The 57,671-nt window shown below is 69.3% G+C and carries 40 protein-coding genes and 1 pseudogene (2 of these 41 running past the window's edge); 27 read left to right on the top strand and 14 right to left on the bottom strand.

Going from position 1 to position 57,671, the window contains the following annotated elements; translation table 11 throughout:
* On the bottom strand, window positions 1-1,661 hold the 5' portion of the coding sequence (gene lysX / locus ACIUM1_RS03110; RefSeq protein ID WP_406815833.1) for a bifunctional lysylphosphatidylglycerol synthetase/lysine--tRNA ligase LysX. It extends 1,600 nt beyond the left edge of the window; the window shows 1,661 of its 3,261 coding nt (coding positions 1-1,661); the start codon lies at window positions 1,659-1,661; the stop codon falls past the left edge of the window.
* Between the two features lie 530 nt (window positions 1,662-2,191).
* On the opposite strand from lysX, the gene infC reads away from it, so the two are divergent.
* The 4 genes from infC (at window position 2,192) to ACIUM1_RS03090 (ending at window position 4,361) form a co-directional block, all read left to right on the top strand.
* The gene (infC, locus tag ACIUM1_RS03105; protein ID WP_406817507.1) at window positions 2,192-2,800 is read left to right on the top strand and encodes a translation initiation factor IF-3; all 609 of its coding nucleotides are present in this window, start codon (window positions 2,192-2,194) and stop codon (window positions 2,798-2,800) included.
* Between the two features lie 65 nt (window positions 2,801-2,865).
* Window positions 2,866-3,060, top strand: coding sequence for a 50S ribosomal protein L35 (rpmI, locus tag ACIUM1_RS03100; RefSeq protein WP_406815832.1), 195 nt, complete (start codon window positions 2,866-2,868; stop codon window positions 3,058-3,060).
* Between the two features lie 80 nt (window positions 3,061-3,140).
* Entirely contained in the window at window positions 3,141-3,536 is a 396-nt protein-coding gene (gene rplT, locus ACIUM1_RS03095; RefSeq protein ID WP_406815831.1) for a 50S ribosomal protein L20, read from the top strand.
* A 24-nt stretch (window positions 3,537-3,560) separates the two neighbouring features.
* A complete protein-coding gene (locus ACIUM1_RS03090; protein WP_406817506.1) occupies window positions 3,561-4,361 on the top strand; it encodes a TrmH family RNA methyltransferase in 801 nt (266 codons plus the stop codon).
* Here the strand turns inward: ACIUM1_RS03090 and ACIUM1_RS03085 are convergent.
* Window positions 4,348-5,427, bottom strand: a complete 1,080-nt coding sequence (locus ACIUM1_RS03085) for an oxygenase MpaB family protein (RefSeq protein WP_406815830.1) — start codon at window positions 5,425-5,427, stop codon at window positions 4,348-4,350. The two genes, ACIUM1_RS03090 and ACIUM1_RS03085, sit on opposite strands and share 14 nt — an antisense overlap.
* A 209-nt stretch (window positions 5,428-5,636) precedes the next feature.
* Between ACIUM1_RS03085 and ACIUM1_RS03080 the strand changes: the two genes are divergently transcribed.
* The 17 genes and pseudogenes from ACIUM1_RS03080 (at window position 5,637) to ACIUM1_RS03000 (ending at window position 38,039) form a co-directional block, all read left to right on the top strand.
* A complete protein-coding gene (locus ACIUM1_RS03080; RefSeq protein WP_406815829.1) occupies window positions 5,637-6,554 on the top strand; it encodes an adenylate/guanylate cyclase domain-containing protein in 918 nt (305 codons plus the stop codon).
* Window positions 6,555-6,563: 9 nt separating this feature from the next.
* On the top strand, window positions 6,564-7,382 hold the full coding sequence (locus tag ACIUM1_RS03075) for a rhomboid-like protein (RefSeq protein ID WP_406817505.1): 819 nt from the start codon (window positions 6,564-6,566) through the stop codon (window positions 7,380-7,382).
* Window positions 7,383-7,544: 162 nt separating this feature from the next.
* The gene (gene pheS / locus ACIUM1_RS03070) at window positions 7,545-8,588 is read left to right on the top strand and encodes a phenylalanine--tRNA ligase subunit alpha (protein WP_406815828.1); all 1,044 of its coding nucleotides are present in this window, start codon (window positions 7,545-7,547) and stop codon (window positions 8,586-8,588) included.
* Window positions 8,588-11,095: a phenylalanine--tRNA ligase subunit beta gene (pheT, locus tag ACIUM1_RS03065; RefSeq protein WP_406815827.1), complete on the top strand. Its 2,508-nt coding sequence runs from the start codon at window positions 8,588-8,590 to the stop codon at window positions 11,093-11,095. The genes pheS and pheT overlap by 1 nt, the downstream gene beginning before the upstream one ends.
* 46 nt (window positions 11,096-11,141) lie before the next feature.
* Window positions 11,142-12,185 carry an N-acetyl-gamma-glutamyl-phosphate reductase gene (argC, locus tag ACIUM1_RS03060; RefSeq protein WP_406815826.1) on the top strand — a complete coding sequence of 348 codons (1,044 nt, stop codon included), beginning with the start codon at window positions 11,142-11,144 and terminating at the stop codon, window positions 12,183-12,185.
* The gene (gene argJ / locus ACIUM1_RS03055) at window positions 12,182-13,393 is read left to right on the top strand and encodes a bifunctional glutamate N-acetyltransferase/amino-acid acetyltransferase ArgJ (protein WP_406815825.1); all 1,212 of its coding nucleotides are present in this window, start codon (window positions 12,182-12,184) and stop codon (window positions 13,391-13,393) included. The genes argC and argJ overlap by 4 nt, the downstream gene beginning before the upstream one ends.
* Before the next feature lie 49 nt (window positions 13,394-13,442).
* Window positions 13,443-14,330 carry an acetylglutamate kinase gene (gene argB, locus ACIUM1_RS03050; protein ID WP_406815824.1) on the top strand — a complete coding sequence of 296 codons (888 nt, stop codon included), beginning with the start codon at window positions 13,443-13,445 and terminating at the stop codon, window positions 14,328-14,330.
* Window positions 14,331-14,403: 73 nt separating this feature from the next.
* Window positions 14,404-15,609 (top strand): acetylornithine transaminase, encoded by a 1,206-nt coding sequence (locus tag ACIUM1_RS03045; RefSeq protein ID WP_406815823.1) that lies wholly within the window; start codon window positions 14,404-14,406, stop codon window positions 15,607-15,609.
* Window positions 15,602-16,528 carry an ornithine carbamoyltransferase gene (gene argF, locus ACIUM1_RS03040; protein ID WP_406815822.1) on the top strand — a complete coding sequence of 309 codons (927 nt, stop codon included), beginning with the start codon at window positions 15,602-15,604 and terminating at the stop codon, window positions 16,526-16,528. The genes ACIUM1_RS03045 and argF overlap by 8 nt, the downstream gene beginning before the upstream one ends.
* Complete coding sequence (locus ACIUM1_RS03035) at window positions 16,525-17,019, top strand: arginine repressor (protein WP_406815821.1); 495 nt, start codon at window positions 16,525-16,527, stop codon at window positions 17,017-17,019. Before argF ends, ACIUM1_RS03035 begins: the two co-directional genes overlap by 4 nt.
* 27 nt (window positions 17,020-17,046) lie before the next feature.
* Window positions 17,047-18,270: an argininosuccinate synthase gene (locus tag ACIUM1_RS03030; RefSeq protein ID WP_406815820.1), complete on the top strand. Its 1,224-nt coding sequence runs from the start codon at window positions 17,047-17,049 to the stop codon at window positions 18,268-18,270.
* A complete protein-coding gene (gene argH / locus ACIUM1_RS03025; RefSeq protein ID WP_406815819.1) occupies window positions 18,267-19,685 on the top strand; it encodes an argininosuccinate lyase in 1,419 nt (472 codons plus the stop codon). Before ACIUM1_RS03030 ends, argH begins: the two co-directional genes overlap by 4 nt.
* A gap of 111 nt (window positions 19,686-19,796) precedes the next feature.
* Entirely contained in the window at window positions 19,797-20,858 is a 1,062-nt protein-coding gene (locus tag ACIUM1_RS03020) for a type III polyketide synthase (protein WP_406815818.1), read from the top strand.
* 69 nt (window positions 20,859-20,927) lie between these two features.
* On the top strand, window positions 20,928-27,335 hold the full coding sequence (locus ACIUM1_RS03015) for an SDR family NAD(P)-dependent oxidoreductase (protein WP_406815817.1): 6,408 nt from the start codon (window positions 20,928-20,930) through the stop codon (window positions 27,333-27,335).
* A gap of 19 nt (window positions 27,336-27,354) precedes the next feature.
* Window positions 27,355-33,722 (top strand): annotated as a pseudogene (locus tag ACIUM1_RS03010) (SDR family NAD(P)-dependent oxidoreductase).
* A gap of 2 nt (window positions 33,723-33,724) precedes the next feature.
* Entirely contained in the window at window positions 33,725-36,820 is a 3,096-nt protein-coding gene (locus ACIUM1_RS03005; RefSeq protein ID WP_406815816.1) for a type I polyketide synthase, read from the top strand.
* Window positions 36,821-36,977: 157 nt separating this feature from the next.
* Window positions 36,978-38,039: a type III polyketide synthase gene (locus ACIUM1_RS03000; RefSeq protein WP_406815815.1), complete on the top strand. Its 1,062-nt coding sequence runs from the start codon at window positions 36,978-36,980 to the stop codon at window positions 38,037-38,039.
* A 39-nt stretch (window positions 38,040-38,078) separates the two neighbouring features.
* Here ACIUM1_RS03000 and ACIUM1_RS02995 read toward each other — a convergent pair whose 3' ends face one another.
* The 8 genes from ACIUM1_RS02995 to ACIUM1_RS02960 form a co-directional block, all read right to left on the bottom strand.
* Complete coding sequence (locus ACIUM1_RS02995; protein ID WP_406815814.1) at window positions 38,079-39,869, bottom strand: ABC-F family ATP-binding cassette domain-containing protein; 1,791 nt, start codon at window positions 39,867-39,869, stop codon at window positions 38,079-38,081.
* Window positions 39,870-39,893: 24 nt separating this feature from the next.
* The gene (locus ACIUM1_RS02990) at window positions 39,894-40,580 is read right to left on the bottom strand and encodes a PAS and ANTAR domain-containing protein (RefSeq protein ID WP_406815813.1); all 687 of its coding nucleotides are present in this window, start codon (window positions 40,578-40,580) and stop codon (window positions 39,894-39,896) included.
* A 98-nt stretch (window positions 40,581-40,678) separates the two neighbouring features.
* Window positions 40,679-41,794 carry an enolase C-terminal domain-like protein gene (locus ACIUM1_RS02985; protein ID WP_406815812.1) on the bottom strand — a complete coding sequence of 372 codons (1,116 nt, stop codon included), beginning with the start codon at window positions 41,792-41,794 and terminating at the stop codon, window positions 40,679-40,681.
* A complete protein-coding gene (locus ACIUM1_RS02980) occupies window positions 41,791-42,807 on the bottom strand; it encodes an SDR family oxidoreductase (protein WP_406815811.1) in 1,017 nt (338 codons plus the stop codon). Before ACIUM1_RS02980 ends, ACIUM1_RS02985 begins: the two co-directional genes overlap by 4 nt.
* Window positions 42,808-42,837: 30 nt before the next feature.
* Window positions 42,838-44,628 carry a glycoside hydrolase family 15 protein gene (locus tag ACIUM1_RS02975; RefSeq protein ID WP_406815810.1) on the bottom strand — a complete coding sequence of 597 codons (1,791 nt, stop codon included), beginning with the start codon at window positions 44,626-44,628 and terminating at the stop codon, window positions 42,838-42,840.
* Window positions 44,621-46,327 carry a GMC family oxidoreductase gene (locus ACIUM1_RS02970; RefSeq protein WP_406815809.1) on the bottom strand — a complete coding sequence of 569 codons (1,707 nt, stop codon included), beginning with the start codon at window positions 46,325-46,327 and terminating at the stop codon, window positions 44,621-44,623. Before ACIUM1_RS02970 ends, ACIUM1_RS02975 begins: the two co-directional genes overlap by 8 nt.
* Window positions 46,327-47,073 carry a gluconate 2-dehydrogenase subunit 3 family protein gene (locus tag ACIUM1_RS02965; RefSeq protein ID WP_406815808.1) on the bottom strand — a complete coding sequence of 249 codons (747 nt, stop codon included), beginning with the start codon at window positions 47,071-47,073 and terminating at the stop codon, window positions 46,327-46,329. The genes ACIUM1_RS02970 and ACIUM1_RS02965 overlap by 1 nt, the downstream gene beginning before the upstream one ends.
* A gap of 18 nt (window positions 47,074-47,091) precedes the next feature.
* On the bottom strand, window positions 47,092-47,598 hold the full coding sequence (locus ACIUM1_RS02960) for a hypothetical protein (protein ID WP_406815807.1): 507 nt from the start codon (window positions 47,596-47,598) through the stop codon (window positions 47,092-47,094).
* Window positions 47,599-48,115: 517 nt separating this feature from the next.
* On the opposite strand from ACIUM1_RS02960, the gene ACIUM1_RS02955 reads away from it, so the two are divergent.
* The 3 genes from ACIUM1_RS02955 to ACIUM1_RS02945 all read left to right on the top strand — a co-directional run bounded on the left by ACIUM1_RS02955 (window position 48,116) and on the right by ACIUM1_RS02945 (window position 49,842).
* Complete coding sequence (locus ACIUM1_RS02955) at window positions 48,116-48,376, top strand: hypothetical protein (protein ID WP_406815806.1); 261 nt, start codon at window positions 48,116-48,118, stop codon at window positions 48,374-48,376.
* Between the two features lie 169 nt (window positions 48,377-48,545).
* The gene (locus ACIUM1_RS02950; RefSeq protein WP_406815805.1) at window positions 48,546-49,157 is read left to right on the top strand and encodes a hypothetical protein; all 612 of its coding nucleotides are present in this window, start codon (window positions 48,546-48,548) and stop codon (window positions 49,155-49,157) included.
* A 184-nt stretch (window positions 49,158-49,341) separates the two neighbouring features.
* Window positions 49,342-49,842, top strand: a complete 501-nt coding sequence (locus ACIUM1_RS02945; protein ID WP_406815804.1) for a nitroreductase/quinone reductase family protein — start codon at window positions 49,342-49,344, stop codon at window positions 49,840-49,842.
* Window positions 49,843-49,924: 82 nt separating this feature from the next.
* Here the strand turns inward: ACIUM1_RS02945 and ACIUM1_RS02940 are convergent, their stop codons facing one another.
* From ACIUM1_RS02940 to ACIUM1_RS02925, 4 genes are all read right to left on the bottom strand, one after another.
* Window positions 49,925-50,710: an alpha/beta hydrolase gene (locus tag ACIUM1_RS02940; protein WP_406817504.1), complete on the bottom strand. Its 786-nt coding sequence runs from the start codon at window positions 50,708-50,710 to the stop codon at window positions 49,925-49,927.
* A 215-nt stretch (window positions 50,711-50,925) separates the two neighbouring features.
* Window positions 50,926-51,750, bottom strand: coding sequence for a hypothetical protein (locus ACIUM1_RS02935; protein ID WP_406815803.1), 825 nt, complete (start codon window positions 51,748-51,750; stop codon window positions 50,926-50,928).
* Window positions 51,747-52,355, bottom strand: coding sequence for a TetR/AcrR family transcriptional regulator (locus ACIUM1_RS02930; RefSeq protein ID WP_406815802.1), 609 nt, complete (start codon window positions 52,353-52,355; stop codon window positions 51,747-51,749). The genes ACIUM1_RS02935 and ACIUM1_RS02930 overlap by 4 nt, the downstream gene beginning before the upstream one ends.
* Before the next feature lie 138 nt (window positions 52,356-52,493).
* A complete protein-coding gene (locus ACIUM1_RS02925; protein ID WP_406815801.1) occupies window positions 52,494-53,804 on the bottom strand; it encodes an adenylate/guanylate cyclase domain-containing protein in 1,311 nt (436 codons plus the stop codon).
* A gap of 246 nt (window positions 53,805-54,050) precedes the next feature.
* On the opposite strand from ACIUM1_RS02925, the gene ACIUM1_RS02920 reads away from it, so the two are divergent.
* The 3 genes from ACIUM1_RS02920 to ACIUM1_RS02910 all read left to right on the top strand — a co-directional run.
* Window positions 54,051-54,449, top strand: a complete 399-nt coding sequence (locus tag ACIUM1_RS02920; protein WP_406815800.1) for a DUF4189 domain-containing protein — start codon at window positions 54,051-54,053, stop codon at window positions 54,447-54,449.
* Between the two features lie 99 nt (window positions 54,450-54,548).
* Complete coding sequence (locus ACIUM1_RS02915) at window positions 54,549-57,515, top strand: acyl-CoA synthetase (protein WP_406817503.1); 2,967 nt, start codon at window positions 54,549-54,551, stop codon at window positions 57,513-57,515.
* A protein-coding gene (locus ACIUM1_RS02910; protein ID WP_406815799.1) for a Trm112 family protein crosses the window boundary here: on the top strand, window positions 57,512-57,671 show its 5' portion. It continues 56 nt past the right edge of the window; only the first 160 of its 216 coding nucleotides appear in the window; its start codon is at window positions 57,512-57,514; its stop codon lies off the right edge, out of view. Before ACIUM1_RS02915 ends, ACIUM1_RS02910 begins: the two co-directional genes overlap by 4 nt.

Below are 57,671 nucleotides of genomic sequence, written 5' to 3'. Positions count from 1 at the left end.
CTGCCGAACGGCAACACCAGGAACCCCTCGGCGAGGGCCGAGGCGACGCCGACCCGCGGAATCAGGCGGGCGTCCTCGTAGCAGGCGTACCGCGGCACCCACTCTGGCTGGTACTTCATGTTCGAGCGGTACAACGTCTCTAGCTGCCACCACCGCGAGAAGAACAGCAACAACCCTCGCCACAGCCGGGCGACGGGACCGGCGCCGAGCTGGGCGCCCTGTTCGAACGCCGAGCGGAACATCGCGAAGTTCAGTGAAATGCGGGTGATGCCAAGGGCTTCGGCGGTGAGCGCCAGGTCGCTGACCATCAGCTCGATGGTGCCGTTGGGGGACTGCGGCGAACGGCGCATCAAGTCCAGGGAGACGCCGGTCGTGCCCCACGGAACCAGCGACAGCATCGCCACCACGCTGCCGTCCCGGTCCAGCGCTTCGACCAGCAGGCAGTCGCCGTCGGCGGGGTCGCCGAGCCGGCCCAGCGCCATGGAGAAGCCGCGCTCGGTCTGGGTGTCCCGCCAGGCGTCGGCGCGGGCGATGGTGTCGGCCATCTCGTCGGCGGGGATGTCGCGGTGCCGGCGGATCCGCACGGTCAGCCCCGCCCGGCGGGCCCGGGTCACGGCCTGACGGACCCCGCGCATGTCGGGGCCGGACAGCTTGAAATCGGAAGTCCGCAGGATGGCCTCGTCGCCGAGCTCGAGCGCGTTCAGACCGCGTTCCCGGTATGCCCGCGCGCCCTGGCTGCTGGCGCCCATCACACCGGGTGCCCAGCCGTAGGTCTGGCACAGGGCCAGCCAGGCGTCGATGGCCTGCGGCCAGGCCCTGGGATCGCCGATCGGGTCGCCGCTGGCCAGGCACACGCCGATCTCGACGCGATAGGTGATGGCGGCACGCCCGCTCTGGGCAAAGACGACGGACTTGTCGCGGCGGGTGGCGAAGTAGCCCAGCGAGTCGTTCTTGCCGTACAGCTCGAGTAGCCCGCGGATGGCCGATTCGTCCTCACCGGTCAGCGCGTTCTCCGCGCGCTGGGATTGGAAGAGCACGATCGTCGCCAGGATCAGCGCCAGGGCGCCGAACAACCCGAAGATCGCGTTGAGGAATACGTGCGGCCGGCCGGTGAACAGGTCCGGGTCCGCGAGCGCGAACCCCACCACCCGGTTGGCCACGTACGGCAGCCGGTCCTGGCGGGCGAGCGTTCCCGGGAACAACTCGACCAGGCCCCAGGACACCAGGATCCCCACCACGTCGCCGGCGACCAGTACCGCGGCCGCCTTGACCAGTGCGCCCCTGCGGACCTTTGCCCAGAACTCCCGGTAGGCCAGCACCAGCAGCACTATCACGACGACATGCAAGGCCAGCCCGAGGTTCTCGCCGAAGGTCTCGGCGGCGGTGTTGTCGCCCGCCGCGATATCGGCGGCGTTCAAGGCGGCGAAAAGGATCGTGTTGCCCAGCAGCAGTAGCCAGGCGATGCGCTTGCGCGCGGTCAGCGCCGCGGCCAGCAGGGCCAGGATGAACGACCATGCGATGCTGGTGTCGGGGAAATTGAACAGGTAGCTGTTGATGAACTCGCGCGGGACCTTGATGAAATATCTGATCAGCGGGGACACGCTCGCCAGCAGTGACACGGTGGCGATGACGCCCACGCTCCACCCGGCCGCCGCCGGCACCCACCGATACCGCGAGTTCGACCGGCCGCTGGGCCCTAAACGCGGTCCCGAACGAGGAGATGCGAGTGTCACAGACCGCGAGGATATGCCCTCAATCCATGAAAAGCTTGTCTAAGCGCTAAGTGTGGCGAATGCGAGTTCGCACGTGTTTTCCGGGCCGCGTTATGGCCCGTTGCGGCGCGGTCGTCCGGCCGAAGTGCTAAAAGCCACCTCAGGGCTGCTAAACTGGCGCCTGCGACCATCCCGGCGAACGCCAGGAACAGTTAAGTGGAGTCCCACTCCCACCGCGAGCCGACGAAATCCCGAGCGGATCTTCCAAGGTTCGGCGGTCCGGTCACAGGCATCACGGATGCCTGTTCCGCGTACAACGCGGGCGGCTCGAGTCGTCTCAAGCCGTGATCGGTCGGCATGGGCCCTGCTGGTGCAGGGCTTTTTTGCTAGTGGTGTGGTGTCTCCGCCGCTGCTTCCCAGACCGACCCGGACCACCGGTCGTCACGCACAACATATAGAAGCCCAACAAGGGAGGCCCCATCAGCACTGAGACCCGCGTCAACGAGCGCATCCGCGTACCTGAAGTCCGATTGATCGGCCCAGGGGGGGAGCAGGTAGGCATAGTGCGCATCGAAGACGCACTGCGCGTCGCTGCGGACGCCGATCTCGACCTTGTCGAAGTTGCCCCGAACGCCAGGCCACCGGTCTGCAAGATCATGGACTACGGCAAGTTCAAATACGAGGCGGCGCAAAAGGCGCGCGAATCCCGCCGGAACCAGCAGCAGACCGTCGTCAAAGAACAAAAGCTGCGACCGAAAATCGACGATCACGACTACGAGACCAAGAAGGGTCACGTCATCCGCTTCCTGGAAGCGGGATCGAAGGTGAAGGTCACCATCATGTTCCGCGGACGCGAGCAGTCGCGGCCCGAACTGGGCTATCGGTTGCTCCAGCGCCTGGGTGCGGACGTCGCCGAATACGGCTTCGTCGAAACGTCCGCCAAGCAGGACGGCCGCAACATGACGATGGTGCTGGCACCGCATCGCGGGGCGAAGACCCGCGCCAAGGCGCGGCATCCGGAAGGACCCGGGGGCGGCACGGCGCCGGAGTCCGATGCGGCCGCCGAAGCCGAACCTTCGTCGAACTGACCCAACGGGAGACTCCCGAGAGCTCGAGCACCCAGCGCTCGGGCGCTTCATAGAACAGAGGAAACATGCCCAAAGCCAAGACCCACAGCGGGGCGTCAAAGCGGTTCCGGCGCACCGGAACCGGCAAGATCGTTCGCGAGCAGACCAACCGCCGGCATCTGCTCGAGCACAAGCCTTCGAAGCGCACCCGCCGCCTCGAGGGCCGAACCACGGTGTCGGCCAACGACACCAAACGTGTTAACAGCCTGCTGAACGGCTGACCATCGCGCCGGCCAGACCCGCACCGCGAGCTGGCACGGCGACCCGACCAACTAATTTTGAGCGAGAGTAGGAAGATCCAATGGCACGCGTGAAGCGGGCGGTCAACGCCCACAAGAAGAGGCGAAGCATCCTCAAGGCCTCGAAGGGCTATCGCGGCCAGCGATCCCGGCTCTACCGCAAGGCCAAAGAGCAGCAACTCCATTCACTGAACTACGCCTACCGCGACCGTCGTGCGCGCAAGGGCGAGTTCCGCAAACTGTGGATCTCGCGGATCAACGCGGCGGCGCGCGCCAACGACATCACCTACAACCGGCTGATCCAGGGCCTCAAGGCCGCCGGTGTGGAAGTGGACCGTAAGAACCTGTCCGACATCGCGATTGCCGATCCGGCCGCGTTCACGGCGCTGGTCGACGTCGCGCGGGCGGCGCTGCCCGACGACATCAACGCCCCCTCGGATTCGGGAGAAGCGGCCTAACCAGAGAGGGTGCGGACCGCCCAGGTGCTGACCGAACGTTCGGCCAGGGTGGCCGCGGCGGTCAAGCTGCACCGCCACGTCGGCCGCCGACGGGCGGGCCGGTTCCTCGCCGAAGGCCCCAATCTGGTGGAGGCGGCCGCCCGGCGTGGGCTGGTCCGCGACGTCTTCGTCACCGAAGTCGCCCAGCAGCGTCATGCGTCGCTGCTGGCGGAGTTGGATGCCGCGCGGTGCCCGGTCCACCCGGTCACCGAGCGCGCGGCGAAAGCGCTGTCCGACACCGTCACCCCGGCCGGGCTGGTCGCCGTCTGCGAAACGCCGGAGACCCGCCTGTCCGACGTGCTGGCCGGCTCGCCGGCGCTGGTCGCGGTCGCCGTCGAGATCAGCGAGCCGGGCAACGCGGGCACCCTCATCCGCCTGGCCGACGCGATGGGCGCGGCCGGCGTGGTCTTGGCCGGCCACAGCGTCGACCCCTACAACGGCAAGTGCCTGCGCGCGTCGGCCGGCAGCATCTTCTCGGTCCCGGTCGTCGTCGCGCCCGACACGCTCGCCGCCGTCGGGGCGCTGCGTGCCGCGGGCCTGCAGCTGCTCGCCACCACCGTGGACGGTGAGACCCGGCTCGACGACGCCGCCGGCCTGCTCCGCAAACCGACGGCGTGGCTGTTCGGGCCCGAATCACACGGTCTGCCAAGCGAAATCGCGGCGGCTGCCGACCACCGGATGCGCATCCCGATGGCCGGCGGGGCGGAGAGCCTGAACGTGGCCTCGGCCGCAGCCATCTGTCTGTATCAGAGCGCGCGGGCGCTGGACCTGCCTACGCGGCCTTAACCGGCCGTCTCGGCCGGCCCCGCCCGGCGCGCAGGCCGGCCAGCGACAGTGTCGAATGCATCAGGGATCCGGCGCGTTCCATCAGCGCCCGGGCCGGCTGCAGCGCGGGATCCAGCGGCGACTTGGCCGACGGCGGAAAGTAATGCATCGGCAGCCCGCGGCGGTCGCGCGGCGGCGCCATGAACGGCGGAGCCTCGACCAGCGGCGCGTCGCTGGGCAGCCGTCCCTCCGCGCGGCGGTAGGCGGCCAGCGCGCGGGGATGCAGCCGAATCTCGTCGGGCACCGCCAAAAACGCCAACTCCACGATCTTGCCGAACAAGCGCAGCAACACCTCGTCACCCGGTGTCCAATGCAGGCCGGCCTTCTCCCGCACCGCAGGCTCGAAGAGTCCCGCCGCGATCCAGCGCTGGCCGGCGACCAGCGGCTTGAAGATCTGGTCCCAGACCGGTGTCGGCATCGGCACGAATTTCGGCTTCGGGATGCGTATCTGGAAGATGTCCAGCGTCGCGCGATTGATCTCCAGGGTGTCGCGGCCGACGCGCTCCCAGTACTCCTGGAATTCCTCCCACGATTCGGGCACCGGCCGCATGCTGATGCCGTACAGCCGGTACCACTGCACGTGCTCGGCGAACAGCTGCCGCTTCTCGGCCTCGGTCAGGCCGCCGCAGAAGTATTCGGCCACCTTGACGATCAGCATGAAAAACGTGGCGTGTGCCCAGTAGAAGGTCTCCGGGTTGAGCGCGTGGTAGCGCCGCCCGTCGGCGTCGGTGCCCTTGATGGTGTGGTGGTAGTTGGTGATCTGCCGGCCGGTCTGCGGGGCGCGGTCGCCGTCGTAGACGACGCCCATGATCGGGTAGACGGACCGGGCCACCCGCTGCAGCGGTTCACGCAGCAGGATCGAATGCTCCTCGACGGCCGCGCCCAGTTCGGGATACATGTTCTGAATCGCGCCGATCCAGACGCCCATCATGCCGGTGCGCAGATCGCCAAAGTACTTCCAGGTCAGCGAATCTGGTCCAAGCGGATCAGCCGATCCGGTCCCGCAAGCGTTGCCAGTTCCAGTCATCGCGGCCTCCTGCTCCGATTGGGCTCACGATAACTTTGACAACGCACGTTGTCTACGATTTCGCGGATGTGTCCGCGCCCCCGTTATCGAGCTTCCACACCGGTGTGTCGCCGTCGTGATCAGGCGTTTGGTGCGAGATGGGACACATCCGGCGCAACTGTCCGGGACGGTCGTTGCCTGCCTGGAACGAAAACAAATACCCTGGCCAGGTGGAACTCGCGCGTCGCGATCTGGACCCGGGTCAGCCCGAAGAGAGCCAGCCGCAATCCGCTCCGCCACGCTCTCCACTGTCGGTGCACAGCGCGACTCAATGGCTGCACAGCCGCAACCGCAGTCCGGGGGCGGTGGCGTTCATCCGGCGTGCGCGCCAGCTGCTGCCCGGCGACCCCGAGTTCGGCGATCCGCTGTCCACGGCGGGCGACGGCGGTCCGCGGGCGGCGGCGCGCGCGGCCGACCGGCTGCTGGGCGACGGCGACGCGGTGTCGCGCGAGCTCGGCCTCGGGGTGCTGCAGCTGTGGCAGGCGCTGACCGAGGGGGTGTCCCGGCGCCCGGCCAATCCGGAGGTGACGCTGGTCTTCACCGACCTGGTCGGCTTCTCGACGTGGGCCCTGCAGGCCGGCGACGACGCGGCGCTGGCGCTGCTGCGGCAGGTGGCACGGGCCGTCGAGCCACCGCTGCTGGACGCCGGCGGGCACATCGTCAAACGCATGGGCGACGGCCTCATGGCGGTGTTCGGCGATCCGACGGTCGCCGTGCGGGCCGTGCTGGCCGCCAAGGAGGCGCTGAAATCGGTCGAGGTGGCGGGTCACACGCCCCGGATGCGGGTCGGGATCCACACCGGGCGACCGCAACGGCTGGCGGCGGACTGGCTCGGCGTCGATGTGAATATCGCCGCACGGGTTATGGAAAGAGCCACCAAGGGTGGAATCATGGTGTCGAGTTCAACGTTGGATCTCATACCGCAAAGCGAGTTGGACGCGTTGGGCGTCGAGGCCAAACGCACGAGGAAGCCGGTTTTCGGGCCGAAGCCCGCCGGCATTCCCAACGATTTGGCGATCTATCGCCTCAAGACTCTTAAGGAGTTGTCAGGCTCTGATGACACAACCGAAGCAAAACCGCAGCCATAATGGGTGCCAATGTTAGGGGGCATCGTGTCCCGGCTGGCCCGGGTCCAATTCACCGTGGGATATGCGGCGCTGCTACTTGCCATCAGTTGCGCCATCCTGGCCCTCGGCCCCCACGCCCATGACGTCATCGTCCAGCGCGCCAGCACCAACGTGCACAACCTGGCCCACGGCCACCTGGGCACCCTGCTGGGCAGCGCGCTGGTGGTCGACGCCGGCCCGCTCTACTTCTGGCTTCCGTTCCTGACCTGCCTGCTGGCGCTGGCCGAACTGCATCTGCGCACCATCCGGCTGGTGGTCGCCTTCCTGGTCGGCCACATCGGCGCGACGTTGCTGGTCGCCGCCGCCCTGGCCGCGTCGGTCGAGTTCGGCTGGCTGCCCGTGTCGATCACCCGGGCCAGTGACGTCGGCATGAGCTACGGCGCGCTGGCGGTGCTCGGCGCAATGACCGCGGTGATCCCGTCCCGCTGGCGGGCCGCCTGGGTCGGCTGGTGGGTGTCGGCGGGTATCGCTTCGGCGGTCATCGGCGGCGACTTCACCGACGCCGGCCACACGGTCGCCGTGATCCTGGGCGTGCTGGTCTCGGCCCGGTTCCGGCAGCCGATCCACTGGACGCCGGCACGGTACCTGATGCTGGCGGCCTCCGCGGGCTTCGGCTTCCTGATGCTGGCCCACCACTGGGGGACCCTGGCCGCCACGCCGGTGTTCGGCCTCATGGGTGCCTTCGTCGCGTATCGGGTGGCCAAGTTCGCGGGCCGTCGCGGCCTTCCTGCCCTGCCGCTCGACGGCGACGGCCCGCTGCCCGGTCCGCAACCGGCCGTCGCCGGCTGAGCCACCCCGGCGCGTTTCGGCGGCCACCGGCCGCTCGACCGGCGAGCGCCCGCCGGGCGCCGCGCGCGGAATCACTATGATCAGCACTCGACCCGTGCCGCGCGGAAGCGCCCTCGATGCGGGTAACCCGAACAGCTTCGTCAGCAAGGAGAGTGTCGCCGCGTGGGTGATCAGCCCGTCGACCTGTCGCCGGAAGCCCTGGCCCAGGCGGTCAACGCCGCCCGGGAGGCCTTTGCGTGCGCCGGCGATCTCGACACATTGGCGCGCGTCAAGACCGAGCACCTCGGCGACCGCTCGCCGCTGGCGCTGGCGCGCCAGGCGCTGGGCGGCGTTCCCAAAGACGAGCGGGCCGACGCCGGCAAGCGGGTCAACGCCGCCCGCACCGACGCGCAGCGGGGCTACGACGAACGGCTCGCGGTGCTGCGCGAAGAACGCGACGCTGCGGTGCTGGTCGCCGAAGGCATCGACGTCACGTTGCCGTCGACCCGGCAGCCGCCCGGCGCCCGGCATCCGATCACGATCCTGGCCGAACATGTCGCCGACACTTTCATCGCCATGGGCTGGGAACTGGTGGAGGGCCCCGAGGTCGAGGCCGAGCAGTTCAACTTCGATGCGCTCAACTTCCCGGCCGACCACCCCGCCCGCAGCGAGCAGGACACCTTCTACATCGCGCCCGACGGTTCCCGGCAACTGCTGCGCACCCACACCTCACCGGTGCAGGTGCGCACCCTGCTCGCCCGCGAGCTGCCCGTCTACATCGTCTCGATCGGCCGCACGTTCCGCACCGACGAGCTCGACGCCACCCACACGCCGGTGTTCCACCAGGTCGAGGGCCTGGCGGTGGACCGCGGCCTGACCATGGCGCACCTGCGCGGCACGCTGGATGCGTTCGCACGCGCCGAATTCGGCCCCGAGGCGCGCACCCGGATCCGGCCGCACTTCTTCCCGTTCACCGAGCCGTCCGCCGAGGTCGACGTGTGGTTCGTCGGCAAGAAGGGCGGCGCCGGCTGGGTGGAGTGGGGTGGCTGCGGCATGGTGCATCCAAACGTGTTGCGGGCCGCGGGGATCGACCCCGATGTCTACTCGGGCTTCGCATTCGGCATGGGGCTGGAACGGACGCTGCAGTTCCGCAACGGGATTCCGGACATGCGTGACATGGTCGAGGGCGACGTCCGGTTCTCGCTGCCGTTCGGGGTGGGTGCCTGATGCGAGTCCCGTACAGCTGGCTCCGTGAGGTCGTGGCGGCCGGCGCGCCGGACTGGGACGTCGCCCCCGCCGAGCTCGAGCAGACGCTGGTGCGCATCGGCCACGAGGTCGAAGAGGTCACCACGCTGGGGCCGGTCGCGGGCCCGCTGACCGTGGGGCGGGTCACCGCCATCGAAGAACTCACGGGTTTCAAGAAGCCGATCCGGTTCTGCCACGTCGACGTCGGCGAAGGTAAAGACCGTGAGATTGTCTGCGGCGCAACCAACTTCGCGGTCGGAGACCTGGTCGTCGCGGCGCTGCCCGGCACCACGCTGCCCGGCGACTTCACCATCGCCGCCCGCAAGACCTACGGCCGCAACTCCGACGGAATGATCTGCTCGGCGGCCGAGCTCGGCTTGGGCGCCGAGCATTCCGGGATCCTGGTGCTGCCGCCGGGCACCGCCGACCCGGGAGCCGACGGCGCATCGGTGCTCGGACTCGACGACGTGATCTTCCACCTGGCGATCACACCCGACCGCGGCTATTGCATGTCGCTGCGGGGGTTGGCCCGCGAGATCGCCTGCGCCTACGACCTGGACTTCGTCGACCCGGCCGGCAGCCAGGTGGTCAAGCCGCTGCCGGCCGAGGGCGAGGCCTGGCCGCTGACCGTGCAGCCCGACACCGGGGTGCGGCGCTTCGCGCTGCGCGCGGTCACCGGTATCGACCCCGCGGCCGTGTCGCCGTGGTGGCTGCAGCGCCGGCTGCTGTTGTCTGGCATCCGCGCGACCTCGCCGGCGGTCGACGTGACGAACTACGTGATGCTCGAGCTCGGTCATCCCATGCACGCCCATGACCGCAACCGCATCACCGGAAGTTTCGCGGTGCGGTTCGCCCGGCCCGGCGAGACCGTGGTGACCCTCGACGACGTCGAGCGCACGCTCGAGCCGGCCGACGTCCTCATCGTCGACGACACGGCGGCCACCGCGATCGGCGGCGTGATGGGCGCGGCCAGGACCGAGGTGCGCGCCGATTCGACCGACGTACTGCTCGAGGCCGCGGTCTGGGACCCGGCCGCGGTCTCGCGTACCCAGCGCAGGCTGCACCTGCCCAGCGAAGCCGCCCGCCGCTACGAGCGGGGGGTGGACCCGGCCATCTCGGTGGCCGCGCTGGACCGGTGCGCCGCACTGCTCGCCGACATCGCCGGCGGGGTGATCGGCGACGGCCTCACCGATTGGCGCGGCGACCCGCCGGTCGGCAACGCGCCCGCCGATTGGGCCGGGCCGCCGATCGAGATCGCCGTCGACCTGCCGGACCGCGTCGCCGGGGTGCGCTACGCCCCGGGCACGACCGCCAAGCGGCTCACCCAGGTCGGCGCTGGCGTGGCCGACCGCGGCGACACGCTGACGGTGACCCCACCCAGCTGGCGGCCCGACCTGGTGCAGGCCGCCGACCTCGTCGAGGAGGTGCTGCGGCTGGAGGGGCTGGAGGTCATCCCGTCGGTGCTGCCCCCGGCGCCCGCCGGCCGCGGACTGTCGGCCGCGCAAAAGCGCCGCCGCGCCATCGGCAAGTCGCTGGCCCAGTCCGGCTACGTCGAGATCCTGCCGACGCCGTTTTTGCCCGCCGGCGTGTTCGACCTGTGGGGCCTGCCGGCCGACGACCCGCGGCGCATCACCACCGACGTGCTCAACCCGTTGGAGGCCGACCGTCCCCAGCTGGCCACCACGCTGCTGCCGGCGTTGCTGGAAGCGTTGGTGCGCAACGTCTCTCGCGGACTTGTCGACATTTCGCTGTATGCCCTGGCGCAGGTGGTCCAGCCGACGTCGGACACCCGCGCGGTGCAGCTCATTCCGGTGGATCGCCGGCCCACCGACGCGGAGATCGCCGTGCTCGACGCGTCGTTGCCGCGTCAGCCGCAGCACGTCGCGGCGGTGCTGACCGGCCTGCGCGAACATCGCGGACCGTGGGGCCCCGGCCGCCGCGCCGAGGCCGCCGACGCGTTCGAGGCGGTGCGCATCATCGCCCGCGCCAGCGGAGTCGACGTGCGGTTGCGCGCGGCGCAGTATTTGCCGTGGCATCCGGGGCGATGCGCCGAAGTGCTGGTCGGGGACACTGTGGTGGGTCACGCGGGCCAGCTGCATCCGGCGGTGATCGAGCGCGCCGGGCTGCCCAAGGGCACCTGCGCCGTGGAGCTCGACCTGGACGCGATGCCCATCGCCGCGGCGCTGCCCGCGCCCCGGGTGTCGCCGTTTCCGGCCGTCTTCCAGGACGTCAGCCTGGTGGTGCCCGCACGGGTACCGGCTCAGGCGGTGGCCGACGCGGTGCGCGAGGGCGCGGGGGAGCTGCTCGAAGACCTGCAGCTGTTCGACGTGTTCACCGGCCCGCAGATCGGTGAGGGCCGCAAATCGTTGACCTTCGCGCTGCGGTTCCGCGCGCCCGACCGCACGCTCACCGAGGACGACGCCACCGCGGCCCGCGACGCCGCGGTCCGGCGCGCCGCCGAGGCGGTCGGCGCGGAGCTCCGCGCCTAGTGGAATGGATTTGCAAACCACTGCATAACCATGCAGAATCGACGGAATGTCCGACGGAATGAAGGTGGCGGTTGCCGGTGCCAGCGGCTACGCGGGCGGGGAAATCCTGCGCCTGCTGCTCGGGCACCCGGCCTACGCGCACGGGCGCCTCACCATCGGCGCGGTCACCGCGGCCGCCAGCGCCGGCAGCACGCTCGGTGAGCACCACCCGCACCTGACGCCGCTTGCCCAGCGCGTGGTCGAACCGACCGAGCTGGACGTGCTCGCCGGCCACGACGTGGTGTTTTTGGCGCTGCCGCACGGTCATTCGGCCGCGCTGGCCGAGCAGCTCGGCCCGGACACCCTGATCATCGACTGCGGCGCCGACTTCCGGCTGACCGACGCCGCCGCCTGGGAGCGGTTCTACGGATCGCGGCACGCCGGCAGCTGGCCGTACGGGCTGCCGGAGCTGCCCGGCGCGCGCGAGCGGCTGCGCGGCGCCCGGCGCATCGCGGTTCCGGGCTGCTACCCGACCGCGGCGCTGCTGGCGCTGCTGCCCGCGGTGGCCGCGGATCTGATCGAGCCGGCCGTCACCGTGGTCGCCGTCAGCGGCACCTCCGGGGCCGGCCGCGCCGCCAAGACCGACCTGCTGGGCGCGGAGGTCATCGGCTCGGCGCGGGCCTACAACATCGCCGGGGCGCACCGGCACACCCCCGAGATCGCCCAGGGCCTGGGCGCCGTCACCGGCCGCGACGTCACCGTGTCGTTCACCCCGGTGCTCATCCCGACGTCCCGCGGCATCCTGGCCACCTGCACCGCGCGCACCCGGGCGCCGCTGTCGCAGCTGCGGGAGGCCTACGAAAAGGCTTACCACGCGGAACCTTTCGTCTACCTGATGCCCGAGGGGCAACTGCCCCGCACCGGGGCGGTGATCGGCAGCAACGCGGCGCACATCGCCGTCGCGGTGGACGAGGCGGCCGGCACCTTCGTGGCGATCGCGGCGATCGACAACCTGGTCAAGGGAACGGCCGGCGCCGCCGTGCAGTCGATGAACCTGGCGCTGGGTTGGCCTGAGCCCGAAGGCCTTTCGGTGATCGGGGTGGCGCCGTGACCCGCACCGACAGTCCGCGGCTGCTGCGTGAACAGGGCGTCACCGCGCCGGCCGGATTCCGGGCCGCCGGCATCGCCGCCGGGATCAAGGCCTCGGGCAATCGCGACCTGGCCCTGGTCTTCAACGAAGGACCCGACTACGCGGCCGCCGGGGTGTTCACCCGCAACAAGATCAAAGCCGCACCGGTGCTGTGGAGCCAGCAGGTGCTGAGCACCGGCGCGCTGCGCGCGGTGATCCTCAACTCCGGCGGCGCCAACGCCTGCACCGGACCGGGCGGCTTCCAGGACACCCACGCCACCGCCGAGGCCGTCGCGGCGGCGTTGTCGGACTGGGGAACCGAGACCGGGGCCATCGAGGTCGCGGTGTGCTCGACCGGGCTGATCGGTGATCGGCTGCCGATGGACAGGGTGCTCGCCGGGGTGCGCACCATCGTGCAGGACATGGCCGGTGGCCTGTCCGGCGGCGACGAAGCGGCCCAGGCGATCATGACCACCGACACCGTTCCCAAACAGGTTGCGCTGCATCATCCGGACAACTGGACGGTCGGCGGAATGGCCAAGGGCGCGGGCATGCTGGCCCCGTCGCTGGCCACCATGCTCTGCGTGCTCACCACCGACGCGGCCGTCGACGCCGCCGCGCTGGACGCCGCGCTGCGGCGCGCCGGCGCCCGCACCTTCGACCGGCTCGACATCGACGGCGCCTGCTCGACCAACGACACGGTGCTGCTGCTGACGTCGGGGGCGTCCGGCGTCGCGCCCGGCCAGGACGAGCTGGACGACGCCGTGCTGCGGGTGTGCGACGACCTGTGCGCCCAGCTGCAGGCCGACGCCGAGGGCGTGACCAAGCGGGTCAACGTCACCGTGCAGGGGGCGGCCTCCGAGGGTGACGCCCTGGTCGCCGCGCGGACGATCGCCCGCGACTCCCTGGTCAAGACGGCGGTGTTCGGCTCGGACCCCAACTGGGGCCGGGTGCTCGCCGCCGTCGGCATGGCGCCCGTCGCTCTGGATCCAGAGCGGATCATGGTGTCATTCAACGGCTTTGCGGTCTTCGCCGACGGGGTCCCGGTACCGGGTGCGCGCGAGGTGGACCTCTCGGGGGCCGACATCGACATCACGGTCGATCTGCGGCTCGGCGACGGCCGGGTCACCATCCGGACCACCGACCTGTCGCACGGCTACGTCGAAGAGAATTCGGCCTACAGCTCATGAGCCGCGCCGGCGACGATGCAGAACGCAGTGATGGGGAGGAGCGGCGCCGATGAGCCACGCGACCGAAGCGCTGCCCACCGCGGTCAAGGCGCAGGTGCTCGCCGAGGCCCTGCCCTGGCTCAAGCAGCTGCACGGCAAGATCGTGGTCGTCAAGTACGGCGGCAACGCCATGACCGACGACGCCCTGCGGCACGCCTTCGCCGCCGACATGGCGTTCCTGCGTAACTGCGGCATCCATCCCGTCGTCGTGCACGGAGGCGGCCCGCAGATCTCCGCGATGCTGCGCCGGCTCGGCATCGCCGGTGACTTCAAGGGCGGGTTCCGGGTCACCACACCGGAAGTGCTCGACGTGGCGCGGATGGTGTTGTTCGGCCAGGTCGGCCGCGAACTGGTCAACCTGATCAACGCGCACGGACCGTATGCCGTCGGCATCACCGGCGAGGACGCCCAGCTGTTCACCGCCGTGCGGCGCAGCGTCACCGTGGACGGCGTGGCCACCGACATCGGTCTGGTCGGCGACGTGGAACGGGTCAACACCGCCGCGGTGCTGGATCTGATTGCCGCAGGGCGTATTCCGGTGGTGTCGACGCTGGCGCCGGACGCCGAAGGCGTGGTGCACAACATCAACGCCGACACCGCCGCGGCGGCACTGGCCGAAGCGCTGCGCGCCGAGAAGCTGTTGATGCTCACCGATGTCGAAGGCCTGTACACGAGCTGGCCGGACCGAGGTTCGCTGGTCAGCGAAATCGACACGGCCACATTGTCGCAACTGCTCTCCACGCTGGAGGCGGGCATGATCCCCAAAGTGGAAGCATGTCTGCGGGCCGTGACCGCGGGCGTGCCCAGTGCGCACGTCATCGACGGGCGGGTCGCACACTGTGTGCTGGTCGAACTTTTCACCGACGACGGCACCGGCACCAAGGTGGTAAGCGCGTGACTGCGCCGGAGACGATGCAGAGCGAAGCGATGGGGTGGGGGCACCTCCCGCTTGCGGGGGAGAGCGGCGCTCGATGACTCGCACCGACGCGATCAAGCAGCGGTGGGAAGCCGTGATGATGAACAACTACGGCACCCCGCCGATGGCGCTGGCCGGCGGCGACGGGGCCGTGCTGACCGATGTGGACGGCAAGACCTACCTCGACCTCCTCGGTGGTATCGCGGTCAACGTCCTGGGCCACCGCCACCCCGCGATCATCGAGGCGGTCACCCGCCAGATGTCGACGCTGGGGCATACGTCGAACCTGTATGCCACCGAGCCGGGTCTGGCCCTGGCCGAAGAGCTCGTCGCCCTGCTGGGCGCCGGCAACGAATCCGGCACCGGGGCAAGGGTTTTCTTCTGCAACTCCGGAACCGAGGCCAACGAGGTGGCGTTCAAGCTGTCGCGGCTCACCGGACGCACCAAACTGGTTGCCGCGCAAGAGGCCTTCCATGGCCGGACGATGGGCTCGCTGGCGCTGACCGGTCAGCCGAGCAAGCAGGCGCCGTTCGCGCCGCTGCCCGGCGACGTCACACACGTGCCCTACGGTGACGCGGACGCGCTGGCCGCCGCGGTCGACGACGCCACCGCCGCCGTGTTCTTGGAACCGATCATGGGAGAGAGCGGCGTGGTCGTCCCGCCCGAGGGATACCTCGTCGCCGCCCGCGAGATCACCGCGCGGCGCGGGGCACTGCTGGTGCTCGACGAGGTGCAGACCGGAATGGGCCGCACCGGAACGTTTTTCGCGCACCAGCAGGACGGCATCACCCCCGACGTGGTGACGCTGGCCAAGGGGCTGGGCGGCGGCCTCCCCATCGGCGCGTGCCTGGCCGTCGGGCCGGCCGCCGACCTGATGACACCGGGCCTGCACGGCAGCACCTTCGGCGGCAACCCGATCTGCGCGGCGGCGGCACTCGCGGTGCTGCGGGTGCTGGCCGAGGACAACCTGGTCCGGCACGCCGAGGTGTTGGGCAAGTCGTTGCGGCACGGCATCGAGGCGCTCGCCCATCCGTTGATCGACCACGTGCGGGGCCGCGGGCTGCTCTGCGGGGTGGCGCTCACCGCGCCGCGCGCCAAGGACGCCGAAGCGGCGGCGCGTGCGGCCGGGTTCCTGGTCAACGCGGCCGCACCCGACGTCATCCGGCTGGCGCCGCCGCTGATCATCACCGAAGCCCAGATCGACGGCTTCGTCGCCGCGCTGCCGGCCATCCTCGACGACGCCGGAGCCGCAAGTGATTAGACATTTTCTGCGCGACGACGACCTGTCGCCCGCCGAGCAGGCCGAGGTGCTGGCGCTGGCCGCCGAATTGAAGAAGGACCCGTTCAGCGCCCGTCCGCTGCAGGGGCCGCGCGGCGTCGCGGTCCTGTTCGACAAGAACTCCACCCGCACCCGGTTCTCGTTCGAGATGGGCATCGCCCAGCTCGGCGGGCACGCCGTCGTCGTCGACGCCCGCAGCACCCAGCTGGGCCGCGACGAGACCCTGCAGGATACCGCGCGGGTGCTGTCGCGCTACGTCGAGGCCATCGTGTGGCGGACATTCGGCCAGGAGCGCCTGGAGGCGATGGCCTCGACCGCGACGGTGCCGGTGGTCAACGCGCTCTCCGACGAATTCCATCCCTGCCAGGTGCTCGCCGATCTGCAGACCATCGCCGAGTGCAAGGGCTCGCTAACCGGTTTGCGGATGGCCTATTTCGGCGACGGCGCCAACAACATGGCTCACTCGCTGATGCTCGGCGGGGTGACGGCCGGCGTCCACGTCACCATCGCCGCCCCGGACGGCTTCGCCCCCGACGAGGCGTTCGTGGCCGCGGCCCGGCGGCGCGCCGAAGACACCGGCGCCTCGGTCACCGTCATCGCCGACGCCGACGCGGCGGCGCGCGGCGCCGACGTCCTGGTCACCGACACCTGGACGTCGATGGGGCAGGAGGACGACGGGCGTGACCGCCGCACACCGTTCCAGCCGTATCAGATCAACGGCCGCCTGCTGTCCCTGGCCGACCCGGAAGCCATTGTGCTGCACTGTCTTCCGGCTCACCGCGGTGACGAGATCACCGACGAGGTGATGGACGGACCGGCCAGCGTGGTCTGGGACGAGGCCGAAAACCGGCTGCACGCCCAAAAAGCGCTGCTGGCGTGGCTGCTGGAGCGGGCGCAATGACCCGCTCGAAAGCCACCCCCGAAACCACCCGGGCCGGCCGGCAGGCCCGCATCGTGGCCATCCTGTCGTCGGCCGAGGTGCGCAGCCAGAGCGAACTGGCCGCGCTGCTGGCAGACGAGGGCATCGACGTCACCCAGGCCACCTTGTCGCGGGACCTGGAAGAACTCGGCGCGGTGAAGCTGCGCGGCGCCGACGGCGGCGTCGGCGTCTACATGGTTCCCGAGGACGGCAGCCCGGTGCGCGGGGTGTCCGGCGGCACCGCCCGGCTGTCCAGGCTGCTGGGCGAACTGCTGGTCTCCGCGGACGCCAGCGCCAACCTCGCGGTGCTGCGCACCCCGCCCGGTGCCGCCGACTATTTGGCCAGCGCGATCGACCGCGCGGCGCTACCGTACGTCGTCGGCACCATCGCCGGCGATGACACCGTCTTCGTGGCCGCTCGAGAGCCGATGACCGGCGCCGAGCTGGCCCACACCCTGGAAAAACTCACCTAAGCGCTTCAACCTGAAGGAGATTGGTTCATGTCAGAACGCGTCATCCTGGCGTATTCCGGCGGCCTGGACACCTCGGTGGCCATCAGCTGGATCGGCAAGGAGACCGGCCGTGAGGTGGTAGCGGTGGCGATCGACCTCGGTCAGGGCGGCGAAGACATGGAGGTCATCCGCCAGCGCGCCCTGGACTGCGGCGCGGTGGAAGCCGTCGTCGTCGACGCCCGCGACGAGTTCGCCGAGGGTTTCTGCCTGCCCACGATCCTGTCCAACGCCCTCTACATGGACCGCTACCCGCTGGTGTCGGCGATCAGCCGGCCGCTGATCGTCAAGCACCTGGTGGCGGCGGCCCGCGAGCACGGCGGCAGCATCGTCGCGCACGGCTGCACCGGCAAGGGCAACGACCAGGTCCGGTTCGAGGTCGGATTCGGTTCGCTGGCACCCGATCTCGAGGTGCTGGCGCCGGTTCGCGATTACGCCTGGACGCGGGAGAAGGCGATCGCGTTCGCCGAAGAAAACGCCATCCCGATCAATGTGACCAAGCGCTCGCCGTTCTCCATCGACCAGAACGTGTGGGGCCGCGCGGTGGAAACTGGTTTCCTGGAACACCTTTGGAATGCGCCGACCAAGGACGTGTACGCCTACACCGAGGACCCCACCCTGAACTGGAGCACTCCCGACGAGGTGATCGTCGGGTTCGAGCGCGGCGTGCCGGTGACGATCGACGGCAAGCGGGTCTCGGTGCTGGCCGCCATCGAGGAACTCAACACCCGCGCCGGCGCCCAGGGCGTGGGCCGGCTGGACGTCGTCGAGGACCGGCTGGTGGGCATCAAGAGCCGCGAGATCTACGAGGCGCCCGGCGCCATGGTGCTCATCACCGCGCACACCGAGCTCGAACACGTCACGCTGGAGCGCGAGCTGGGCCGGTTCAAGCGGCACACCGATCAGCGTTGGGCCGAGCTGGTTTACGACGGGCTGTGGTATTCACCGCTGAAGGAAGCGCTGGAGAGCTTCGTCGCCAAAACCCAGGAGCACGTGACGGGCGAGGTGCGAATGGTGTTGCACGGCGGTCACATTGCGGTCAACGGCCGGCGCAGCGCGGAATCCCTGTACGACTTCAACCTGGCCACCTACGACGAGGGCGACAGCTTCGACCAGTCGGCCGCCAAGGGTTTCGTCTACGTGCACGGGCTCTCGTCGAAGATCGCGTCCCGCCGGGACAAGACCTTCGACGACGAGGGCCCGAGTCAAGCGTGAGCACGCGCGAGGGGTCGCTGTGGGGTGGGCGGTTCGCCGACGGCCCGTCGGATGCGCTGGCCGCCCTGAGCAAGTCCACCCACTTCGACTGGGTGCTGGCCCCCTACGACATCGTCGCCTCGCGGGCCCACACCGTGATCCTGTTCCGGGCCGGACTGCTGACCGAGCAGCAACGCGACGGGCTGCTGGCCGGGCTGGATCAGCTCGCCGAGGACGTCGCCGACGGCAGCTTCACGCCGCTGGTCACCGACGAGGACGTGCACGGGGCGCTGGAACGCGGACTGATCGACCGGGTCGGGCCCGACCTGGGCGGGCGGCTGCGGGCCGGCCGGTCGCGCAACGACCAGGTGACCACGCTGTTCCGGATGTGGCTGCGCGACGCGGTGCGCCGGGTCGCCGCCGGGGCCCTGGAGGTGGTCGGCGCGCTGGCCGCCCAGGCCGCCGCCCACCCGGGCGCCATCATGCCGGGCAAGACGCATCTGCAGTCCGCGCAGCCGGTGCTGCTGGCGCATCACCTGCTGGCGCACGCCCACCCGCTGCTGCGCGACGTCGACCGGATCGTCGACTTCGACCGGCGCGCCGGGGTGTCGCCGTACGGTTCGGGCGCGCTGGCCGGGTCGTCGCTGGGCCTGGACCCGGACGCGATCGCCGCGCAGCTGGGTTTCGCAGCCGCGGCCGACAACTCCATCGACGCGACCGCCGCCCGCGATTTCGCCGCGGAGGCCGCGTTCGTCTTCGCGATGATCGCCGTCGACCTGTCCCGGCTCGCCGAGGACGTCATCCTGTGGAGCTCGACGGAATTCGGCTACGTCAGGCTGCACGACTCGTGGTCGACCGGCAGCTCGATCATGCCGCAGAAGAAGAACCCCGACATCGCCGAGCTGGCCCGCGGCAAGTCCGGCCGGCTGATCGGGAATCTGACCGGGCTGCTGGCCACGCTGAAGGCCCAGCCGCTCGCCTACAACCGTGACCTGCAGGAAGACAAGGAACCGGTGTTCGACTCGGTCGCCCAGCTGGAGCTGGTGCTGCCGGCGATGGCCGGATTGGTGGGCAGCCTGACCTTCGACGTCGACCGGATGGCCGCCCTGGCCCCGGCCGGCTACACGCTGGCCACGGATATCGCGGAATGGCTGGTGCGCCAGGGGGTGCCGTTCCGGTCCGCGCACGAGGCCGCCGGGGCCGCGGTGCGCGCCGCCGAGCAGCGCGCGGTCGGACTCGACGAGCTGACCGACGACGAACTGGCCGCCATCAGCCCCGATCTCACGCCACAGGTGCGTGAGGTCTTGACGATCGAGGGCTCGGTGGCCTCGCGCGACGCGCGTGGCGGCACCGCGCCGGTTCGGGTCGCCGAGCAGATCGAAACCGTCCTGGCCAGCGCCGATAGGCTCAAAAGCCGGCTGCGCGGCGACGCTTGAGATGAGGTTGGTTTCGCTGACGGGCAGTGACATGAAGACTACACTTCTGGCTCACAGCGATTCGGTTGAACGTCTCGGGCCGGGTCCTCGTCACCAAGGGGTGGGAGAACAATGAGCGTCGTCGCGGGCGTCTTCGGTGCGCTGCCACCGCACCGATACTCCCAGCGCGAGCTCACCGACTTCTTCGTCAGCATCCCAGAGTTCGAGGGCTACGAGGACATCGTCCGGCAGCTGCACGCCAGCGCCAAAGTCGGCAGCCGCCATCTGGTGTTGCCGCTGGAGCAGTACCCGGCGCTGACCGACTTCGGCATGGCGAACCGGATCTTCACCGAGCACGCCGTGCAGCTGGGCTGTGAAGCGCTGTCCGGCGCGCTCGAGGAGGCGGGGCTGCGGCCGCGGGACGTCGACGCGCTCATCACCACCACCGTCACCGGCCTCACCGTGCCGTCCGTGGACGCCCGGATCGCCGCCCAGCTGGGCCTGCGCGACGATGTGCGACGGGTGCCGCTGTTCGGCCTGGGCTGCGTGGCCGGCGCCGCGGGGGTGGCCCGGGTGAACGACTACCTGCGCGGCGCACCGGACGCGGTGGCCGCGCTGATCTCCGTCGAGCTGTGCTCGCTGACCTATCCCGGATACAAGCCGTCGCTGGCCGGTCTGGTGGGCAGCGCCCTGTTCGCCGACGGGGCCGCCGCCGTGGTGGCCGTCGGCGAGCGACGCGCCGGGAAACTGGCCGCCAGCGGGCCCACCATCCTCGACTCGCGCAGCCACCTGTACCCCGATTCGCTGCGCACCATGGGCTTCGACGTGGGCGCCACCGGGTTCGAGCTGGTGCTGTCCAAGGACGTCGCGGCCGTCGTCGAGCAATACATCGAAGACGACGTCACCGAGTTCCTCGGGGCGCACGGCCTGACCGCGGCGGACATCGGCGCCTTCGTCAGCCACCCCGGCGGCCCCAAGGTCATCGAGGCGATCAACGCGGCGCTCAGCCTGCCCCCCGAGGCCCTCGAACTCACCTGGCGTTCACTCGGCGAGATCGGCAACCTCTCGTCGGCGTCCGTATTGCACGTGCTGCGTGACACCATGGCCAAGCCGCCGCCGAGCGGAAGCCCCGGTCTGATGCTGGCCATGGGTCCAGGATTCTGTTCCGAACTGGTGTTGTTGCGTTGGCACTGATCCTCGTCCGCGTTGTTCGCGGTGCGACGGCAGGAAGCACGCCATGAGTGACACGAGAGGCCGCCTGCGATGAACGGCAACACCGAAGAGCTGATCAAGGCTCTTCGTCAATCGCTGAAGGAAAACGAGCGGCTCAAGAGCGAGAACCGCCGGTACCTGGCTTTGATCGCGGAAAGAACGACCGAACCGATCGCGGTGGTGGGCATGGGCTGCCGCTACCCGGGCGGGGTGAATTCGCCAGAGGCGTTGTGGCAGATGGTGGTTGAGGGCCGCGATGTGGTCTCGGAGTTTCCCGCGGACCGCGGCTGGAACTTGACCGGCCTGTTCGATGCGGATCCCGACGCCGTGGGAAAGTCGTACGCGCGGTGCGGCGGGTTCCTCTCGGACGTCGCCGATTTCGATGCCGCGTTCTTCGGGATCGCCCCCAGCGAGGCGCTGGCGATGGACCCGCAGCAGCGCCTGCTGCTCGAGGTGTCCTGGGAGGCGTTGGAGCGGGCCGGGATTGACCCCGCCGCGCTGCGCGGCTCGGCGACCGGTGTGTTCGCCGGGATATTCCACGGCTCCTACGGGGGCCAGGGACGGGTGCCGGGGCACCTGGAGCGATACGGACTGCGCGGCTCGACGCTAAGTGTGGCCTCGGGCCGGGTGGCCTATTCGCTGGGGTTCGAAGGACCGGCCGTCTCGGTGGACACCGCGTGTTCGTCGTCGTTGGTGGCCCTGCACTTGGCGGCGCAGTCGTTGCGTTCTGGCGAGTGCGATCTGGCGCTGGCCGGCGGCGTCACGGTGATGGCCACACCGGCGATGTTCATCGAGTTCAGCCGGCAGCGCGCGCTGGCCGCCGACGGCCGGTGCAAGGCATACGCGGGCGCCGCCGACGGCACCGGGTTCTCCGAGGGCGTCGGTGTGCTGGTGCTGGAGCGGCTCGCCGATGCCCGCCGAAACGGGCATCAGGTGCTCGCGCTGGTGCGCGGTTCCGCGGTGAATCAGGACGGCGCATCCAACGGCCTGGCGACGCCCAACGGGCCGTCGCAGCAGCGGGTGATCCGGGCGGCGCTGGCCAACGCGCGGCTGGGTACGGCCGACGTCGATCTGGTGGAGGGGCACGGGACGGGCACCACGCTCGGCGATCCCATTGAGGCACAGGCGGTTCTGGCGACCTACGGGCAGGACCGGCCGGCGGACCAGCCGCTGTGGCTGGGATCGATCAAATCCAACATGGGTCATACCTCGGCCGCCGCGGGCGCCGGCGGGGTGATCAAGGTGGTGCAGGCGATCCGGCACGGCGTGATGCCCCAGACGCTGCACGTGGATGAGCCCACGCCACACGTGGATTGGGCGGCCGGGGCGGTGTCGCTGTTGACCGAACGGCGGCCCTGGCCGGCGGTGGACCGGCCGCGCCGCGCCGGGGTCTCGTCCTTCGGCATCAGCGGCACCAACGCGCACGTCATCGTGGAGCAGTACGTCCCGGAACCGGAAAACCCCACGCGCCCAGGCGATGACGTGGTGGTGCCGTGGGTGCTCTCGGCCCGCTCAGCCGAGGCGCTGGCGAACCAGGCGGCGCGGCTGCTGGCCCACGTGAAGGCCGACCCCGGGTTGCGGGTGCTGGACGTGGGTTGGTCGCTGATCGCGACGCGGTCGCGCTTCGAGCACCGGGCGGTGGTCGTGGGCGCCGACGGCGCGCAGCTGTTGCGTGGGCTGACGGCATTGGCGGCCGGTGAGCAGGGCGCGGGCCTGGTGGTGGGCCGGGCGCGGCCGGTGGGAAAGACCGTGTTCGTGTTCCCCGGCCAGGGCTCGCAATGGGCCGGCATGGGCGCCCAATTGCTGGACATCTCACCGGTATTCGGCGAGCACCTGCAGCGCTGCGACAAGGCGCTCGCCGAGTACGTCGACTGGTCGCTGATCGACGTCATCCGCGGTGCCCCGGACGCACCCGGGTTGGACCGGGTGGACGTGGTGCAGCCGGCGCTGTGGGCGGTGATGGTGTCGCTGGCCGAATTGTGGCGCTCGGTGGGCGTGGTGCCCGATGCGGTGATCGGCCATTCGCAAGGCGAGATCGCGGCGGCCTATGTGGCCGGCGCGCTGACGCTGGAGGACGCCGCCCGGGTGGTCGCGCTGCGCAGCCGGCTGCTGGTGCGGTTGTCGGGCCGCGGCGGCATGGTCTCGTTGGCGTGCAGTCTGCCGCGCGCCGAGCAGTTGATCGCCGGTTGGGACGAGCGCCTGAACATCGCCACCGTCAACGGCGTTACGGCGGTGGTGGTGTCCGGCGAGGTGGACGCCCTGGCCGAACTGATGCAACGGTGCGAAGCCGACAACATCCGCGCCCGCCGGATCGACGTCGACTACGCGTCGCATTCCGCGCAGGTGGACGCGATTGCCGAGTCCCTCGCCGACGCGTTGCGCGGACTCGCGCCGCGCTCGTCCGCGGTCGCCTTCTTCTCCACGGTCAGCGGCGAGCCGATGGACACCGCGGGGCTGAACGCCGACTACTGGTTCCAAAGCATCCGGCGCACAGTGCAATTCGAGCGAGCCGTCTGCGCCGCCTGCGCGGCGGGCTATCGGACGTTCATCGAATCCAGTCCGCATCCGGTGCTGATCGCCGCGATCGAAGAAACCATGCCCGACAGCGAGCGGGCCTGCGTCATCCCTTCGCTGGGCCGCGATGACGGCGGCCTGGACCGCTTCTGGCTCTCGGCCGCCCAGGCCCACGTCGCGGGCGTGGCCGTGGACTGGCGCGCCGCGCTGGCCGGCCTGGGTGGCCGGCCCGTCGACCTGCCCACGTACGGGTTTGTCCGGCAACGCTTTTGGCTTCCTGGCGGGTCGACGGGGTCGCAAGACGTGGCCGCGCTGGGCCTGGCCGGCGCCGAGCACGGGCTGCTCGGTGCGGTGGTGGCGCGACCCGATTCCGGCGGCGTGGTGCTGACGGGCCGGTTGTCGACGGCGGCCCAACCGTGGCTGGCCGATCATGCGGTCGGCGAGACGGTGTTGTTCCCGGGGGCCGGATTTGTCGAGTTGGCCATTCGCGCCGGTGACGAGGTCGGTTGTGGCGTGCTCGACGAGCTGACCCTGTCGGCTCCACTGCCGCTGCCCGCCGCCGGGGGCGTGCAGGTGCAGCTGGTGGTCGGTGCGCCCGACGAGTCGGGGCTGCGGCGGCTGGCGGTGTACTCCGCGGGCGAGCACCCGGATGCGGAGTGGATGTTGCATGCCGAGGGTCTGTTGCGGCCGGGCACCGTGACACCGGCCGCGGACTTCTCGATCTGGCCGCCCGCCGGGGCGACCGCGGTGGACGTCACCGGAGCCTATGCGCGGCTGGCGCAGCGGGGCTACGAATACGGCGGCGCCTTCCAGGGGCTGCGGGCGATGTGGCAGCGCGGGGACGAGATCTTCGCCGAGATCGCGGTGCCCGCCGAAGCCGGCGCCCAGGACGCCGGTTTCGGAGTGCATCCCGTGCTGTTGGACGCCGCGCTGCATGCGGTCGGCGTCGCCGCCGAGCAAGACCAGACCCTGCTGCCGTTCTCGTGGCAGGGCGTGTCGCTGCACGCATCGGGTGCGTCGCGGGCGCGGGTCCGGATCGCACCGGCGGGCGCCGGCTCGGTGTCGGTGGAATTGGCCGACGGGGCGGGATTGCCGGTGCTCTCGGTGCGCTCCCTGGCCATGCGCCCGGTCTCCGCCGAGCAGTTGACGGCGGCGCCCGCACGCGGCTCGCACGCCGAGGGACTGCTCGACGTGACGTGGTCCCCGATCGCGTTGGGCGGCGGCGACGGCGCCGAGGCCACGCTGTGGGAGCTGGGCGATCACGGTGGCGACGTGGTGAAGTCGGTGCACGCCGCGACGGCCGAGATTTTGGCCGAGCTGCAATCCCGGTTAGACGGCGAAGCCACCGGGGTGCTGGCCGTGCAGACCCGTGGGGCCGTCGCGCTCGCCGGTGAGGACGTCGCGGATCTGGCCGGCGCCGCCGTGTGGGGCCTGGTGCGGTCGGCACAGGCCGAGTACCCCGGGCGGGTGGTGCTGATCGACTCCGACGGATCCCTCGACGCCGGTGCGGTGATCGGTTGTGGCGAGCCGCAAGTGGTGGTTCGCCAGGGTGTGGCGTATGCGGCGCGGTTGCGGCCGGTGCGCACGGGTTCGACCGTCGCGCTGCCCGCGGGGGGCTGGCGGTTGGATGCCGGCGGCGCGGGCACGCTGGAGGACCTCGTCGTGAGCCCATGTGCGCGAACCGAATTGACTCGCGGGCAGGTGCGCGTGGCGGTGGCCGCGGTCGGAGTCAACTTCCGCGATGTCCTGGTGGCCCTCGGGATGTACCCCGGTGGCGGGCAGCTGGGTGCCGAGGGCGCCGGGGTGGTCGTCGAGGTGGGGCCCGACGTGACCGGCCTGGCCGTCGGCGACGCGGTGATGGGGTTGCTGGGGGTGGTCGGCTCCGAAGCGGTGGTGGATCAGCGGGTGGTGACACCGGTGCCGGCGGGCTTACCGCTGGTGGCGGCCGCCGGTGTGCCGGTGGTGTTCCTGACGGCGCTGTACGGCCTGTCGGTGCTGGGCGGTCTGCGGGCCGGCGAGCGGGTCTTGGTGCACACCGCCACCGGCGGGGTGGGCATGGCCGCGGTCCAGCTGGCGCGGCACTGGGGCGCCGAGGTGTTCGTCACCGCCAGCCGTGGCAAGTGGGACACCTTGCGCGCGATGGGATTCGACGACGACCACATCGGCGATTCGCGTACGACGGAGTTCGAGGCGAAATTCGCGAAGGTGCTGGCGGATGGCGGCGGCGCCGGGTTCGACGTCGTGCTCAACTCGCTGGCCGGTGAGTTCACCGACGCGTCGTTGCGGCTGTTGGCGCCCGGCGGGCGCTTCATCGAGATGGGCAAGACGGACGTGCGCGACCCGCACGTCGTCGCCGAGGGCTATCGGGGTGCGGTGTATCGGGCGTTCGATCTGATGGAGGCCGGTCCCGACCGCACCGCGGCCATGTTGGCCGAGATCGTCGGGCTGCTGGCGGACGGAGTGTTGAAACCGTTGCCGCTGAAGACCTTTGACGTCCGCTGCGCCGCGGCGGCCTATCGGTACGTCAGCCAGGCACGCCACATCGGCAAGGTCGCGCTGACGGTGCCGTCGGGGCCCGGCGAGGTGCTCAGCGGCTGCGGTGGGGGGCTGGCGGGGTCCAGCGTGGTGATCACCGGTGGCACCGGTATGGCCGGTTCGGCGCTGGCCCGCCACCTCGTCGACCGGTACCGGGTGGCCCACGTGGTGTTGGTCAGCCGGACCGGCGACCGGGCCGCCGGGGTCGGCGAACTGGTGACCGGGCTGCAGGCGGCCGACGCGCAGGTATCGGTGGTGGCCTGCGATGTCGCCGATCCCGAAGCGGCATCGTCGATGCTGGCCCGGATACCGGCGCAGTATCCGCTGCGCGGAATCGTGCATGCCGCGGGCGTTCTCGACGACGGGTTGATCTCGTCGCTGACCCCGGATCGGGTGGACGCGGTGCTGCGGGCCAAGGTCGACGGCGCCTGGAACCTGCATGAGCTCACCCGGCAGCTGGAGCTTTCGGCGTTCGTGGTGTTTTCGTCGATGGCCGGGATCGTCGGAACGCCGGGGCAGGCAAACTACGCGGCGGCCAACAGTTTCCTCGACGGGCTGGCCGCCTATCGGCGTGCCCACGGGCTGCCCGGCCTGTCGCTGGCCTGGGGTCTGTGGGAGCAGGCTTCGGCGATGACGGCGCACCTCGGGGATCGTGACAAGGCCCGGATGAGCAGGATCGGGCTGGCGCCGCTGTCCACCGCGCAGGCGCTGGCGGCGTTCGACGCCGCGATGCTGGCCGACGTTCCGGTGCTGGTGGCCGCGCGGGTGGACCGGGCGGCCCTGTCCGACAACATCGCCGCGCTGCCCCCGCTGTTGCGCGAACTGGTGGCCGGCCCGACCCGGCGCGTCATCGACGACACCGACGTCACCGCGTCGGCGACCGGCCTGTCGGCCCGCCTGCACGGCCTGACCACCGAGGCGCGACAGCGCGAGCTGGTCGACCTGGTGTGCGGCAACGCGGCGATGGTGCTGGGCGTGCCCAATCCGGCGGACATCGACGCGGGCCGAGCCTTCCAAGAGCTCGGCTTCGATTCGCTGACCGCCGTCGAGCTGCGCAACCGACTCAAAAACGCTACGGGCCTTACCCTTTCACCGACGCTGATCTTCGACTATCCGACACCCACCGCGCTGGCCGCGCACCTGGACGCCCAGCTGGCCGGCACCGCCGGCGGCGACGACCAGCCGAACCTGATGGGTCGCTTCAACGACGTCACCCGCGAACTGCAGGCGCTGCTCGGCGCGCCCAACTGGGACGCCGACGACAAATCGGTGCTGCGGGCCCGCATCCACAGCCTGCTCGCCGCGCTTCCGGCCGGCGAACCCCCCGATTCCGCACAGCTCGACGACGACCTCGCCGCCGCCACCGAAAGCCAACTCTTTGCGATTCTCGATGAAGAACTCGGCCGCTGACACCCCGCAAGGAGCAACGATGCCGGGCACCACGCAGCACGTCGACTACCTGAAACGCCTCACGGCGGACCTCAGGCGGACCCGGCGGCGCGTCGCGGAACTGGAGGGCCGGCTTTCCGAGCCGGTGGCCGTGGTGGGCATGGCGTGCCGCTACGCCGGCGGGGTCGAATCACCAGAAGACCTGTGGGAACTGGTGATTGAAGGGCGCGACACGGTATCGGACTTCCCGGCCGACCGCGGCTGGGACGTCGAAGGGTTGTACGATCCCGACCCCGACACCAAGGGAAAGATGTACACGCGGCGGGGCAGCTTCCTGCAGGACGCCGGTGACTTCGACGCCGGGTTCTTCGGCATCGGGCCCAGCGAGGCGCTGGCCATGGACCCCCAGCAGCGGATGATGCTGGAAATCTGTTGGGAAGCCTTGGAGCGGGCCGGCATCGACCCCTTCGCGTTGCGCGGCTCGGCGACCGGTGTGTTCGCCGGGGTCATCCACGCCGGCTATGGCGGCGAGGTTAAAGGCGAGCTGGAGGGCTACGGGCTCACCGGCTCGACGCTGAGCGTGACCTCGGGCCGGGTGTCCTATGTGTTGGGGCTGGAAGGCCCGGCGGTGTCGGTGGATACCGCGTGTTCATCGTCGTTGGTCTCGATGCACCTGGCCGCGCAGTCGCTGCGGTCCGGGGAATGCGATCTGGCGCTGGCCGGTGGCGTGACCGTGATGGCCACCCCCGCGGCCTTCGTCGAGTTCAGTCGCCAGCGTGCGCTGGCCCCCGACGGCCGCTGCAAGGTGTATGCCGCTGCGGCGGACGGGACTTCGTGGTCGGAAGGCGCGGGCGTCCTCGTGCTGGAGCGGTTGGCCGATGCGCGACGGCTGGGGCATCCGGTGTTGGCGGTGCTGCGCGGCACGGCGGTCAACCAGGACGGCGCGTCCAACGGGTTGACCGCACCCAATGGGCCCTCGCAGCAGCGGGTGATCCGGGCCGCCCTGGCCAACGCCGGCTTGACGGCAGCCGACGTGGATGTGGTCGAGGGCCACGGGACCGGGACGGTGCTCGGGGATCCCATTGAGGCGCAGGCGCTGCTGGCGACCTACGGGCAGGACCGCCCGACGGACCGGCCGCTGTGGTTGGGGTCGATCAAATCCAACATCGGGCACACCTCGGCCGCGGCCGGGGTGGCCGGGGTGATCAAGATGGTGCAGGCGATTCGGCACGGGGTGATGCCCAAGACGCTGCATGTGGACATCCCCTCGCCGCATGTGGATTGGTCGGCCGGCGCGGTATCGCTGTTGACCGAGCCGCAGCCGTGGCCGGATCACGGTGGGATGCGCCGAGCGGGCGTCTCGTCGTTCGGGATCAGCGGCACCAACGCGCACGTGATCGTCGAGCAGGCTCCCGCACCACCCGACAGCGAAGCCGAGCCGGTTGCCGGGACGTCGAACCCGGTTGTCCCCTGGGTGGTTTCGGCCCGGTCGGCCGAGGCGCTGGGCGGTCAGGCGCGACGGCTGCTGGACCGGCTCAGCGCCGACGCCGGTGTGCGGGCGGTGGATGTGGGCTGGTCGCTGGCGACCACCCGGGCGGCCTTCGAGCATCGCGCGGTGCTGGTCGGGGCGGACCGTGCGGCTTTGACGGCGGAATTGGCGGGGCTGGCGTCGGGGCGGCCGGGCCCGGCCGTTCTGGTCGGCCGCACCCGGCCGGCGGGCAAGCGGGTGTTCGTCTTTCCCGGCCAGGGCTCGCAGACACTCGGAATGGGCGCCGAACTGTACGACCGATTTCCGGTGTTCGCCCGGGCTTTTGACGAGGCCGTCGCGGCGGTGGACGCGCATTCACGGCTGCCGCTGCGGGAGGTGATGTGGGGCAGCGACCCGGAGTTGCTGCAGAGCACGGAGTTTGCCCAGCCGGCGCTGTTCGTGCTGGAGATCGCGCTGGCCGCGTTGTGGCAGTCCTTCGGTGTGACACCGGATGTGGTGGTCGGCCATTCGGTGGGCGAGATCGCCGCGGCGTGCGTGGCAGGGGCGCTGGCGCTGCCCGACGCGGCGCGGCTGGTGGCGGCGCGCGGCCGGTTGATGGCCAGGCTGCCCGCCGGCGGCGTGATGGTGGCCGTCACCGCGACCGAGGCGGAGGTGGCTCCCTTACTGGACGGCGCCGTGAGCGTCGCGGCGGTCAACGGCCCACGATCGCTGGTGCTCTCCGGCGAGCAGGCCGCGGTGGGGGTGGTCGCCGACCGGCTGGCCGCCGGTGGTGCGCGGGTGCACCGGTTGGCGGTCTCGCACGCGTTTCACTCGCCGTTGATGGAGCCGATGATGGGGGAGTTCGCGGCGGTCGCCGCCGACGTCTCGGCGGCTGAGCCGCGAATCGCGTTGGTATCCAACCTGACCGGGCAACTGGCCGGCCCCGGCTATGGGACCGTCGGGTACTGGGTCGACCACGTGCGCAAACCGGTGCGATTCGTCGACGGTGTGCAGCTGGCCGAATCGTTGGGTGCCGGGGTCTTCCTGGAGGTGGGTCCGGGCGCGGCGTTAACCTCCGCGGTGGAGCAATCCCTGACCACCGACCGGGCGACCTCGGTGGTGACGATGGCCAAGGGACGGCCCGAAGTGGATTCGCTGCTGCGGGCGGCGGGGCAGCTGTTCACGGCCGGTACCGACGTGCGGTGGGCCGCGGCGTTCGACGGCTGCGGCCCGCAACGCATCGAGCTGGCCACGTATGCCTTTGTGCGACGGCGGTTTTGGCTGTCCAGCGATTCGGTGGGTTCGGTGAACATCGCCAGCTTGGGGCTGGCCGAGGCCGAGCACGCGCTGTTGGGCGCGGTGGTGGACCGGCCGGATACCGGCGGTGTGGTGTTGACGGGCCGCCTTTCGATTGCCGCGCAGCCATGGCTGGCCGATCATGCGGTCGCGGGAACGGTGCTGTTTCCGGGTGCCGGCTTCGTGGAGTTGGCGTTGCGGGCCGGTGACGAGGTCGGCTGTTCGACGATCGAGGAGTTGACTCTGTCGGCCCCGCTGTCGGTGCCGGCGACCGGGGTGGTGCAGTTGCAGGTCGTGGTGGCCCCGGCCGGTGCGGCGGGCACCCGGCCCGTCGCCGTGTATTCGCGCGCCGCGCAATCGGATTGGGTGTTGCACGCCGAAGGTGTGCTGAGCGACGGTCCGCCACCGCCGGCCACCGACTTGTCGGTCTGGCCGCCGCCGGGTGCGGAGGCGGTGGACGTCACCGGCGGCTACGACAACCTGGCAGACCGAGGCTACGGATACGGACCCGCCTTTCGCGGGCTGCGTGCCGTATGGCGAAGGGGGGCGGATACGTTCGCGGAGGTTGAGCTCCCGCAACAGGCCGGGGTAGCGACCGGTGGCTTCGGCATCCATCCGGTGATCCTGGATGCGGCGCTGCATGCGCTGGGAGTGGCCGACGAGCGGATCGGGACCGTCCTGCCGTTCTCGTGGCGGGGCGTGAGCCTGAATGCTGCCGGGGCGTCGCGGGTCCGGGTCAGGTTGGCGCCGCTCGGCGCCGGTGCCGTGTCGGTTGAGCTGGCCGACTCGTCCGGGCTGCCCGTCTTGTCGGTGCGCGAGCTGGTGACGCGTGCCGTGTCGGCCGATCAACTGGCCGCCGCCGTGGCGGCCCGCTCCGGCAGCGGTGAGCTGCTCGACGTGGTGTGGTCGCCGATCTCGCTGCCGGGCAACGACATTGGGCACGATGTCACGGTGTGGGAGGCGCCGTCCTCGGACTTCGGCGCGGTGGCCGGGGTGTATCAGGCCACCCACGAGGCCCTGGCCGTGCTGCAATCCCGGCTCGCCGGTGCGGGGGCCGGCGTCCTGGTGGTGCTGACCCGCGGGGCGGTGGGCTTGGCGGGTGAGGACGTCACCGACGCCGCCGGCGCCGCGGTGTGGGGCTTGACGCGTTCGGCGCAGGCCGAACACCCGGGTCGGGTGGTGCTGGTCGACACCGACGGAACGCTCGATGTCGCCACGGTGATCGGTTGTGGCGAACCGCAATTGGTGGTCCGCGACGGCGTGGCCTACAGCGCCCGGCTGAAACCGGCCGACCGGCGAGCCTTGCTGCGGCTGCCCGACCCGCCGTCGATGTGGCGACTGGCCGCCGGCGACGCCGGAACACTGGAGGATTTGGCGGTGCAGGAGGTTCCGCCGACGCCACTGCAGGCCGGTCAGGTGCGGGTGACGGTCGCTGCCGCCGGGGTGAACTTCCGCGATGTGCTGGTGGCGCTGGGCATGTACCCGGGTGCCGCGCAGCTGGGCGCCGAAGGCGCGGGCATCGTCACCGAGATCGGCGCCGGCGTGGCCGATTTGGCCGTCGGGGACACGGTGCTGGGGATCTTCGGGCTGGCCGGCTCCGAGGGGCCGTCGATCGCCGGTTGCTGACCCGGGTGCCGCCGGGCTGGTCGATGGCCCAGGCCGCGGCGGTGCCGGTGGTGTTCTTGACGGCCTATTACGGGCTGTCGGTGTTGGCCGGTCTGCGCGCCGGGCAGCGGGTGCTGGTGCACGCCGCCACCGGCGGTGTGGGCATGGCCGCCGTGCAGCTGGCCCGGCATTGGGGCGCGCAGGTGTTCGCCACGGCCAGCCGCGGCAAGTGGGACACCCTGCGCGCCATGGGCTTCGACGACGATCACATCGGCGATTCGCGCACCACGGAATTCGAGCAGAAATTCGCCGCCGCCGCCGGCGGCGTGGACGTGGTGCTCAACTCGCTCGCGGGGGAGTTCAACGACGCGTCGCTGCGGCTGCTGGGTCCCGGCGGTCGATTCATCGAAATGGGCAAGACCGATCTGCGTGACCCCGACGCCGTGGCGGCGGCCCATCCCGGCGTGACCTATCGCGCGTTCGATCTCATGGAGGCCGGCCCCGACCGCATCGCTGAGATGTTGGCGGAATTGATGGAGTTGTTCGCGGCCGGGGTCCTGGCACCGTTGCCGGTCAAGGCATTCGACGCGCGCAGCGCCGCGGACGCCTACCGGTTTGTCAGCCAGGCCCGCCACATCGGCAAGGTCGTGCTCACCATGCCCGACGGGCCGGCCGGGCTGGCCGGCGGCACCGCGCTGATCACCGGCGGCACCGGCATGGCGGGTTCGGCGGTGGCCCGGCATCTCGTCGAGCGGCATCGGGTGCCCCATGTGCTGCTGGTCAGCCGCAGCGGTGAACGCGCCGACGGAATGACCGAGCTGGCCGCCGAACTGCGCGACGCGGGCGCGTCGGTGGCCGTGGTGGCCTGCGATGTCGGCGACCGGGATGCCGTCGCGGCACTGCTGGCGCAGGTGCCGGCGCGGTACCCGTTGCGGTCGGTGTTCCACGCCGCGGGCGTGCTGGACGACGCGGTGCTCGCCTCCTTGACGCCCGCGCGCATCGACACGGTGTTGCGGGCCAAGGTCGACGGGGCCTGGAACCTGCACGAGCTCACCCGGCAGCTGGATCTCTCGGCCTTCGTGATGTTTTCGTCGATGGCCGGCATTGTGGGCGCCCCGGGCCAGGGGAACTATGCGGCGGCCAACAGTTTCCTCGACGCGCTGGCCGCGCACCGCCGGGCGCACGGACTGCCGGGCCTGTCGGTGGCGTGGGGCATGTGGGAAGAGGCCTCCACGATGACCCGACACCTCGGCGAGCGCGACAAGGCCAGGATGAGCCGGGCCGGGCTGAGCGCGTTGTCCACTCATCAGGCGCTGGAGCTGCTGGATGCCGCGTTGCTCACCGAGCACCCCATGGTGGTCGGCACCCGGCTGGACAGGGCAGCGCTGGCACAGCACAGCGACACGTTGCCGCCGCTGCTGAGCCAGTTGGCCACCCGGCCCGCGCGCCGGGTCCTGGAGCACACCGACATGGTGTCCCTGACGGGCCTGCGGGCGCGGCTGGAGGTGATGACCCCCGAGCAGCGGCACGCCGAATTGGTCGACCTGGTCTGCAGCAACGCCGCCACGGTATTGGGCCACAGCACCGCCGACCTCAACGCCGATGAAGCGTTCGGCGACCTCGGGTTCGATTCGCTGACGGCCGTCGAACTGCGCAACCGGCTGAAAATCGCTACCGGGCTTACCCTTTCGCCCACGCTGATCTTCGACCACCCCACGCCCGGGGCGCTGGCCGAACACCTTGACGCCGAGCTGGCCACCGGCGCCTCCACCGGTTCGGCCGCCACGCCGCCCGATCGCATGACCCGTTTCAACGACGTCACCCGGGAACTGCAAGCGCTGCTCAACCAGTCCGATCTGGGTGCCGCCGACAAGGCGCAGCTCGTCACGCGGCTGGAGGGCCTGCTGAGCACCGTGACGGGCCCACCGGCAACCCAGCCGGTGTCGCTGCCGGCGACCGAGGACGCGTTCGACGACGACATCTCCACCGCCACCGAGAGCCAGCTGTTCGCGATTCTCGACGACGAATTCGGCCCCTGACCTTGCCACCGACAGACGTAGCGATCATCGGCCTGGCATGCAGGTTCCCCGGCGCGCCCAGCCCCGGGGAGTTCTGGCGCCTGATCCGCGACGGGCGCGAGGCCAGCCAGTTCACCGCGGACGTCGGCGAATTCGACGCCGACTTCTTCAACCTGTCGCCGCGCGAGGCGTGCGCGATGGATCCGCGCCAACGGCTGGCCCTGGAACTGACCTGGGAATTGCTCGAAGACGCCTTCGTGGCGCCGGAAAGTATTCGAGGAGAACAGGTTTCGGTGTTCCTCGGCGCGATGACGGATGACTACGCCGCACTGACGTTACGCGATCTCGCCGACCACCTGGACCACCACACCTTCACCGGGATCAGCCGGGCGATGATCGCCAACCGCATCTCGTACGCCTTTGGATTGCGTGGACCCAGCATGACCGTCGATTCCGGTCAGTCGTCTTCTCTGGTGGCGGTGCAACTCGGCTGTGAAAGCCTGCGCTCCGGGCAGTCGACGCTGGCCGTCGCGGGCGGGGTGCACCTCAACCTGGCCACCGAAATCGGCTCGCTGGAGAGGGAGTTCGGTGCGGTATCGGTGTCGGGGCACACCTACGCGTTCGATCAACGCGCCGACGGCTACGTGCGCGGCGAAGGCGGTGGACTGGTGCTGCTCAAGCCGTTGCCGTCGGCGGTGAAAGACGGTGACCGCATCCGCGCCGTCCTTCGTGGTGGCGCGGTGGGCAACGCCGGGCACAGCGCGTCCGCCCAGACCGTGCCGTCGGCGCGCGCCGAAGCGGACGTGATCCGGCGCGCGCTCGCCGGCGCCGGTCTGACCAGCGGCGACATCGACTACATCGAGGCGCACGGCACCGGGACCAAGGTGGGCGACGCGATTGAAGCCCAGGCGCTGGGCCAGGTATTCGCCGAGCGCGCCCATCATCCGGTGCGGCTGGGCTCGGTGAAGACCAACATCGGCCACGCCGGTGGCGCCGCCGGAATCGCGGGCCTGCTCAAGGCCGTACTGGCGATCGAACACGCCGCGATCCCGCCCAGCCTCAACTACACCGACCCCGAGGCGAGCCTCAATCACTTTGGGCTGCAAGTCAACACCACGCTGTCCCGGTGGCCGGCCGCAGACCATCCGCGGCGGGCCGGGGTGTCCTCGTTCGGAATGGGCGGCACCAACGCGCACCTCATCGTCGAGCAGCCGCCGGCCCGGCCGGAACCCCGAGCATCGGTGCCGGCCTGCGACACGGACGGGGTATTGCCGTGGGTGCTCTCGGCCCGCTCCGAACAAGCGCTGGCCAACCAGGCGCAACGGTTGTCGGCCTATGTGGCCGACCGGGCGGATCTGAGCCCCCTCGACCTGGCTTGGTCGTTGGTCACCACCCGGACGGTGTTCGAGCACCGCGCGGTGCTGGTGGGCGGTGATCGCCGGGTGCTGACAACGGGTTTGGCGGCCCTCGCTGCAGGGGAGAGACCGCCGGGCGTGACGGTGGGCCGGGTGACGGCGCGGGGCAAGACGGCCTTTGTGTTCCCCGGGCAGGGCTCGCAGTGGTTGGGGATGGGTCGGCAATTGTATGACCGGTTCGATGCGTTCGCCCGGTCCTTCGACGAGGCCGCCGCGGTGGTGGATGCGCAGCTACGGCTGCCGCTGCGTGAGGTGATGTGGGGCGAGGATCCGGAGTTGTTGCGCAGCACCGAATTTGCCCAGCCGGCGTTGTTCGTGCTGGGTATCGCGCTGGCGGCGTTGTGGGGATCCTTCGGTGTGACACCGGATCTGGTGATGGGCCACTCGGTGGGTGAGATCACCGCCGCCCAGGTGGCCGGGGTGTTGTCGCTCGCGGATGCGTCGCGCGTGGCGGTGGCGCGGGGGCGGTTGATGGCGGGACTGCCGGCCGGCGGGGTGATGGTGGCGGTCGGCGCCGGCGAGGCCGAGGTGGCCGGGTTGCTGAGCGACGACGTGAGCATCGCTGCGGTCAACGGCCCCGACGCGGTGGTGCTTTCCGGCGCGCAGGCTCCGGTGGAAGCGCTGGCGGACCGGCTGGCCCGGACGGGCCGGCGGGTGCGCCGGCTGGCAGTGTCGCACGCGTTTCATTCATCGTTGATGCAGCCCATGGTGGCGGAATTCTCCGCCGCGGTGGCCGACATCGAGGTGGGGGAGCCGCGGATCGGGTTGGTGTCGAATGTGACCGGGCGCCTGGCCGACGCCAGGTACGGGTCGCCGGGGTACTGGGCGGAGCATGTCGGGCGGCCGGTGCGATTCTTCGAGGGTGTGCGTGCCGCCGAGGCGGCCGGCGCCGGGGTGTTCGTCGAACTCGGTCCGGGCGCGGCGCTGACGGCGGCGGTGGACCAGTCGCTGCGCGCCGAGCGGGCCTTGTCGGTGCCCACGATGGTCAGGGATGGCCGCGAGACGGAATCGTTGCTGGGCGCGGCCGGCCAGCTGTTCACCCGTGGGCTCGACGTGAACTGGGCGGCCGCGTTCGCCGGGCGGGACGTACGCCGCGTCGAGTTGCCGACGTATGGCTTTGCGCGGCAAAGGTTTTGGCTCGCCGCCCAGGGCGCCGCCACGGCGGGGGCTCCGCCCGCCACGGCCGCCCGAACGCCCGACTTGGCGCACCGGCTGCAGGGGCTGGCGCAGCTCGACCAGCAGCGGGTGCTGATCGAGCTGGTCTGCGAGCATGCGGCGGCGGTGTTAGGGCATCCGGACGGCGGGGCCATCGACCACGACCGCGCTTTCGGCGATCTCGGCTTTGACTCGATGATCGGGGTTGAACTGCGCAACCGCCTCACCAGCCATACCGGCCTGGCTTTGTCGCGGACGCTGATCTTCGATTATCCGACGCCGGCCGCGCTGGCCGAGCACCTCCGCCGGCAACTGCTGCACGACGAGTTCGCCGAATCGGACGAGGAAAGAATTTGGTCGGCGCTGCGCAAGATTCCGCTGCGCGAGCTCCGAAAAACGGGATTGTTGGAGCAGCTTCTATTGCTCGCGGGTACGCCGGAAACGCCCGCCGGCATTGCAATTGCCGGTGCCGACGACATCGACTCGTTGAGCCCCGATGCGTTGATCGCGATGGCGCTCAGCTCGGCGGACGAGGAGGACACCGATTGATGAATGTCCTGTTGGCGGAGGCGTTTACGCGAACGATTACCCACCCTAATGATGCATGTGTTGAATACATGAATCTTTTGCACCACCAAACGCAACCGCATAAACTTCCCGCATTAAGGGGAGTGTTTGTGCGGGTTGGCAATCAAGAAGGTAGCTCATGAGCGTCATCGCGGGTGTTTTCGGCGCGTTGCCGCCACATCGGTATAGCCAACGCGAAATCACCGACCAGCTCGTCGAGTTGCCCGCGCTCAAGGAGCACGAAGAAATCGTCCGGCGGCTGCACGCCGCCGCCAAGGTCAACAGCCGGCACTTCGTGCTGCCTCTCGAGCGCTACCACGAGCTGACCGACTTCGGCGCGACCAACGAGATTTTCCTCGACAAGGCCGTGGAGCTGGGCTGTGACGCGCTGCTGGGCGCACTCGACGAGGCCGGCCTGCAACCGCACGACATCGACATGATCGCCACCACGACGGTCACCGGCATCGCGGTGCCGTCGCTGGATGCCCGGCTTGTCGGACGCCTTGGCCTGCGCCCGGACGTGCGCCGGGTTCCGCTGTTCGGCCTGGGCTGCGCGGCCGGGGCCGGGGGTGTCGGACGGTTGCACGACTACCTGCGTGGCGCCCCCGGCGGCGTCGCCGCCCTGGTGTCGGTCGAGCTGTGTTCGCTGACTTTCCCGACGGTCAGGCCGACCGTCTCGGGCCTGGTCGGCACGGCGATGTTCGGCGACGGCGCCGCGGCCGTGGTCGCCGTCGGCGACCGTCGCGCCGAGCAGCTGCATGCCGCCGGACCCGACATCCTCGATTCCCGCAGCCGCCAGTACCCCGATTCACTGCACATCATGGGCTGGAACATCGGCTCGGACGGAATGCAGCTGGCGATGTCGCCGGACCTGCCGAAGGTCGTCGACCGCTACCTTGCCGACGACGTGAACGGTTTCCTCGCCGGGCACGGGCTGACCAAGGACGACATCGGCGCCTGGGTGACCCACCCCGGCGGCCCCAAAGTCATCAACACCATCGCCAAGAGCCTGGAACTGCCCCCCGAGGCGCAGGAACTGACCTGGCGCTCGCTCGGGGAAGTCGCCAACCTGTCCTCGGCGTCGGTGCTGCACATCCTGCGGGACACGATCGCCAAACCGCCACCTGGCGGCAGCCCGGGGCTGATGCTCGCGGTGGGTCCCGGTTTCGGTTCCGAACTGGTGCTGCTGCGCTGGCACTGAGCCGCGCCCGGAGCCTGAGAACCTCTGGCGCTCAAAGCTTTACTCGAGCAGCTCGGAAAGCTCCAGCCAGCGACTCTCCGTCGCGGCGACCTCTTCCTCGAGCGCACGCAACTCCTGGGTGAGCCGGGTGATGCCGACATGGTCGGACTGATCGTGCGCGGCCAGTTCGACGTGCTTGTCCCGGATCCGGTCCGCCAACCGCGCGAGCTGGCGATCGATGGAAGCCACCTCTTTTTCCGCGGCGCGACGTTGCGCGCCGGTCATCGCTTGCGGGGCGGGGTCGGCGGGCCGCGACGATCCGGCGGCCGCGGCGCTGGCCCGCTGGTCGGCCAGCCGCAGGTACTCGTCGACACCGCCGGGCAGGTGCCGTAGCCGGCCATCCAGCACGGCGTACTGCTGATCGGTGACCCGCTCCAGCAGGTAGCGGTCGTGCGAGACGACGATCAGCGTGCCCGGCCACGAGTCCAGCAGATCCTCCATCGCGGCCAGCGTGTCGGTATCGACGTCGTTGGTCGGCTCGTCGAGCAGCAACACGTTCGGCTCGGACAGCAGCGTGAGCATCAGCTGCAGCCGCCGCCGCTCACCGCCGGAGAGGTCCTCGACGCGGGCGGACAACTGACCGCGGCCGAATCCGAGCCGTTCCAGCAGCTGTGTGGGGGTGACCTCACGACCGTCGACCTGATAGCCGCCTTGCAGCCTGCCCAGCACATCGGCGATCCGGTCGCCGCCGACCGCGGCCAGCGCGTCGCCCTGCTGGTCGAGCACCGCCAGCCGCACGGTCTTGCCGCGCTTGACGCGGCCCGTGTCCGGGGCGATGCTGCCGTCGATCAATCGCAGCAGGGTGGACTTGCCGGCGCCGTTGGCCCCGACGATGCCGGTGCGCTCGCCGGGGGCGATCCGCCACTCGATGTCGCGCAGCACCGGGCGGCCACTGAAAGGTGGGTACGAGACCGATACGTCGAGCAGATCGACCACGTCCTTGCCCAGCCGGGCGGTGGCCAGCTTGGCCAGCTCGACGGTGTTGCGCAGCGGTGGCACGTCGGCGATCAGCTGGTTGGCCGCCTCGATGCGGAACTTGGGCTTGGAGGTCCGCGCCGGCGCCCCGCGGCGCAGCCACGCCAGCTCCTTGCGCATCAGGTTCTGCCGCTTGGCCTCGGCGGCGGCGGCCATTCGGTCGCGTTCGACCCGTTGCAGGACGTAGGCCGCGTATCCGCCGTCGAACGGTTCGACGATCCCGTCGTGCACCTCCCACGTCGTGGTGGCGACTTCGTCGAGGAACCAGCGGTCGTGGGTCACCAGCAGCAGCCCGCCGGTGTTGCGCGCCCAGCGTTGGCGCAGATGACCGGCGAGCCAGGTGATGCCCTCGATGTCCAGATGGTTGGTTGGCTCGTCGAGTGCGATGACGTCCCATTCGCCGATCAGCAATTGGGCCAGCTGCACCCGGCGGCGCTGGCCGCCGGACAGCGTGCCAACCGTTGCCTCCCAGGCGATGTCGGAGACCAGCCCGGCGACCACATCGCGGACCCGCGCGTCGCCGGCCCACTGGTGTTCGGCGGCCTCACCGACGAGCGTGGAGCCCACGCTGCGGTCCGGGTCCAGCGTGTCGGCCTGGCTCAGCGCCCCGACCCGCAACCCGCTGCGCCGGGTGACGCGGCCGGAGTCGGGCGATTGTTGGCCGGTCAGCAGCCGCAGCAGGCTGGATTTGCCGTCGCCGTTTCGCCCGACGATGCCGATGCGCGCGCCGTCGTTGACCCCGAGCGTGATCGATTCGAAGACCACCTGAGTCGGATATTCGAGGTGTACGGCCTCGGCTCCCAGTAGGTGCGCCACTGGGCCGACCCTAGCGTGGCTCCGCTAGCCGAGGGTCAGCAGAGCCTGGTCCACCTGGCTTTGCGTCTCCGACGATGCCTTGCTGGCCACGGCGTCCAGGAAGCGGCCGGCGACGTCGCGCAGCTTGAGGTTCGCCTCCTGGGAACGCCACACCAGGATGTCGAACGCGCGCTCGGCCGAGATGCCGTAGGCGGTCATCAGCACGCCTTTGGCCTGCTCGATGCGCGCCCGGGCCTCGGCCACCGCCGACAGCACGTTGGTGATATCGGAGTGCAGTGAGTCGGTGACGTCGACGTAGAACCCGGACGTGCCGGTCAGCGCGCCGTTGTCGTCGACCATCCGATCGCCGGCGACGACGACGCAGCGGGTGCGCCCGGCGGTGTCGATGATGCGGTGCCGGCTGCTGAACGGCTTCCCCTTGGTCACGCGGTCCAGCACCGCCACCACCCGCTCGCGGTCTTCGGGATGCTTGTGTCGCAGCAGCAATTCCGTGCTGGGCTCCACCTGTCCCGGCTTGTAGCCGTGCATGCGCGCCACCGCATCCGACCACTCCCAGCGGTGGCCGTCGAGGTAGAACCAGAACCTGCCGACGCGCTGCGGCTCGCCGAGACCCAGCACCAGGTCGACCGCATTCAGATCGCCGTGGTCGACGGCGTCAGGCACCAGCGCCGCACGGCGCTCAACGGTCTCGTCGTTGGAGTTCACCGTCATGGTGCGTTTCTCCATCTCCTTCTGTGAAAACCCTGGCGTATCGATTCCCGTTTTTGCGCGCATCCACGCCTCGGCGTTGGACGAGTGGGAAGTGACACTCAGGCCATCCGGTAGCGCTCGGCGTCTTGGTATTTGAACTCCAGGCCGAGCCCCGGCCGATTCTGGTCGGGCCGCAGCGCGCCGCCCTCGGGCGACAGCGCGCCGTCGAAGAGCATGTGTTCGATGCGGTGGTGGTCGTGGAAGTACTCCAGGTGCCGCAGATTCGGGATGGTGGCGGCGACGTGGGCGTGCAGGTTGGGAGCGCAATGCCCGGAGACGTCCACGTTGTAGGAGGCGGCCACCGCCGCGGCGCGCACCCAGTCGGTGATGCCGCCGCAACGGGTGACGTCGATCTGCAGGCAGTCGACCGCGCCGGCGGCGACCATCCGGTTGAAGTAGGCCAGGTCGTAGCCGTACTCACCGGCGGTGACGTCGGGGGTCACCTGGTCGCGCACCTCCCGCAGCCCGGCCAGATCGTCGGAGGAGACGGGTTCCTCGAACCAGGTGACGCCGTGGTCGGCCATCGCGTGGGCCACCCGGATCGCCTGCTTGCGGCGGTAGCCACCGTTGGCGTCGACGTACAGTTCGGCGTCGGGCCCGATTACTTTGCGCGCCAAGGCGATCCGACTGAGGTCGCGGTCCACGTCGGAGCCCCACGACTCGCCGATCTTGATTTTCACCCGCGGGATCTTCCACTCGTCGACCCATCGCTCGAGTTGGGCGCGGGTGGTGCGCTCGTCATAAGTGGTGAATCCGCCGCTGCCGTAGATCGGTACTTCGGCGTGCGCCATGCCGAGCAGCCGGCATACCGGTAGCTCGAGCAGCTTGCCCTTGAGATCCCACAGCGCGGTGTCGACGGCCGAGATCGCGCAGGAGGCCAGGCCGGGGCGCCCGTTGTTGCGCATCGCGGTCACCATCGACGCCCACCGGGCGGGGATGTCCACGGCGCTGTGTCCGGTGAGCGCCTCGGCCAGTTTGCCGCCGATCAGCTTGCCGCACGCGCCGTCGGCGTAGGTGTATCCGATCCCGCGCCGGCCGCCGGCGGTGACCTCGGCCAGTACCAGCGTGGTCGAGGACCAGGACAGGGTGCCGTCGGCTTCCGGTGTGTCGGTCGGGATTTGGTAGGCCTGCGCGGTGACTGTTTCGATGACCGCGTCGATGCGCGCGGTTGTCATCGCGCCCACCGGCGGCCCGCCCGGGCCGCGAGCCAGGCACCCACCCCGGCGGCACCGAGCGCGCCGGTACCGCTGACTATCGGGTGCTGGGATGCCCACAGTTGCGGGCTGTGGGCGTGCGACCTGTCGTCGAACTGGCCGTGCGCGCCGTGGTCGGTGCCCGGCTCGGAGTCCAGCGGCTGCCAGAGGTTGTTGGGCCGGTCGCTGTCGACGCGCTCGTCGGTCTGCTGGGAGTCGTAGCCGGTGCGGCCGAGGTAGCGATCCAGCAGCGGTGCGACGAACTTCTGCCCCAGCAGCGTCACCATGGTGGAGTCGCCGACCCAGAACTGTTTACGCCCAGGATGATCGGCGGCATACAGGACGCCGCGGGCGGCGACCTCGGGCTGGTAGATCGGCGGCACCGGCTGCGGGTGGCGGGGCAGCCGCGACAGCACCCAGGAGAATTGGGGGGTGTTGACCGCGGGCATCTGGACGACGGTGATCCGCACCTTCGAGCCCTCGTGGAACAACTCGCAGCGCACCGATTCGGTGAACCCGTTGACGGCGTGCTTGGCGCCGCAGTAGGCCGACTGCAACGGGATCGATCGCTGGCTGAGCGCCGAGCCCACCTGCACGATGGTGCCGCGGTTGCGGGGCCGCATCTTGGCCAGCGCCGCCATGGTGCCGTGCACGTAGCCGAGGTAGGACACCTCGGTGACGCGCTTGAATTCGTCGGGGCTGATCTCGGTGAACGGCGCGAACACCGATGTGAACGCGACGTTGACCCAGACGTCGATGGGTCCGAAGGCGGCTTCGGCCTCATCGGCGGCGGCGACGACGGCCGCGTGGTCGGCCACATCGGTAGGGATGGCCAGGGCCTTGCCGCCGCCGGCTTCGACGTCGCGTGCCGCGCCGTCCAGCCCGGCGGTGCCGCGGGCGAGCAGGGCGACGTTGTCGCCGCGCCGGCCGAACTGTTGGGCGGTGGCGCGGCCGATGCCCGCGCTGGCTCCGGTGATCACGACTGTCTGTGTCATCGCAGAACTGCCTTTCGCTCGGTCCGGTAGTCACTCATGGTGGGCGTCGTCGTCGGTGAGGACGGCCGTGCATTCGAGCATCAGCGCGTGCGCGAACGCTTGCGGCAGGTTGCCGCGGAGCTGGCGCTGACGCACGTCGTACTCCTCGCAGAACAGCCCCGGCGGCCCGCACGCGGCCCGGTTGCGTTCGAACCAGCGCATCGCGCAATGACCATGACCGAGTTGGTGTTCGGCCAGCGCCATCATGAATCCGCAGAGCAGGAAGGCGCCCTCGGCGTCACCGAGCTCGCGCTCGTCGTGCCGGAAGCGGTAGACGAAGCCGTCGTCGGTGAGCTCCCGGCGAACGGCGTCCAGGGTGGCCCGGGTGCGGGGGTCGTCGGCGGGCAGGGCGCCGCGCACCGGCGGCAGCAGCAGCGACGCGTCGACGCCGGTCAGCCGCGGGCTGCGCTGCCAATAGCCGTGCGGGTGCAGGCAGCTCGAGGCGGTGTCGGCCAGGATCGCGTCGGCCAGCGAAGCGCAGGTGGTCACCTCGGGGCCGGCGCCGGCCACTTTCGCGATGGCGCGTAGCCCGGCCACGCAGGCCAGCCGCGACTGCGTCCAATACTCGTCGTCGATTTCCCACACCCCGGCATCCGGTTCACGCCAACGCTTTTCGATGGCCCTGATGGCGGTCTGTGCGGCGCGCCACCCGTCGGCGTCGAGCCGATCTTCGGCGCCCGCCCTGGCCAGCAACTGCAGCGCCTCGCCGAATACGTCGAGCTGGAACTGCTGATTGACCCAGTTGCCGACCTTGTCGGTGCCGCCGGGATAACCGGGCAGGTCGAGGGTTTCTTCACTGGGCACCGCGCCGCCGGTGACGGTGTACGCGGGTTTCAGGTTCGGACCGTCTTCGAGCAGCCGGGCGCCGACGAATTCGACCGCCCGGTCCAGCAGTTCGGTTGTGCCGACGGCGGCGGCGGCCATGCCGGCGTACACCTGGTCGCGGATCCAGGCGTAGCGGTAGTCATAGTTCTGGTTGGTGTGCGCGCGTTCGGGCAGGCTCATCGTCGCGGCGGCCACCATCCCGCCGCCGCTGCTGGTCAGTCCGCGCAGCACCGCGTAGGAGTGGCTCCCGTCGCGGGTGGCGATGGTGCAGTTCAACCGGGGCACGCTGCGCTGCCAGGTGGCCGCGGTGGCGTCCCAGGCGAGGTCGGGGTCGGGCGGCCGGTCGGGGAGCGCGCGTTCGGACAGCTCGAGCACCAGGTCGTGTTGTCGGCCCTCCTCCAGGGTGATCTCGCAGGCGAGCAACTCGCTTTTGTCGTGTGCGGCCTTGACGGTGCGCGCGTCGCAGCCGGCCAGCCAACGCCAGCGCAGCCGGCCCGACCGGCCGCTCCACACCCCGTCGTCGGAGGTCGGCTGGCCGAGACCGTGCCGGCCGAACCCCGCGCTCGGGGCGAGCAGCACCCGCACCCGCGCCGTACCGCTGCACACGATGAGGCGCCGCAGCAGCACCACCCGGTCGGGATCGCCGGGAAAGGCCAGTGCCTCACGACATTCCACGATGCCGTCGCGGGTGATCCAGCGGTTGCGCCAGATCAGGGTGCCCGGCTCGTAATAGCCGCCCCACACGTGCCGGACGTCGGTCGGAGTGATCGAGTAAACCCCGCCGCCACCAATGAGATTGGAGAAGACGGCGTCGGAGTCCCAGTGCGGCGCGCACATCCACGCCACGTCGCCCTGTGGCCCGATCAGCGCGCCGCGCTCGCCGTCGGCGAGCAGCGCGTATTCGCGCAGCACCCGGGGCGCGAAGATGGTCTCGACGTCGATGGTCCGATCAGCCACGGGCTCTCGCCTCCGACCTCCGTCCCGCAGTGGTATCGATCTTGCCGGCGGCCAATCGTTCGGCCAGCCGCGAGGCCAGCGCCATGATGGTCAGCGCGGGGTTGGCAGAGCCCTGCGTCGGGCACACCGAGCCGTCGGCGAGGAACAGGTTCGGCACGCCCCACACCCGTTGATCGGAGTCGACGACCGAATTGGCCGGGCTGGTGCCCATCCGCGCGCCGCCGATCAGGTGAGCGAAACGCTCGATGGTGAGCACGTCCTGGGCGCCGGCGGCGTGCAGGATGTCGCCGATCACCTTGGTGGAGTGCGCAATGTTGGCCTTGTCGTTGTCGCAGAGCGTGTAGTCGAACCGGGCCACCGGGATGCCGTACGGGTCCTTCGCTTCATCTCCAGAGGCCAGTGTCACCCGATTGTCCGGCTGTGGCAACAGCTCGTTGAGCACGCCGACCGTCGCCCAGTGGTTGTAGTCGCGCATGTACTCCCGCATGGCGCGGCCCCAATACCCTTCGGCCAGCACGTGTTCGGCCCAGCCGATCGGCAACGGCGACACGGTCTGGATAGCGAACCCACGGGCGAAGCCGCGGGAGACGTCGGTCTCGTAGAACTGCTCGGAGCTCACCTCCGGGGGAGGAGCCTTGTACATCCGGACCTCCTCGGACCACCGGCCCGCGGACTGGGTGGCCCCCTGCACCATGACGTAGCGCCCGACCTGATCATCGTTGTTGCCCAGCCCGTTCGGGAAGCGGTCGCTGGCCGAATTCAACAGCAGGCGGGGGGTTTCGATCGAATACCCGGCAATCGCAACCACTTTGGCGCGTTGCAGGCGCTCTTTGCCGCCGATCTCGTCGTAGTACACGACGCCGCGGGCGGCACCGCTTTCGTCGAGCTCGACGCGCGAGGCCATGCAGTTGGCGCGGATCTCCACGGCGTGGGCCAGCGCGTCGGGAAGGTGGGTGACGTACGGGCTGGCCTTGGCGTTGACCTTGCAGCCCTGCAGGCAGTAGCCGCGGTAGATGCAGTGTGGGCGGTTGCCGAAGGTGCCGTTGACGATGCCGACGGGTCCCACCCGCATCTCGATGCCGAGTTTGAGCGCGCCCCGCCAGATCTTGGCGGCCGCACCCGAAATGGGATGCGGTGTAAAGGGATAACGGTGTGGATCGCCCCAGGGCCAGTTCTGGCCGGCGACCGGCAGCTCGAGCTCGACCTGCTCGTAGTGGCGGCGGATGTCCTCGTAGCGGATGGGCCAGTCCGCCCCGACCCGGTCGCGGGTGTGGGTCTCGAAGTCGCTGGGGTGAAACCGCGGGGTGTAGCCGGCGTAGTGCACCATGGAGCCGCCCACCCCACGCCCGGAGTTGTTCTTGCCGAGCTCGATCGGGTCGTCGCCGCCGATGATGCGTTTCTGAGTCCAGTACAGGGCGTGGGAGCCGGCCTCGTCGGACACCCAATCCTCGTCGGGGTGCCAGAACGGGCCGGCCTCGAGGATCACCACCCGCCAGCCCTGGCGTGCCAGCCGCTGCGCCAGCACCGAGCCGCCGGCCCCGGCGCCCACCACAACCAGATCGACCTCGTCGTCGTCGGCGTAGCGGCGCATCGTCTTCTCGCCCGGCAGGTCGCGGGTGTGCACGTCGAGCAGGAATCGCGAATCGTTGTCCTTCGGTTCGACCGCTCCCTTGAACAGGCCGCGCAACAGGTCGCCCATCACAACTCCCCGTTGTTCACGATGTGCACCGGATCTTCGTCGGTGGCACCGGGAGTCTCGTACGGTTCGCGCGCGGCGGCCGGCCCGGTGGCTCCACCGAGGCGCATGAAGCCGCGCGGGTAGGCGGGGCCGCCGAAGCCGATCTCGTTCCACGCCCACGGGTGAGAGTAGAAGGCCGACAATGCCATTCGCATGCACACCGACCACGCCCGCTTGACGTTCAGGTTTTCCCATGCGCCGCCGTGCAGGTCCGCCTTCGCGAACCGGTCGATGATCGCCTCGCGGGTTTCCGGATCAGCTTCGGCGAATGAAGCCTTGCCGTAGTGGGTCGACGCCGTCTCGTCCAGCCCGCGAAGCACCAGCCGCCAGGTGTCACGGTCGTCGGGCATGTCGGCGTACTGGTAGCCGTCGAGGCGCCCGTCGGCGAGCTTGCCGTCGACCGCCTCGGCCACCGGCACCCGCGGCTCGACGTCCTGCGCGAGCACCGTGTCGCAGAACGCGCGCAGGCACGGCTCCTCTTCGAGCGGGAAAAACCGCAGCGGGCCGGGTGGCTCCAGCCGGGCCAGCACCACCTTTCTGGTGGCCTCGTCCCACGTGTCGGCGGTTTGCAGCACGTCGTAATCCGGATAGCGCCCGATCATCTGCGGGGTGACGCCGCGGCGCTGTTTCGGCAGCCAGGACGGGTGCGGCGGCTTGCCGTCCGGGCGCAGGTTGGGGAGGTGGTCGGGGCGTGAGGTGTTGGCCATCTCAGAAATCCCCGTGCCCTAACCGCGGAACCGCTCGCGGCGCAGGATCGACGCCAGCAACCCCATTCCGCCGACCATGCACATCAGCCCCGGAGCCGCGATCGGCGGCCCCATCGGCACGTTGTAGGAGGCGTTCTTCCATCCACCCGGCTTGCGCGCGACACCGCGCGCGTGCAGGTATTCGCCCAGCAGGCCGTTGGCCGTGTAGATGCCCGCGGTGATAGGCAGCCACAGTTTGGCCCAGCGCCGGGAGAACACGCCGCCGATTCCGGCGACGACCACCGGTGGGGTCACCACGATGGGGCTCCACATCCATTTGTTGCCGAAGCTGGCTTTGTAGTGCTCGAAATAGATCTCGGCCGTCGTCACCAGCGCCGCCACCGCGGTCAGCCCCGACAGCGAGCGTTCGAACCGGCCGTGCGCGACGTCGTACAAAGCTCGCCCGGCCAGATGTTGGACCTCGCCGAGGCCGTCGCTGCCGGCGGTGCGGCCTTTCCGCCGTCCGCCGTCGCCCAGCAACAACATATGCATCCCTTTCTCGCTCGCGCTCGTGCCCGATCGGCGATTTACCGGCCGGGTGTGATGTGGTGGACGAACGGGCTGGCGGCCTGCGGCGCGCCCGAACCACGATCGTCGGGTGTGCGAATGAATGCGCTGGTGACGTGCTGGGATGATCCGTCCGGCGAACTCGACGCCGTCATGCCCATGAGCCACCTCGCCCTCGCGCTGGAAGGAACACGGTCTGGCCGGCTTCGGCCCCGACATTGTCCGTGCAGTAACGGTCGCCAAAGCCAGCCCAGAAAACTGGAAGCGCCCAGCTGTGTCTTTCAACCGAGGGGGTCCCGACGTCGCGTCGTGACCGAAGCGCATCGGCTGTGTACCCGGCATCGTGCTGCGCAAACGGGTTCACGGCCAGTTCTCAGCGTGCTTTCAGGAGGGGTGCTCGACCTCGTTCGCCGTGCGGCAAGGGGTTCGCGCCGGGCGGCTTGCGAACGCCCGCCTCGCAGGATTGATTGGCGACGGAATGGGTAAAAACCCGATTATGAAAAAAATTGTGCGCATCGCAGCATCAGCGGTGGCCCTGACCGCCGGTCTGGGCCTCGCTGGGTCGGGGGCGTCCGCTATCGCACACGCCCACCCGGCACCTTTCCCCGAGTACCACTGGTGTCCCGGCCAGTGGTGGGATCCGGCCTGGGGCGGTAACTGGGACATGGGCCGCTGCCATGACGACCACTGGTACGACGGCGAGGCCCGCGACCAGGGCCACTGGCACAACGGTCCGTGGGACCCAAACTGGCACTGACGTCCGTCGGGTGATCGTCTAAGCCATGCGGGTCACGTTGGGCTGGAAGTCAATTCGCGTAGGCGCTTGAGAACGAGCCGTAGGGCGGCGCCACGTACGCCTTGAACCTCAAGGCGCTGTGCCGCGGTCACCACGTGGAGTCAAGGCTCACCTGTGGGAGGCTTCCGGGGTGAGCAGGATCGACGACACCAGCCGCCAGTCGTTGCTACGCCGGGGTTTCGCCCTGGAATATGCCACGCTGGGGTGGAATGTGGTAGGCATCGTCGTCCTCGCCGCCGCAGCTGTCGGCGCAAAATCGGTGGCCTTGGCCGGCTTTGGCTTCGACTCGCTGATCGAAATCGGCGCCTCGACAGTGGTGGTCTGGGAACTATCGGGCACTGGCAAGGCTCGGGAGCGATTGGCGTTGCGTCTCATCGGTATGGCGTTCGCCGCGCTAGCTTGCTATCTGCTTGTGCAGTCCACAATCGTGCTGACAAACGGCTTTCACGCCCGACATTCCCCGCTCGGGATTGCCTGGACTGCCGTCACTGCGGCGGTGATGTTCGCCCTCGCCGCTGGTAAGGCGCGGACCGGCGCTGCGTTAGCCAACCCCGTGTTGACCACGGAGGGCCGTGTCACGTTGATCGACGGGCTGCTCGCTATTGCGGTACTGCTGGGACTTCTGCTCAACGCCGTGGCCGGATGGTGGTGGGCCGACCCGGTGGTCGGGTATGTCCTCGTCCTGTACGCACTGCGGGAAGTCAGAGAAATCTTTCTGGCGTCTCCTAGCGAAGTTCACTGATTCAGGACCCGCCTCACAGATGTACTTCACGCAACCGATATCACCATGTGCTGAAAACGCTCTGGGGGTGGCGCGACCGACACCCCGCCGACGGCACGCTAAATCTTCCAAGACACCCTGAAATCGCGCCTGACCTGGACCAAGTGCGCGTTATTGAGGCGGCGGCGAAGGTATCTTCCCATTCATGCCGCTGCGTTACGTCGATCCGTACAAGAAACATGGCCGCTGGTATCGGGCCCTGGAACGCTTCGGTCGTTCCCGTGCGGGACAGTGGTACGGACGACATGTCGGCCCTCACATTGACCCATGGTTGTACCGGGCGACGGGCGGGCGTTGGCCGTCGATTCTCGGCGGCGTTTCTACCGCGCCGCTGATGACCACGGGTGCAAAGTCACGTCAGCCGCGAGAGCATCAAATCACCTACTTCCACGATGGACCCGATCCCATCGTGACCGCCTCAAACTACGGGGGAGCGAAACACCCGCAGTGGTACTACAACCTCAAGGCGCACCCTGAATGCGAATTGGGCGGCGAGAAATTTCTGGCGACCGAGGTCACCGACCCCGACGACTACGCACGCGTTTATGGGCTAGCGGAGCAGGTCTACTCCGGTTGGAGCGACTACCGCCAGAAGACGGAGCCAATTGGCCGCCATATCCCCGTCTTTCGGCTCAAGTCACGCTAGCCGCGTTCGACGAGGCCCCTGCCCGCCTGGCGGCACGGTAACTTTTGTGGGATACCAATTGGTGGTATCCGCCGCGCGGCGGCTAGGCCATGGAGAACACGCGATTCCTAGCAATCCAGTCGTCAATGTGGCCCATGGTGACCGCCAGCGCCGCCCCCGAAAACACCATGTGGTCGGAAAGAGGAATTTTTACGTAGGTCCCGTGCTGGTACTTGGCTGCGGTCTGGCGCACGACACCGGCCGGCACGATGCGGTCGTACTCGCCGCCTATCACCAGCACCGGGCTGGAGACCGCCGCGAAGTTGACAACCGTGGCGTCGGAAAGCTTGACCGCCGCAAGGAGCATCTCCCAGTTCGCTCGCCCGGATTCGCAAACCAGCCCCTCGTGTATCTCGTCCGCGATGTCATCGGTCTGGGTGTTGGCGACCCACCGTCGAAACTGCTGCGGCGTCGGGGGTTGCACTGGCTTGGCCCAGGGGCGTCGCCTTAAGAACCACGGGAGGGACATGCGTAAATTTGTGCGGGTCGTACCGAAAATTCCGGCCGCTGGGGCAGGGCAAGCTAGCACTAAGCCAGCGTGCCGTGTGCGCGCGGCGACCAGCTGTGCCAGCAGCCCGCCCATCGAGTGACCTATTAGCAGCGGTGGGCTGTCCAGCGAGTCCACAAATGTCACTAAGTCATCGGTGTAATCGCGGAGGCTAAGTGAGGCAATTCTTGTCGCGCCTTCTTGCCGGGGCAGATCATGATGGCGCAGCGTCGGGGTGTGCGCCGTGTATCCACGCTCTTCGAATCCGACTCGGGCTGGAGCCAACTGCTCCCCACGGCTCCAGTTGCCGTGAATCAAGACGACGTGTCGGGCGTCGGGCATGAAACTAAGGATGACAGCCAGTCCGGAAGGCAGCGCCCGATAATCGTCAAGTTTGATTTGCGACATGTGGGCGCATGGGACTCCGCGACTGCCAGCTGCCCGACGGCACGGTAAATCGTGTAGGACACCCGTTGCGAGGTCTGGCTTTCCGGCGGCGGTGGGGGGTTGTCGCCCGGCTGCCCGATGTCGCGAGCCAGACTACCGGCGGCAGCCGCTCATGGGTGTGTGACGAGATACGTTTCGTTGCTCAGCTCAGCAGTGAGTTCCTCAATGTCGAAGGGCCGATCGAGTCGTGCATGCAACGCCTTCGAGTCGATGAGCAGGCTAATCTCGGCGGTTTGGCGGGCGAAGAGTCGTCCAATGAACGGATAGATTCGACGCATGATCGCCCGCTCCGCGGCGGTGCAGCGCGAGGCACAGTAGCCGACGTGGCCGATTTCGTCCGTAAGGATATCGCTGTAGAGCAGTTCGATTCGTTCGGCTACTTCGGGTTCGTCGGCGAAGAGTTCGATGCCAACGCGGCGTAGTTCGTCGAACATAATGCAGCCCGCCATCTCTGCGGCACCGACGAATACGAATCCGAGTCGCTCGGGGAGAAACACGCCTGTCTTCACGAACTGGCGCATCACGAAGGGCGGTGGGACAACTTGGAAGGTCAAATCGAAGACGTCTAGTGCGTATGCCAGCAGCCGGGTGTGGTAGTGCTCTTCCAGTTCGAGGTAAACGTTTTCGGGCGGCAGATTCTCATCACTGTTGCGCCCATAGGTTTCGCCGAGTCCCACGCCGAACCGTTCAGCCTGGTTCAGTTTGGCTGTTGCCAGCAGAAACAGCATCTTCCTGTCCAGGCCGGCTTCGGGCCGGCGCCGGCGCAGATTGCGAAGGAACGTTGATCGGTCGGCAGGATGGGCCGAGCGGACGGGATTCGCTTCAAGGTCGTTGAAAAACTGCTCTCGATTCGCTAACCGTCTATTGAGCAGGTCGGCTTCCCCGTCACGTCTGGCCAAGAAATCTCGGTAGCCCTCGATGCTTGTGCGGCTCATCGGTTCTCCATTCCTTTCACAATCGTTGTCACATAACGACTTAACAGGGCAGCATCGTGTGTCCCCGTGGCCAGTAGTGCGAACAGCCCGCTGAGGAAAAACGTCGCGAGTTCCGCAGCGTCGCGGTCCGAGGACACCTGTCCTGCGTCTTGCGACCGGCTGATCACGCGCACCAAAAACTCTGCGAGCGGGTGCTGCCCTAATTCATCTTCGACCGGACGCGTCGCGGAGAAATGCAAGCCGAGCATGTCCCGGAAAACGACTTTGCCCAACCGACGCTCAGCGCTGACTACGTGATTTACAACTTCCCCAAGCACCGACGCCAGATCGCCCTTGGGTTCGCCGAGTTCACTGATGATCCGCTTCTCCTCGTCGCGCTCCACCTCGATAAGAACGTGCTCCTTTGTTGGGAAGTGGAAGTAGAACGTTCCTCGCACCACACCCGCTGCAGCGGCGATGGCAGTGACATCAGCGGCGGCCAACCCACGGTGCGAAATTTCAGCCAGCGCGGCCTCGAACAACCGGGCTCGGGTTTCGAGGCGGCGAATTTCCCGCACCCCCCCGCCTGTGGATTCAGCCACGGATGGAGCTTTTGGCGTACTCATAGCGGCCACCGTACGCTTGCTCGCTGACGGCCGTCAATGACGGTCGTCAGCGAATGCACAACACATCGCGCCTTGCTCGCGACCGCCAGCTGCCCGACGGCCCGGGCATTTTGGAAGACACACCTCAGGGGGCCGTCGCTAAGAGGAAGCGACGGCGAACAAACGCCACTCACCCGGCACACCCTTGAGCTCATGCGTGCCGCGATCCTCGAACTCGATCCCTGACCCGATCACCAAGTCGCGCAACGTACTCGACACCACAACTTCGTTTGCTCCCGCCACGGCGCTCACACGCGCGCCGATGTGCACGGCAATCCCCCCGATGTCATCCCCGCGAACCTCGCACTCTCCGGTGTGCAACCCGGCACGCACCTCAATACCAAGCGCGTGCACCGCGTCGCGGATCGCCATCGCGCAGCGGATCGCACGCTGAGGACCGTCGAACATAGCCAGGAAGCCGTCGCCCGACGTGTTCACCTCTCGGCCCCGAAACCGGGCGAGTTGAGATCGGACCACGACGTCGTGTGCATCAAGCAGCGCATGCCAGTTGCGATCACCCATGTCGGCAGCCCGGCGCGTGGAATCCACGATGTCGGTGAACAGCACGGTCGCCAGCACACGGTCGTCGGCGACATCTGGCTGCTCCCCGGTGAGAAATTCGGCAATCTCCCGGAACGACTCACGCCAGGGTTCGACGTAGTGGTAGAGGTTGCGTCCCGGTAGCTCAACGTATTTCACTCCCGGGATGTGGTCTGCGACGTATTTGCGTTGCGCGGGAGTGATAAACGGGTCATCGGTGTGCTGGAGGATGAGAGTCGGCACCCGAACGGTCGGAAGCAGCGCCCGTATCTCCAATTCGGACACCACCGGCAACAGGTCGGCGACGGTCCGTGGACTCACCGAAAGGCGTTCGAACCGTGCCCACGTAGCCCGAATTTCCTCATTCCACGGCATATCCGGATTCATCGCATGTTCGAACTCGCCCGTCCCCCATAGGGCGACCATGTCCTCCCAGAACTTCTCCGGAGTGATGTCGGCGGCCCGCGGGTCTGCATAGACCTCAAGCCCGACCAGCGCCGTGGTGCGAGACGGATAGCTGGCCGCGAACAGCACCGCGGGCGCGAAGGCGGCGTTCGGCGCGACGAGGACGGCTTCGCGACTGCCCAGATCGTCTAACACCGCGGTGATGCTGTCGGTCCATTGCTCCAACGTCGGCAATGCCCCCTGAGAAGCGGGATCGGAGGCACCCGTGCCCGGCTGATCGAAAGAGATCAAGCGACCCAGTGATGTCATCGCCTCGACCCACCCCTGGATCGCGGGCAGATCGGGCAGAATCTCGCAACAGTTGAACCAGTTCGGCACGAACACGATGTCGCGCTCGCCCTCGGGCGATGCGCGGTAGGCGACCCGCAAGTCCCCGTTCAGCGCATACCGCGTCTCCGAGAACATTGCGGAAGTTTAAGCCGACGAACGTGTCGATTTCCGGGATCAGGCCGCTGGGCTGATCGCTACGCGCCGAGCGCAACCGCCATGATGCCCACCCGCACCCGCGCCCGCACCCGCGCCCGAAACCGGTCGAAGGCGCCGGCGAGCCACCGCCGTTCTAACGGGGTTCAACGCCAGATCACACGTTCTGCCTGGCTGACGCTGTCACCGTGAGAGGTGTCCACCAACGGGGGAGACAGGTCGTGACCGATGAAAAACGTCGGGCTTTGCGCGGCGATCGGCGTGCTCGTCGCCGCTGGATTAAATGTGGCCACACCGGCGGCCAGGGCTGATATCTCCCTCTACTGCAGACCGGGATGCTGGGGTGCGATCGCGGCGTCACCGTCGACCGGGGAGGAAGCGATCCGGCTCGGCTACACCACTCAGCAACAGGCGGAGGACGCGGCCGTCTTGTGGTGCGACGTGATCGGCAAGACGAACGACTGCCGGGTGCTCACATCGGGGCTGGGCTGCCTCTCGGTCGCAGAGAGCGGCGATGGCAAGACGCTGGCGGCGCGGCAGGCGTTCACCCAAGACGCCGCCGACGCTGCGGCCTTGGACGGCGCGGGGCCGGGGTCGACCATCGACCTGAACGGGTGCAGCGGGTGACACTCGTTCCGGGGAACCACCGCCCTTCTAGCTGCCCTGATGTGCCATGATGTCCAAGCTGTCAAGACTCAGGGAGCAGCAGTGGATCTCAATTTTTCGATGGTCACACGACCGGTCGAGCGGCTGATCGCAACAGCACAGAACGGGCTGGAGGTCTTGCGGCTGGGGGGCTTGGAAACCGGTACTGTGCCGTCGCCGTCCCAGACCGTCGAGAGCGTGCCGATGTACAAGCTGCGGCGGTACTTTCCGCCGGACAGCCGGCCCGGCCAGTCGCCGGTCGGGCCGCCGGTGCTGATGGTGCACCCGATGATGATGTCCGCGGACATGTGGGACGTGACGCGCGACGAAGGCGCGGTGGGAATCCTGCACGCCCACGGGCTTGATCCCTGGGTCATCGACTTCGGCGAACCCGACAAGGTCGAGGGTGGCATGCGTCGCACCCTGGCCGACCACATCGTCGCGCTCAGTCAGGCCATCGATACGGTCCGAGAGGTCACCGGCAGCGACATTCATCTGGTCGGCTACTCGCAGGGCGGCATGTGGTGTTACCAGGTCGCCGCCTACCGGCGTTCGAAGAGCCTGGCCAGCATCGTCACGTTCGGTTCGCCGGTGGACACCCTGGCCGCCCTGCCCATGGGCATCCCGGCAAACTTTGCCGCACCGGCCGCCAACTTCATGGCCGACCACGTCTTCAGTCGGCTGGCCATCCCGAGCTGGATGGCGCGCACCGGTTTCCAGATGCTCGACCCGCTCAAGACCGCCAAGGCGCGCGTCGACTTCGTGCGCCAGCTGCACGACCGGGAGGCGCTACTCCCGCGCGAACAGCAGCGCCGGTTCCTCGAGCGCGAAGGGTGGATCGCCTGGTCGGGTCCGGCAATCTCCGAACTGCTCAAGCAGTTCATCGCCCACAACCGGATGATGACCGGCGGATTCGCCGTCAACGGCCAGATGGTGACCCTCACCGACATCACCTGCCCGGTGCTGGCTTTCGTCGGCGAAGTCGACGACATCGGGCAGCCGGCCTCGGTGCGCGGCATCCGGCGGGCGGCACCGGACGCCGAAGTCTACGAATCCACCATCCGCACCGGGCATTTCGGTTTGGTAGTCGGATCCAAGGCGGCGCAACAGAGCTGGCCGACCGTCGCCGAATGGGTGAAATGGTTGTCCACCGGGGGCGACAAACCGGACAGCATCGACCTGATGGCCGATCAGCCCGCGGAGCACACCGACAGCGGCGTCGCGTTGAGTTCCCGGCTCGCGCACGGCCTCGGCGAAGCGTCCGAGGCGGCGCTGGGACTGGTGCGCGGCGCGGCCAACACCGTCGTCGCCGCCAACAAGTCGGTGCGCACCCTGGCCGTCGAGACGGCCCGGACCCTGCCGCGCCTGGTGCGCCTGGGCCAGATCAACGACCACACCCGGATCTCGCTGGGCCGCATCATCGATGAGCAGGCTCACGACGCGCCCCAGGGCGAATTCCTGTTGTTCGACGGCCGCGTGCACACCTACGACGCCGTGAACCGGCGCGTCAACAACGTCGTTCGCGGCCTGATCGACGTCGGGGTACGGCAGGGCGACCGGGTCGGCGTGCTGATGGAAACCCGCCCCAGCGCGCTCGTGGCGATCGCCGCGTTATCCCGGCTCGGCGCCATCGCGGTGGTGATGCGGCCCGACGCCGACCTGGCCGCCTCGGTGCGGCTCGGGGGAGTGACCGAACTGCTCACCGATCCCACCAACCTCGACGCGGTGCTGGGGTCCGACCGTCAGGGACTGCGGCAGGTGCTGGTGCTCGGCGGCGGGGAATCGCGGGATCTGCACCTACCCGAGGACTCCGACGTCATCGACATGGAACAGATCGACCCGGACGCCGTCGAGCTGCCCGGGTGGTATCGCCCCAACCCGGGACTGGCCCGGGACCTGGCGTTCATCGCGTTCAGCGCGGCCGGCGGGGAACTGGTGGCCCGGCAGATCACCAACTACCGCTGGGCGGTGTCGGCCTTCGGTACCGCCTCGACGGCCGCCCTGGACCGCCGCGACACCGTCTACTGCCTGACGCCGCTGCACCACGAGTCGGCGCTGCTGGTCAGCCTGGGTGGCGCCGTGGTCGGCGGGACCCGCATCGCCCTGTCGCGCGGCCTGGACCCGAGCCGATTCGTCCAGGAGGTGCGCCAGTACGGCGTCACCGTGGTGTCCTACACCTGGGCGATGCTCCGCGAAATCGTCGACGACCCCGCCTTCGTGCTGCAGGGCAACCATCCGGTGCGGCTGTTCATCGGCTCCGGCATGCCAACCGGGCTGTGGGGCCGCGTCCTCGAGGCGTTCGCTCCCGCCCACGTCGTCGAGTTCTTCGCGACCACCGACGGGCAGGCGGTGCTGGCCAACGTGTCCGGCGCCAAGCTCGGCAGCAAGGGTCGCCCGTTGCCGGGCGCCGGGCGAATCGAGCTGGGCGCCTACGACGCCGAGCACGACCTGATCCTGGAGAACGAGCGCGGCTTCGTGCAGATCGCCGAACCCAAGCAGCTGGGGGTCCTGCTCGCCGCGTCCAACGGCCCGATCGATCCCAGCGCCTCGGTCAAGCGCGGCGTCTTCGCCGCCGGCGACACCTGGATCTCGACCGAGTACCTGTTCTACCGCGACGACGACGGCGACTTCTGGCTGGCGGGCCGGCGTGGCTCGGTGGTGCACACCCCGCGTGGCCTGGTCTTCGCCGAGCCGGTCACCGACGCGCTGGGCTGCATCAACGGCGTCGACCTCGCCGTGACCTATAACGTGCCGGTGGGTGACCACGAGGTGGCGGCGTCGGCGGTGACGCTGTTGCCGGGCGCCTCCATCACCGCGGCCGACCTGACCGAGGCCTTCGCCAAGATTCCCATCGGCCTGGGCCCCGACATCGTGTGCGTGGTGCCGGAGATGAACCTGAGCGCGACGTTTCGTCCCACGGTCAGTGCCCTGCGGGCGGCGGGGATTCCGAAGGCCGGACGGCACGTCTGGTACTTCGATGCCGACACCAACCAGTACCGCCGCCTGACGAACGGAATCCGTTCCGAGCTGACTGGAGCGCAGTCATGATCGACGATGCATTGCTGAGCATCCTGGTATGCCCCGACGACCGCGGCCCGCTGATGCTGGTGGGCTCCGAACTGTTGTACAACCCGCGACTGCGGCGCGCCTACCGCATCGAGGACGGCATCCCGGTGCTGCTCATCGACGAGGCCCGCGACGTCG

The sequence above is a fragment of the Mycobacterium sp. M23085 genome, assembly GCF_045343915.1.
Lineage (GTDB): Bacteria > Actinomycetota > Actinomycetes > Mycobacteriales > Mycobacteriaceae > Mycobacterium.
The sequence above is the reverse complement of the archived record's forward strand: the minus strand, read 5'-3'. Positions and strand labels throughout refer to the sequence as shown.

What these genes read in the sequence shown, in the direction of transcription:
- rpmI (WP_406815832.1), top strand. Translation starts at nt 2,866, where the DNA reads ATGCCCAAAGCCAAGACCCACAGCGGGGCGTCAAAGCGGTTCCGGCGC.
- rplT (WP_406815831.1), top strand. Translation starts at nt 3,141, where the DNA reads ATGGCACGCGTGAAGCGGGCGGTCAACGCCCACAAGAAGAGGCGAAGC.
- ACIUM1_RS03085 (WP_406815830.1), bottom strand. Translation starts at nt 5,427, where the DNA reads ATGACTGGAACTGGCAACGCTTGCGGGACCGGATCGGCTGATCCGCTT.
- ACIUM1_RS03075 (WP_406817505.1), top strand. Translation starts at nt 6,564, where the DNA reads ATGTTAGGGGGCATCGTGTCCCGGCTGGCCCGGGTCCAATTCACCGTG.
- pheT (WP_406815827.1), top strand. Translation starts at nt 8,588, where the DNA reads ATGCGAGTCCCGTACAGCTGGCTCCGTGAGGTCGTGGCGGCCGGCGCG.
- argC (WP_406815826.1), top strand. Translation starts at nt 11,142, where the DNA reads ATGTCCGACGGAATGAAGGTGGCGGTTGCCGGTGCCAGCGGCTACGCG.
- argB (WP_406815824.1), top strand. Translation starts at nt 13,443, where the DNA reads ATGAGCCACGCGACCGAAGCGCTGCCCACCGCGGTCAAGGCGCAGGTG.
- ACIUM1_RS03045 (WP_406815823.1), top strand. Translation starts at nt 14,404, where the DNA reads ATGACTCGCACCGACGCGATCAAGCAGCGGTGGGAAGCCGTGATGATG.
- ACIUM1_RS03035 (WP_406815821.1), top strand. Translation starts at nt 16,525, where the DNA reads ATGACCCGCTCGAAAGCCACCCCCGAAACCACCCGGGCCGGCCGGCAG.
- ACIUM1_RS03030 (WP_406815820.1), top strand. Translation starts at nt 17,047, where the DNA reads ATGTCAGAACGCGTCATCCTGGCGTATTCCGGCGGCCTGGACACCTCG.
- ACIUM1_RS03020 (WP_406815818.1), top strand. Translation starts at nt 19,797, where the DNA reads ATGAGCGTCGTCGCGGGCGTCTTCGGTGCGCTGCCACCGCACCGATAC.
- ACIUM1_RS03015 (WP_406815817.1), top strand. Translation starts at nt 20,928, where the DNA reads ATGAACGGCAACACCGAAGAGCTGATCAAGGCTCTTCGTCAATCGCTG.
- ACIUM1_RS03000 (WP_406815815.1), top strand. Translation starts at nt 36,978, where the DNA reads ATGAGCGTCATCGCGGGTGTTTTCGGCGCGTTGCCGCCACATCGGTAT.
- ACIUM1_RS02990 (WP_406815813.1), bottom strand. Translation starts at nt 40,580, where the DNA reads ATGACGGTGAACTCCAACGACGAGACCGTTGAGCGCCGTGCGGCGCTG.
- ACIUM1_RS02985 (WP_406815812.1), bottom strand. Translation starts at nt 41,794, where the DNA reads ATGACAACCGCGCGCATCGACGCGGTCATCGAAACAGTCACCGCGCAG.
- ACIUM1_RS02980 (WP_406815811.1), bottom strand. Translation starts at nt 42,807, where the DNA reads ATGACACAGACAGTCGTGATCACCGGAGCCAGCGCGGGCATCGGCCGC.
- ACIUM1_RS02970 (WP_406815809.1), bottom strand. Translation starts at nt 46,327, where the DNA reads ATGGGCGACCTGTTGCGCGGCCTGTTCAAGGGAGCGGTCGAACCGAAG.
- ACIUM1_RS02965 (WP_406815808.1), bottom strand. Translation starts at nt 47,073, where the DNA reads ATGGCCAACACCTCACGCCCCGACCACCTCCCCAACCTGCGCCCGGAC.
- ACIUM1_RS02960 (WP_406815807.1), bottom strand. Translation starts at nt 47,598, where the DNA reads ATGTTGTTGCTGGGCGACGGCGGACGGCGGAAAGGCCGCACCGCCGGC.
- ACIUM1_RS02955 (WP_406815806.1), top strand. Translation starts at nt 48,116, where the DNA reads ATGAAAAAAATTGTGCGCATCGCAGCATCAGCGGTGGCCCTGACCGCC.
- ACIUM1_RS02945 (WP_406815804.1), top strand. Translation starts at nt 49,342, where the DNA reads ATGCCGCTGCGTTACGTCGATCCGTACAAGAAACATGGCCGCTGGTAT.
- ACIUM1_RS02940 (WP_406817504.1), bottom strand. Translation starts at nt 50,710, where the DNA reads ATGCCCGACGCCCGACACGTCGTCTTGATTCACGGCAACTGGAGCCGT.
- ACIUM1_RS02935 (WP_406815803.1), bottom strand. Translation starts at nt 51,750, where the DNA reads ATGAGCCGCACAAGCATCGAGGGCTACCGAGATTTCTTGGCCAGACGT.
- ACIUM1_RS02930 (WP_406815802.1), bottom strand. Translation starts at nt 52,355, where the DNA reads ATGAGTACGCCAAAAGCTCCATCCGTGGCTGAATCCACAGGCGGGGGG.
- ACIUM1_RS02925 (WP_406815801.1), bottom strand. Translation starts at nt 53,804, where the DNA reads ATGTTCTCGGAGACGCGGTATGCGCTGAACGGGGACTTGCGGGTCGCC.
- ACIUM1_RS02920 (WP_406815800.1), top strand. Translation starts at nt 54,051, where the DNA reads ATGAAAAACGTCGGGCTTTGCGCGGCGATCGGCGTGCTCGTCGCCGCT.
- ACIUM1_RS02915 (WP_406817503.1), top strand. Translation starts at nt 54,549, where the DNA reads ATGGTCACACGACCGGTCGAGCGGCTGATCGCAACAGCACAGAACGGG.